Source organism: Arthrobacter sp. TJ-265, from assembly GCF_058269135.1.
Map to the genome: position 1 here is coordinate 1,636,149 of NZ_JBZCND010000001.1, position 55,367 is coordinate 1,691,515.

The window sequence follows — 55,367 nt, forward strand, 5'->3', positions numbered from 1 at the left end:
GGTGCCGAACTACCCTCGGAAGTGAACCAGCGGATGAAGACCGTGATGGTGGAGGCGGCCCTGGCCCTGCGCGACGGAGGCACCGGTGTGCTGGTGGGCCACGGGGCGGCCCTGCGCAGTGGGTTGATGGCCTTCTTCGACGCCCCGGCCCATATGCGCGAGATGTTCGCCGGCATGGCCAACTGCGCCTGGGCCGTACTGGAAGAACACCCCGACCGCGGCTGGCAGGTCATCGACTTCAACGCGCAGGCCCTGCCCGATACGTCGTCGACGCTGGCCGACGATATGCCAACCGAACACGATACATAGGACCAGACCGAATCAACTTCAGTAATGCATACAAACCGTGGAGGGAGCGTATGCAATGTCCGCTCCGTCCCTTGTGGCCCCGTGGTTCCTCCGCCCGCTTCTCGGGCTGGCGCAGGCACCTTTGGTTAGTGGTGGCCGGTCTTCGTTGTCCCGAACATCAGGGTTCGGCGTTGGACGTCGTAGTACACGGTCTCCGCCGACGAGAGCAGGTCCTGAAGATTATCGGCGTCATCGGCGTCGAGGGTCAGGACTTCCTCCCAGGCTCCCTGGTCGAGGACCAGTTGCAGGGTCCAGGATCCGGGCTGGCCTGGGTCGCCGGCTACCCAGCTGAATTGATAATGGCTGAGCTGGCGGACTTTGATGCTGTCATCGGTAACGGGCTGATTCAGGTTCTGTGCCATGGTAGGTCTCTCCTTGCACCACCCACCAGGATGGTGGGCGCTGTAGCCGGTTCGGACAGATACCGGGAGGACCCGTTCGCAGTGCTGCGGAAAGAATCGGGCTCACCGGATGCTCCCAAGGTAGTACCGCTATCAACGGCGGTAAACACTCGCACGATAAGAATGAGGAGACTCTTGACGCGTAGAAAGGGGTCAGGTGTCCGGCAGCTCGAGTCGCGCCCTGGGTGGGATGCGGCCCTTTCAGGGTGTACGTGCAGTCCAGCCGGTTCGGGAAGCCTCCGACCGGATCGCCTCGGCGAGCTCGCGAGGACGGCTCCACATGGCGAACATGACATGGCCTGCGCGGGCCAGCTCCAGCACCTGCGCGCTCGGGATCGAGCAGCACACCAGGGTGGTCCGGACCTTGCGGCGGGCATCGTTCGTGAGCTCGACGGGCTGACGAAGCACGGGGCCGGACTCAGGGACGGCCCGGGCCCGAAAACGGTCGAGGACCTCCGCGCTCAGGCCCTCCAGGCTCGCCTGCGACTTTCTTTCCAATCGTCGTCGCTTCAAGTCGCCGACAGGGCCGTCGGACTCCATCCGCTGAAGAACGATCACGGCGAGGATTGAACGTGGGCGGGAAGCCTAGTCAGAATACGTCCAACTTGGCTCTCCATCCAACCACGTGCGTACCTTACATTGACTGGCCACCTCGGTTGTCAATGAGCCAGCTATCTTGTCAACCCGAACAAATGAGTTGTCCAAAGGGACCAAGTAGCTTGTCCATCTACAACCGGTCAGAAATCCCAGTCCTCGTCCTCGGTGTTCACGGCCTTGCCGATCACGTACGAGGAGCCCGAGCCCGAGAAGAAGTCATGGTTCTCGTCGGCGTTCGGCGACAACGCCGAGAGGATCGCCGGGTTCACGTCTGTCACGGAGGACGGGAACATCGCCTCGTAGCCCAGGTTCATGAGCGCCTTATTGGCGTTGTAGTGCAGGAACTTCTTGACGTCCTCGGCCAGGCCGACGGAGTCGTAGAGATCGTGCGTGTACTGGACCTCGTTCTCGTACAGCTCGAACAGCAGCTCGAACGTGTAGTCCTTGAGCTCCTGGCGGCGCTCCGGCGTCGCGCTCTCCAGCCCGCGCTGGTACTTGTAGCCGATGTAGTACCCGTGCACGGCCTCGTCACGGATGATGAGGCGGATGAGGTCCGCCGTGTTCGTGAGCTTGGCGCGCGAGGACCAGTACATCGGCAGGTAGAAGCCGGAGTAGAACAGGAAGGACTCGAGCAGCGTCGAGGCCACCTTGCGCTTCAGGGGATCGTCGCCGCGGTAGTAGTCCGTGACGATGTGCGCCTTGCGCTGCAGGTTCACGTTCTCCGTGGACCAGCGGAACGCCTCGTCGATCTCCTTGGTGGAGGCCAGCGTGGAAAAGATCGAGGAGTAGCTCTTGGCATGCACCGACTCCATGAACGCGATGTTCGTGAGGACGGCCTCCTCGTGCGGGGTCAGGGCATCCGGGATGAGGCTGACCGCGCCGACCGTCGCCTGCACGGTGTCGAGCAGGGTGAGGCCGGTGAAGACGCGCATGGTGAGCTGCTGCTCCTCCGGCGTCAGGGTGGCCCACGACTGCACGTCATTGGACAGCGGCACCTTCTCGGGCAGCCAGAAGTTGTTCACCAGGCGGTTCCAGACATCCACGTCCTTGTCGTCCTGGATACGGTTCCAGTTGATGGCCTGGACCTGGTCTACGAGCTTCAGCTTCTCGCTCATGGTGTCTTCCTTGTCTGCGTGGGTACTGCCTGGTGTGCCGGAAGCCAGGCCGGGCATACCGCCCGGCCTGGCCAATTCAGTTGCCTAGAGCATGCATGAGACGCAGCCCTCTACCTCGGTCCCTTCCAGCGCGAGCTGGCGGAGACGGATGTAGTAGACGGTCTTGATGCCCTTGCGCCAGGCGTAGATCTGCGACTTGTTGATCTCACGCGTGGTGGCGGTGTCCTTGAAGAACAGCGTCAGGGACAGGCCCTGGTCCACGTGCTGCGTCGCAGCGGCGTAGGTGTCGATGATCTTCTCGTAGCCGATCTCGTACGCGTCCTGGTAGTACTCCAGGTTGTCGTTGGTGAGGTACGGCGCCGGGTAGTACACGCGGCCCAGCTTGCCTTCCTTGCGGATCTCGATCTTCGACGCCACCGGGTGGATGGAGGACGTCGAGTTGTTGATGTACGAGATCGAGCCGGTCGGCGGGACGGCCTGCAGGTTCTGGTTGTAGATGCCGTGCTCCATGACCGAGGCCTTCAGCGCACGCCAATCCTCCTGCGTGGGGATGCGCACGTCGGCGAACAGCTCACGCACGCGCGGCGTCGCCGGCTCCCACACCTGATCGGTGTACTTGTCGAAGAACTCGCCGCTGGCGTACTTGGACTTCTCGAAGCCGGCGAACGCACTCCCGGTCTCGATGGCCATCAGGTTCGACGCCCGGATGCAGTGGTACACCACGGAGTAGAAGTAGATGTTCGTGAAGTCCAGGCCCTCCTCCGAACCGTAGTGGACGCGCTCACGGGCCAGGTAGCCGTGCAGGTTCATCTGGCCGAGGCCGATGGCGTGCGAGGCGTCGTTGCCCTTGGCGATCGAGGGCACCGAGCCGATGTGGCTCATGTCCGAAACGGCCGAGAGGGTGCGGATCGCGGTCTCGATGGTCCGGCCGAAATCGGGCGAGTCCATAGTCTTCGCGATGTTCAGCGACCCCAGGTTGCAGGAGATGTCCTTGCCCACCTGGTCGTAGGACAGGTCCTCGTTGTACGTGGTGGGCTCGGAGACCTGGAGGATCTCGGAGCACAGATTGGACATGATGATCTTGCCGTCGATCGGGTTGGCCCGGTTCACGGTGTCCTCGAACATGATGTACGGGTAGCCGGACTCGAACTGGATCTCCGCGAGGGTCTGGAAGAACTCGCGGGCCTTGATCTTGGTCTTCTTGATCCGGGCGTCGTCCACCATCTCGTAGTACTTCTCGGTGACCGAGATGTCGGAGAACGGCATGCCGTAGACCTTCTCGACGTCGTACGGCGAGAACAGGTACATGTCCTCGTCGCGCTTGGCGAGCTCGAAGGTGATGTCGGGGACCACGACGCCGAGGGACAGCGTCTTGATGCGGATCTTCTCGTCCGCGTTCTCACGCTTGGTGTCGAGGAAGCGGTTGATGTCCGGGTGGTGGGCGTGCAGGTACACCGCGCCGGCGCCCTGGCGGGCACCGAGCTGGTTGGCGTAGGAGAAGCTGTCCTCGAGGAGCTTCATCACAGGGATGACGCCGGAGGACTGGTTCTCGATCTGCTTGATCGGCGCGCCGACCTCGCGGATGTTGGTGAGGGCGAACGCGACGCCGCCGCCGCGCTTGGAGAGCTGCAAGGCCGAGTTGATGGACCGGCCGATCGACTCCATGTTGTCCTCGATGCGCAGGAGGAAGCAGGAGACGAGCTCGCCGCGCTGGCGCTTGCCGGCGTTGAGGAACGTGGGGGTGGCGGGCTGGAAGCGTCCGTCGATGATCTCGTCGACCATCTGCTCGGCGAGGGCCTCGTTGCCGCGGGCCAGGTGCAGGGCGACCATGCACACGCGGTCCTCGTAGCGCTCGAGGTACCGCTTGCCGTCGAACGTCTTCAGTGTGTACGAGGTGTAGTACTTGAAGGCGCCGAGGAAGGTCTCGAAGCGGAACTTCTTCGCGTACGCACGCTTGAAGAGGTCGCGGATGAAGTTCATCGTGTACTGGTGGAGCGTCTCGCGCTCGTAGTACTCGTTCTTCACGAGGTAGTCGAGCTTCTCCTCGAGGTCGTGGAAGAAGACCGTGTTGTTGTTCACGTGCTGCAGGAAGTACTGGTGCGCAGCCTCGCGATCGGCGTCGAACTGGATCTCGCCGTTCGGCCCGTACAGGTTGAGCATGGCGTTCAGCTCGTGATAGCCCATGTCCTTGAAGCGGTCCACTGCGGCTGCGGGAGCACCCGCCTCTGTCTCTGCAACACTCATGTCCAAAACTCTTCCAATCCTTTGGTTACCCGGTCCACGTCCTCGGACGTGCCCATGACTTCAAATCTGTAGAGAACGGGGACGTTGCACTTGGCGGCGACGATGTCGGCGGCAAGGCAGTAGGTCTCACCGAAATTGGTGTTACCGGCCCCGATCACCCCCCTCAGGAGGCTGCGGTTCTGCTGGTTGTTCAGGAACTTCACGACCTGGCGGGGTACCGCACCATTGCCGGTGGTCCCGCCGTAGGTGGGAAGGACCAGGACGTACGGCCGGGCTGCCCGCAGCGTGGGCTCCTTGGTGAGCAGCGGCATGCGGGCGGCCCGGACCCCCAGCTTCTTCACGAAGCGGTGGGTGTTGTCCGAGACGGACGAGAAGTAGATCAGCGGCGCATCGGTGAGGGGTCCCTCGGCGTCCCCGGCAGCAGCCGGTTCAGCGGGGGCGGCTCGGTTGTCCGCGATGGTGACCATCTCAGGATGCCTCGCCGGCGATCCCCGAAGGGACCGGTCAGGCGACCGAGCTGACGGCGGCGTCGGCCAGCAGGTTGATCTTGTCGGGGCGGAAGCCGGACCAGTGGTCGTTGTCCGTGATGACCACGGGGGCCTGCATGTACCCCATGGAGCGCACGCGCTCGAGGGCGGCCGGGTCCTGCGAGATGTCGACGCTCTGGTAGGCGATGCCCTTCTTGTCCAGAGCGCGATAGGTGGCGTTGCACTGTACGCAAGCCGGCTTCGTGTACACCGTGACGGTCATGTCCTGGTCCCCTTTTCTCTACTACTGATACGAGATTCATCGATGAAACAGCTGCCGCGTCATGAGCGGCGCGCGACCCCGGAAGGGGAAGAAATCCGGGGATTCCCGCGTCTGGCAAACCCATGCCGTCCAGCGGCTGTTTCTGTCCTTCGATACTACATCTAGTGCAGGCCCGTGGTGCCAACCCCTAGATGATGTATTACAAGTATGTCATTCGGAGGGGTCGTAGTCCACACGATGTCCACAGATCAGCGCCCAGCGGAACCCCGGGAATCAGCCGATCCGCGGCCTCGCGGGGGCGTCGTCCACAGCTCTGTGGAGGACTTCCGCACAGGCAGAAAAACTTCGTGTCGCGTTCCTCCCGGCGTGTCGCGGTCCTCGCTGCGCCCCTCCCTCTCGAGCACCCGGTGGGTGCGCACCAGTGGCGGGTTCCGCCGTCGGACACCCGCCATGTCTGCGCAATGGACCACAGGGGCTCCGGCCCGCGGCGCCCGTCCCCATCGGAGGCTCGCGGGTAAGCTCGACAGGACCCGTGCCGGCGACGGCCCGGTCCGGACCACGGGATGGAGAGTGCTGAATGGTCAACCCGATCCACCTGCGGACGCTGCTCGAGGTGATCCGCCACGGATCCTTCAGCGGTGCGGCCACCAGCCTCGGCTACACCGCGTCGGCGGTGTCACAGCAGATGTCCGCACTGGAACGCGACACCGGCGCCGCCCTGTTCACCCGCTCGGCCCGCAGCGCCGTCCCCACCGACGCCGCCGTCGCCATGTCCCGGCACGCGGCGAAGGTCCTCACGGACATCGACGCGCTGCTCGCCTCGACCGCCCGCGCCGGGTCGGGCCCGGCGCACGAGCTCCGGCTCGGCATCTTCCCCAGCCTGGCCACGTTCGCGCTGCCGAGGCTCCTCCGCATGCCCGAGTGGCAGCGCCTCGGGGTGTCGCTGCGCCTGTTCGTCGGGGAGCCCGCCCATGCCATCCAGGGGCTGCGTACGGGAGGGGACCTCGACCTCGCGCTCGTCTACCAGGTGGGCCAGGCGGGGCTCGCCTGGCCGTCGACCCTCGGCCGCCAGTGGATCGGCGACGACGACTTCCGTGTCATCCTGCCCGCGAGCTGGGGCATCCGTAGCGGAGCCCGGGTCAGCGCCGACCAGCTGGCCGACATGCCGTGGATCATGCACCACCCCGGCACGGCGGACGCCACGGTGATCGAACGGCTCTTCGCCAGCTGCAACCTCCACCCGCGCATCAGCGCGTACTGCGACGACTTCAACGCCAGCCTCGAACTCACCGCGGCGGGCCTGGGGGCCGCCCTCGTGCCGGAGCTCGCGATGGTCAACCGGCCCGAGGGCATCGTGGCACTGGACGTGCCCGAGATCAGGCTCGCCCGCAGCATCTTCGCGCTCCGCACCGGTGATGCCGACGACGCCCGGGTGCGGCTCTTCCTGGACCACCTGGCCGAGATCCTCCGCAGCCAGAGCATCGCGCCCCGGCACACGACGTCGGACCGCACCTAACCGGCCGGAGCCTCCACGGACGCCCGCACAGCCCGCGCGGCCTCGACCAGGTTCCGCAGTGACTCCTCCGTCTCCCGATACCCGCGCGTCTTGAGCCCGCAGTCGGGGTTCACCCACAGCTGCGCCGCCGGCACATGCCGGACGGCGCGCTCCAGGAGGGCCCGGATCTCCTCGACCGACGGCACGCGCGGCGAGTGGATGTCGTAGACCCCGGGCCCCACACCCCGCCCGAACCCGTGCTGCTCGAGATCGTGCACCACCTCCATCCGCGAGCGCGCGGCCTCGAGCGAGGTCACGTCGGCGTCCAGCCCGTCGATGGCCGCCAGGACGCTGCCGAACTCCGAGTAGCACAGATGCGTGTGGATCTGCGTAGCCGGTGCCGCGGAGGCCGTCGCCAGGGTGAAGGCACGTACGGACCACGCGAGGTACGCGGCCTGGTCCGCCCGGCGGAGGGGGAGCAGTTCGCGCAGTGCCGGCTCGTCGACCTGGATGATGCGGGTCCCGGCCCGCTCGAGGTCCTCCACCTCGTCGCGGAGCGCGAGCGCCACCTGGTTCGCGGTGTCGGCGAGCGGCTGGTCGTTGCGGACGAAGGACCACGCGAGGATGGTCACCGGTCCGGTCAGCATGCCCTTGACCGGCCTGTCGGTGAGGGACTGCGCGAAGGCCGTCCAGGGCACGGTGACGGGCGCGGGCCGGCTGACGTCCCCCCAAAGCAGTGACGGGCGCGTGCACCGTGAGCCGTAGGACTGCACCCAGCCGTGCCGGGTGACGTCGAAGCCGTCCAGGTGCTCGGCGAAGTACTGCACCATGTCGTTGCGCTCGGCCTCCCCGTGCACCAGCACGTCGAAGCCCAGGTCCTCCTGCAGGGTCACGACGCGCCGGATCTCGTCCTGCAGGGCAGCCTCGTACTGCTCCCCCGACAACGCCCCCCGTGTGGCCTGTGCCCGCGCCGAGCGGATCTCCGCGGTCTGCGGGAAGGAGCCGATCGTCGTCGTCGGCAGGACCGGCAGGTCCAGCGCGGCCTGCTGCGCCGTGCGCCGCTCCCCGACGTCGCCCCGGACGAAGTCCGACGGCGTGAGGGCCGCGGTCCGCGCGCGGACGGCCGGGACCTCGACGCCGGGCGCGGTCCGCCTCCCGGCGAGGACCCGGGCGGCGGCCGCGATCTCGCCGTCGATGCTGCCCGGGTGCGCGACGTGCCCTGCCAGGAGGGCGACCTCCTGGATCTTCTGGTCGGCGAAGGCCAGCCACGAGCGTAGCTGCGGGTCCAGCGCCTGCTCGATGCCGGCGTCGTGCGGTACGTGCTGGAGGGAGGTCGAGGTCGTGACGGACAGGGCGACGCCGTCGTTCCTCAGGGCGTCGAGCACTCCGCACGCCGCGGCGAGGTCGGCCTTCCAGACGTTGTGGCCGTCGACCACGCCCGCCACGAGCGTCCTGCCACGCAGCAGGCCGATGTCCTCGGCCGGGGGGACGGCACCCTTGACGAGGTCGAGGTGCACGGCGTCGACCCCGGCGGCGGCGAGGGGTGCGAGCCGGGTCCCGAGGGAGCCGTAGGGGGCGGCGACGAAGATCGCCGGCCGGTCCGCGCCGTCCGTGAGGTGACCGTACGCGTCCCGGACGGCCGCCTCGATCCCCTTCTCGGGCACCACCGTGTCCGCGACGAGGCCGGGCTCGTCGAACTGCACCCAGCGCACGCCCCGGTCCACCAACCGGCGCAGGAGCTCCCGGTACAGGGGCAGCACGTCGTGGAGCCGGTCCAGCGGGATGAAGGCGGGGTCCTCGCCGTCGTCCGCCTTGCTCAGCAGCAGGAACGTCACCGGGCCGATCAGCGTGGGCCGGATCCGGTATCCGGCCCCGGCCGCCTCGTCGACGTCGCGCAGCACGGTCCCCGGGGACAGGGTGAAGGGCGTGGCCGTCCCGATCTCCGGCACGAGGTAGTGGTAGTTGGTGTCGAACCATTTCGTCATCTCGAGCGGTGGGCGCGTCGCGTCGCCCCGCGCGAGGGTGAAGTAGGCGTCGAGGTCCAGGGCGCCGTCGTCGTCCGGCAGGTCCGCGAACCGCTCCGGCACGGCACCGAGCACGACGGCGGTGTCCAGCACCTGGTCGTAGAGCGAGAACGACGCCGGGATGGAGCAGTTGTGCGGGTTGAGCCCGAGCTCCGTCAGGCGTGCGTAGGTCGAGGCGCGGATACGCCGCGCCTCACCCTCGAGGGACTCCCGGTCGGTCTGCCCGGACCAGTAGGCCTCGAGGGCCTTCTTCAGCTCGCGACGCGGTCCGATGCGCGGGTAGCCGAGGATGGTGCTGTGCGGGAACGGTGTGGGCACGTCGGTCTCCTGGTGGCGGCGGAGGGGTGGGGTACGGGGACGCCGGGCTAGAGGGATGCGGCCAGTCCGGCCTGGGGCGGTCGTTCCAGCTCGAGCGCGTCGAGGACATCGAGGGCTGCGGCATGCTCGTTGAAGGTGTAGAGGTGGAGGCCGGGTGCGCCGTCGTCCAGTGCCGCCCGGGCGAGTTCGACGGTGGCCGCGACACCCACCCGACGGCGCTCGCCGTCGGAGCCGGCGGCTGCCAGCCGGGACCACAGGGCGTCGTCGACGTCGACGCCCGCAAGGCCGCTCAGCCGTTCCAGCCGGCGGGTGCTCGTCAGCGGCATGACGCCGGGGATGATCGGGATCGTGACCCCGGCGCGGCGGGCGCGGGTCACGAGCCGTGAGTAGTCGGAGGGCTGGAAGAACACTTGGGTGATCGCGAAATCGGCACCGGCGGCCTCCTTCGCCAGCAGTACCTCGATGTCCTGCTCCAGGTTCGGCGACTCGGGGTGGCGTGTCGCGTACGCCGCGACGCCCACCGAGATGCGGCCTGCCGCGAGCTGGGCGGTCCGCCGGGCCTCGACATCGCGGATGAGCCGGACGAGCCCGTCGGCGTGCTCCACCTCGTCCTCGTCGGGTCCGTAGCCCTCCGGCGTGTCCCCGCGCAGCGCGAGGATGCCCCGCACTCCGCCGCCGATCATCCGGTCGACGATCTCGGTGAGCTCCTCCCGGCTGGTCCCGACGCACGTGAGATGGGCCAGCGGCTTCAGCGTGGTCTCCGTGAGCAGGCGCCGCAGGAGGGTGAACGCGGCGTCCCTGTTGCGTCCCGCTGCGCCGTACGTCACGGAGACGAAATCGGGCCGCGTGTCCTCGAGCCGGCGGATGGTCGTCCAGAGGGAGTCCTCCGCGACGGCGTTCCGTGGTGGGTACAGCTCGTAGGAGAGAGCCGGGTACGCGGGTGCTGACATGGGATCCTCTTCGTACGTGCCACCGCGCCGCCTGCTGCGGCGGAGGGCGGGAGATGGTGCAGGGACATGACGGTGACGGATCACCGTGATACTGCGTACGAATGTCAGGCCCACATGGAGGCACCCACACTTCCTTGCGGAAGTCGCTGACCCGCTACCTTCGGTAGCTAGGCGCCCACGCTACGACAGAGCGGTGGTGCCATCAAGACTCCTGGCCTTCATGACGAACTGCGGCGCCGCCCGGTCAGTCCGACTCCCCCGCGATGTCGCCCTCCTCGGGCACGTCGGCGGTACGCACCGTGTGCTCGATGATGCCCATCTCCTCGAGGCGGGCGGACATGCCGGCGCCGTCGGGGGCGTAGATCCACGGGATGCCCGGGGTGGGCTGCACGCCGGTCTTCGAGCGGCCACCTGCGAGCACTGCCTCGCTCACCGACAGCTGCCGGATCGCGATGGCCCGCACGTTCTCGGGGTGACGGCGGGCGAATTCGGCGTAGATCGCCTCGTCGTGCTGACCGTCGTCGCCGACGAGCAGCCATTTCATCTCGGGGAATTCCTCGGCCAGCCGCTCGAGGGAGAGCCGCTTGTGCTCCTGCCCGCTGCGGAACCACCGGTCGCGCGTCGGCCCCCAGTCGGTGAGCAGCTTCGGCCCTGCCGGGTAGAGGTTCCGGGAGAGGAACCGCGACAGCGTCGGCGCAACGTTCCAGGCCCCGGTGGAGAGATACAGCACGGGAGCCGACGGGACCGTGCGCACGATGCGCTCGTAGAGCACGGCCATGCCGGGGGTGGGCGTCCGCGCGTGCTCGTCCAGCACGAAGGTGTTCCACGCGGCGAGGAACGGTCGGGGCAGCGCCGTCACCATGACGGTGTCGTCGATGTCGGACACGACGCCGAACTCCGTCCCGTCCTCGACGATCCGCACGGGGGCCTTCGCCGCCCTGGAGCCGCCCGTCTGGAGGGTGATGTTGTGCCAGCCGGCGGCCAGGTTCACCGGGATCCGCGCGTCCACCACGCCGCCGCGGTCCGCCTCGACGTCGTGCACCGTGTCACCGATGGTGACGTGTACGACGGCGTGCGCCACCGGCGCGCTCGTGAAGTTGCGCCAGCCGCGCATGCCGTCCTGCAGCGGCTTCAGGCGGCCCTCGTCCGACCCCGGGACGGCGTCCCTCGGATCGCTGAGGACAACGCGTGCCAGGACGCGCACCCACGACGTCGAGCCGTAACCCGTGTAGGGGATGACGGTTTCCATTCGTCCACGGCGGATCGCCCGCCGGGTCTGGAAACGGAGCCAGGCGTCGTCGAGGCGCATGGCGACATGACGCTCCTCGCCGGCGGGGGTCATGGCACGGTCCGGGCTGGTGGAGCGCGCGTGCGGTTTCAGGGGATGTGGGCGCATGGTCCCAGTCTGGCACGACCCACCGCGACGGACGAGCGGAGTCCGCACAGATCACGGGCGGCTAACAACTTCGTATTTCGGATCGGCCGGTCTTGTCGGTGGAGGCGGCGACTGGGACGCTTGGACTTCGATACAGCCAACGATCAGCGGGGACGTCATGGCAGTGGAACGGGATCAGGCGAGCGTGCGCTTCAAGGAAGACCCTGTGCTGCGGAGCTGGGCCACCGAGGCGGAACAGGACCCCGAGACGACGGCGATCGACCTCGCCCATGCCATCCTGTTCGGCCGGGCCCAGTCGGCTCTCGAAGCCGTCGCGGCGGGCGGCGTGGGCCTCACTGCCGATCACGCGCGCGCCCTCCACTTCGCCAATGAGATGGCGGAGTTGCGGCATTACGGACCGCTGATCGCCGTCGACGGCGGGCTTCCCGTCCTCGCACCGGGCGTGCGTGAGGTGATCAACAGCTTCGACGGCATGATGCTCTGGCAGGATCAGCCGCGGTGGGAGCTGTGACGCCCCCGCTCCCCTGACGGGCGCAACGCCACCTGCTTCGGTTGTTCACCCATCCGTGCCCCAGGCGGCGTCGAACATCCTTCAGTCCGCGCGCCCGCGCGACCGACCGCCCGCGTGGCCCACACCCCGAAACTCGGCGGCAGTACCTCGCGCGCGGTGACGCTGTGGTTCCGGGGGTCTGCCGAATGGATACGCACATGATGCAGCGGTGTGACTCCCGAGGGGTGGCGGACCGCAGGACGGGCCGATTCTCGCTCGACGTCCTCCCGCACATGCTCCACCTGCGCTGGACACCACGCATCGCCATCGATCGGAACGACATCACCGGCGTCGGATCCGCCATCGCCATGTCCGGCTCGCCTACCCTGCCGCTGCTGGTGGAGGTGACGAAACTGAAGGAGATCACGTGGGAGGCGAGGACGGCGATCCTCTCCCACGAGTTCCCTGCCCGGGTCGCCGTGCTCGGGACCGACGCCGTCGACCTCGTGCTCACCGCGTTCCTGGTGAAGGCCCGCACCGATGCTCGCTTCTTCACCGAGTGGGAGGAAGCCGAGAGATGGGTGCTTCGAGGCTGAACCGCGAGGGCGGGTATCTGTCACACTCGTGCCATGGTGGCAGTGATCATTCCCTGGAACCCGGATGAGCCTCAGTGGGACGGGCCGTACGTAGCCGACATCGATGCCGTGCGCCGGGACGGCGTGGTCCGGCAGCGCTGGACCCTCCCCGCACTCCTCGCCTCGTCGCACGCCGCCGCACCGCCCACCGCCCCCTCACGCGGCATGGACGTGTGGCTGGTGATCCTCACCGGTCCCCCGGCCGCGCAGGGCCTCATCGGCCACGGCACCCTCGCCGCCGTCGGCGAATCAGAGCCGGAGGATGAGCCGACGACACCGGCGCAGATCGAGTTCGACGCCCTCCTCCCCCACGGCGATCAGCTGGCCTTGACGCGGCTCGTGGAACTCGCACCCGGCGTCCTGGCCGCCGACGGCAGACCGATCGTGATCGAGGGGACGGACGAGGCAGCGCTGCGTACGGCCTGGAGAGAGGCGTTCACCCCCGACGCCGGCTCACTCGATCCGGCCCCTGGTTCCCTGCCGCCGGCGGCCGGCAAGCGGGTGCACGTCAACCGGTTCGAGCACGACCCGGATGTGCGGAGGACGGTCGTCGCCCACCGGGGTTCCGCCTGCCATGCGTGCGGCCTCGACTTCGAACAGAGGTACGGCCTCGACGGCAGCGACCTGATCCAGATGCATCACATCACCCCGCCGGAGTACGTCGACGCCGACTACGCCGTCGATCCGCTCGTCGACCTCGTTCCGCTGTGTCCCACCTGCCATGTGGTTGCCCACAGCCGATGGCCCCGCCCTTATGGTGCCGGTGAGCTCCGGGGGATGCTCGCCCGCAGCGGCTTCCTGCGCGGAGCGGCCCTGACCGACGAGCAGCTTGCCGCGGAGTCGGGCGCGGCGCGCATCCTGGATGCGTCGTCGGGCCCGGACGCTCCGTGACGCCGCGCTCCTGTCGCTGTCCCCGCCGAGGGTTCGACCACCTGGATCCCGGCGACGCGCGTGGACACCGGACACCGCGTGACCAGTGCCCTGGGTTACATGTCTCCGGCGCACCCTGGTCTCGTGTCATGGGGAATCGACTTGCTGTGGGCGTGGTGGCCGCGACCGTCCTGCTGATCGGAGGATGCACGGCAGAACCCGGCACCACAGGGTCACCTCCCGCTCCCGAAGCGACGGACTCGCTGCAGCAGTCGATCGCCGAGTCCGAGATCCGGGGAGGACTCCCCGCGGAAGCGATCATCGGAGAGCAACCTCCCCGCTCCCCGGGCTCCGCCTACCCCTTCCCGAGGGCTGGGTGGCTCGACGGCGGCGACACGTTCGCGATCGTCCTTGTGGGCAGCGGGAGTTGCCCCGCCTTCCCTTCATCGATCGAGGTCGTCGGTCCTCACACCGTGAAGGTGGGCATCGACCGCCACGAGGCGACGGTGTGCTCAGCCGACATGGCACCACGGACCTACGTCATCAGTACCCCCACGGAGATCGACAGGACCCAGGAAGTGACTCTTACGTACGGTGAGGCGGTTGTGACACTGCCCGCCCTCTAGTCGGCGATGCGATTCTGTCCCAGCGAAGGACCCCCGTCCCGAACCGGGGCATATGAGGTTCAGAAGTCCTCGGAGGGAACCATGTCCGATTCGCGGATCAGGTGGGAGTCCAGGTCTTCGGCCGCAAGGATTCTGCCGGCGGTGGGTAGGTCGCAGCCGACGATGAGGCTTCGTGCGTACAGGTCCTGGCCGACGCACCACTGCAGATCTCCTGGCCACCAGTACGTGGGAACGCGGCCCGTGTCCGTAGTCGGTACAACCACAGAGCCCTCGGCATCGATGAGGACGCCCGAGTACAGCGCCATCTCCCGTCGGGATGGTGAGAACTCGATGATCGGCGGAGCGCTTCCTTCGGCGTAGCCGGTCCAGCTCGCGAAGTAGTGTCGGCCCTCGTCCACGTGGAGCTCGCGGATCAGGGCTCCTGCGAGGCTTGCATGAGGATCACCCATCGCAGGTTCTGCGTTGCCGGCGGGAAGAACGGCGTCAGGGTGGGCTTTCAGCTCGTCCCACTGCATCCAGGGGCTCGGTTCGAGGCCGTTGCGTTCCATGATGTCCGACCACCTGATGACCGAATCGTCATCGATGGCGACAGGGTTGAGGACGCGTACATAGCGCTCATAGCCTGGCGGGACGACCGAGGTGACCAGATGTCCGGTGCGGTCGAGCGAAGCGGCCAGCGGCTCGGCGACCCGACGATCCACCTCATGGTAAAGAGAACACATTGCAGCCCTTCTGTCAGCGTCACCCTACCGTTCGGCTACGGCCCGGAGGCCGATCCTTTTCCGCACCCGGGCAACCGGGCCAGGCGCTGGATGCCCGGCGCCCTGGCCGCACGTGGGTTACTCCCCCTTACCGCCCGGAACTGCGGGTGCCCCGTTGCTCACCAGCGCTGCGAGACGATCGAGATCGGCCTCGACCATCCGGACGTCCCGCGCGAACTCCGTATCGCTGAGTTCGATCTGGCGAACGGTGAAGAGCACTTCGGCACCGTCCGGGTGGGAGACCACCCGCATCGGATTCGTGACGACAGTCCCGGACGGCAGAACGACGTCGTGATCAAGCACCCCGAACCGGTTCCGTTCCACGAACTGGATCCGGACCCGCCCCATCGGGGACTCGACGAACAGATCCCGCCCGTCCTGCACCACCTCCGACTGCGCGAGGCCGGCGGCCCACTTCGGCAGGTTGCCGATGTCCGACGCGACGTCGTAGACAGCCTCCGGAGATGCCGTGATGATCCGGCTCACGTGATGACTCCTCATGGGTCAAGCCATACACCGCGCCTCGGCATCGTGTAAATATCGTGGCGGAGCAGAAACCACCGGTCGCCGTGTGGTTCCCGGGCACGCCCGGACTGCCTGGGCATCGGGAGATCGTCGGAGCTGGGACGGATAGGCTTTCGGAAGCCGACGGAAGGGGCAGCATGCCGCACGCACGCACTGACGAGGACCGGGCCATAGTCATGGAGGCTGCCCGCAGCATCATGGTCCACACTGCCCGCCGGCAGGAGTTGATCACCTATGAGGACCTCAATCGACAGATCAGTGAGGACACCGATACGGAACCGTTCGATTTCTCCCAGGCTGCTGACCGCGATGCGCTCGGCGCGCTCCTCGCCGACGTCGTGAAGGAGGACCTCCTGCACAGTCGGTTCATGCTCTCGTCGGTCGCGACGCTCTCGGAGGTGGAACGGGAGCCCGGAAGCGAGTTCTACACCCTTGCGGAGAACCTCGGCCATCTGGAGCCGGGCGCATCCGACGAGCGGAAGTACGCGTTCTGGGCAGAGCAGCTGAAGCTGACCCACGACCACTACAAGCGCCGGATATAGGGGTCAGCAGGCATCGGTTGAGTCACCACCGGGCGCTTGTGGCCCGGTTCCCGGGCCCGGCGTCGTCGTCGACCTGAGAGCCACGAAGGCAGCACTGCTGAGGTTCTTCCACCACAGGGGCCCGGACCCCGGGCTCACCGGGACCTCGGGTGACGAGGCGCTCGATCTCAGGTTCAGCTAGGCGTATGCCGCGGCGGGCTGACGCACAGGGTCGGTGCCGGCCGGAGGGCCCGTCCCTGTGGAACGGCTCGATGGGGTGCCGCGCCTATCCGTCATCTACTCGCCGCGGAAGATCAGTCGCCCAGCGCCCACCCGGCATGAAGCAGGGACTGCGGTCGTACTACACCTACTCCCGGGCGGTTCCCTTCCGCCGAGTAGCGGAAGATTCCGCCACAACGCAGGCCCCCGCTGGATGACAGTCCGAAGGCACTGCCCGTCCCGGAGTCACGGGGGTAGCATGCGGCCATGTCAGCACCTGAGGAACGCTACGAAGACGCCCTGGCTGCTGCCTTCGGGCATACGCGCCAGTGGCTGGAAAGCCAGGATCGGCGGCGCGTCGGCCCGAGCAGGACCGCGGCCGATCTCGCGGCGGACTTCGGCGGTCCCCTCCCCCAGGCCGGAACCCCGGCGGCCGACGTGGTGGACGATCTGGCGGCCAAGGCTGAACCCGGACTGATGGCCATGCCCTCCGGACGGTTCTTCGGCTGGGTCATCGGGGGCACGGTGCCCGCTGCGCTGGCTGCGGACTGGCTCGTCAGCGCCTGGGACCAGAACACCGGGCTCCGGTTCGCGACCCCGGCTACGGCGGCCATCGAGGAGGCCGCCGGTAGATGGCTGCTCGATCTGCTGAACCTCCCGCGGGACGCAGATGTGGGCTTCACGACGGGTGCCACGATGGCCAACTTCACCGGACTGGCCGCTGCTCGGTGGCGGTTGATGACCGACGCCGGATGGGACCTGGACACGTACGGGCTGGCCGGCGGACCGCGGATCCACTGTTTCGTGGGCGAGGAGCGGCACGACACCATCGATCTGGACCTCCGCTACCTGGGGCTCGGCCGGCCCACGGTGGTACCTGTCGACGGGCAGGGCCGCATGAATCCTGCAGAACTGGACTGCGCTCTGGATCGCGCCCTGACCGACGCCGGGCGCGAAGAAGCCGGCGGGTCGGGACGCCCCCCGCTGCTGGTGTGCCTGCAGGCCGGGAACCTGCACTCCGGTGCTTTTGATCCTTTCAGGGAAGCGATCACCGTGGCCAAGGCTCATGGTGCCTGGGTCCATGTGGACGGCGCCTTCGGGCTGTGGGCGGCCGCCGTGCCGGAGCTCGCCGCTCTGACCGCTGGGATGGAGGAAGCGGACTCGTGGGGTACCGATGCGCACAAGACGCTGAACGTTCCCTACGACTGCGGCGTCGTGGTGGTCCGGGACGCCACAGCGCTGCGTGCCGCGATGGGCGTGCATACCAGTTACCTCATCCGGGACGGGGACGGTCCGGCAGACCCCCTCGAAACGGTTCCCGAACTGTCCCGGCGTGCCAGGGGCGTTCCGGTGTGGGCGGCCCTCAAGTCGCTGGGCCGGGACGGCGTTGCGCGTCAGGTCCGGGGACTGGTGCTTCACGCGCAACAGCTAGCGGACCGGCTAGCCCTACTGGACGGGGTCGAGGTGCTCAACGACGTCTCCTACACCCAGGTCTGCCTGGCCTTCGGCGACGACGCCACGACGCGCGCGGTGACTGCCCGGATCATCGCCGACGGCCGGGTGTGGATGTCCGGTTCGCGTTGGCAGGACCGGGACATCCTGCGGATCTCGGTGAGCAACTGGAGCACGGACGACGCCGACACGGCCGTCGCCGTCGCCGCGGTGCGGGACGCCCTGGCAGCTGTCCGCGGCTGATCAGCCGGACCGAGGTGCCGGGCAAGCCCTCTTCCCGAACGCCTCGACGTGGATTTCGACCAGAGGGCTGGTCGAGTCCAATACTTCGAGCCGGAACGTGAGGGTGCCTACCCGAGGGAGTCATTTTCCTTCTTCATGAAGTAGTCCACCCCGGTGTAGCCTCCGTCAGCGACAATTGTTGCTCCCGTGACGAAGGAAGCGGAGGCGCTGAGGAGGAAGGCAACGATGCCGGCTATGTCGTCAGGTCGTCCGTTTCGTCCTAGAGGTGTAAGCCCGGCTGCTTCATAAGGTTCGTTCAAGATGCCGGAGTCGACCCAGCCGGGACTCACAGCATTGACGCGAACGCCGCGGGGGCCGAGCACGTTGGCCAGACTTCGGGTGACTGAAAGTAGGGCTGCCTTGCTGGCTGAGTACGCGATGCCGCGGAACGATCCGACGGCGGCGTCCGTGCTGGCGATGTTGACGATGCTCCCACCTGATGACATGCGGAGGCCGATCTCCCGGGCAAGGATGAGAGGGGCCGTGACATTGACCTCGAACGATCTGTCCCAGACGTCAAGACTCAGCGCCTCGAACGGTTCCTTCTCCAGGACCCCGGCATTGTTGACGAGGGCATCGAAGTAGAATTCGTCACCGATCCGACGAGCGAAATCCTGTACTGCGGCGCGGTTCAGGAGGTCGAGGCGGCGTATCTCTACCTCATGCGTGCGCCGCAGAACATTCGCTTCCTCAAGGCTCGTATTGTAGGTCGCAACCACCCTCCAGTCCTGCTCCGCGAGGTACTCGGCGCTGGCTCGACCGATCCCTCGTGCGGCGCCCGTAACGAGGACGGTGCGTTGGCTTGGCATCGTATTGCCTCCACCGAGATCCCGGAGCATGAAATTGCGTGATGGGCAGCGGAATTAGCGGCTGTCGAGCGCACGATCATATCCACGGCCAGAGCCCCCGGGTAAGGGCCGCTGTTCCTGAGCTCGGACTACCTTGCACGTCAAGGCCCCGCCCGGGGTGCGCTCCGACCGGGGCCTGTTCCGTCAGTGCTGGTGCCAGTAGCGCTCTTCGAGCTGGCGGTCGATGCCCTTGCGTCGGGCCCGGCGCGCCAGCAGGTGGAACACCGGCATCATCACCCGGTCGCGGCCCACGAGGTGGATGTCGGAGTCCACGATGATCAGCGCCCCGTGCGAGATATTCTTCGGGCGCCCATCGGCGTGGGTCATTCCGTCGGAGGACATGTTCTGCAGCACCGCGAGCCATTTCTCGAACGACGGGTAGGCGGGCCGGACCTCGACGACGAACTGCACCCGGCGATCGCTGGTGTTCTGCCACTGGTGGACCGCCCTCAACGGCACAGTGGCGTTCTCCCCCGGCTGCAGTTGGCGGTCTACACCGCTGATCTCGATGTCGAGGGATCCCTCCAGCACGTAGAAGGTCTCTTCATAGCGCGTGTGGAAGTGCGGGAACACGCCGGCGCCAGCGGAGGAATCGCTGTAGAGCAGGCTGTACTCCCCGCCGGTCTCCTCACCGGTGCGGATCCAGGCGATCTCATTGTCCTGCACGGTGTCGCGGTAAACCGGTCGGTCCGCGCGCATCTGGATGACTTGGTCCGTGGTCCACATCATGGTCCCTCCGTTGCGGCGATCGACGCAGTGGTCGGAGTGGTGCCGCGAAGTGCGGTGTTCATCAGGATCTCCTGACTCGAGCTCTGATTCCCTTGTCACGAACGGGTGACTGTCATGGTGTCCGGCCGCCATGGCGGCGGGGCGACTGGCCTCGACGAGGCTCGCGATGAGGCAATCAGTTTCCCGCCGGCTGTGGTCGCCGTCAAGATTGACGCGGTGCCCAGCAACCACTGCTCCGGGCGGACAGTAAGGAAATACACCTGCCGATCGTCGGCACGATCATGCGACCAGATCGGTGAAGAACTGCGCTTTGGCGGCTTCAACGTCGCCACCCCGTCGTTTGAGCAGGTTGTAGTCGCGTCGTGCTGTTTCATCGGTGCGCATTCGTTCCCAGGACCGAATGAACCGCCGATCGTGTTCCGAATCGACGACCGTCACGGCGATCCCGACCGGTGGCGTGGAATCTCGTTCGAACACGGCGAACGATGGTGTCCAGATCTCTTGTCGCGCCCGATCGAAGATGAGCGTCAGCTTGGACGTTGCAATCGCGAACTCACCGGGCATCACCCGCAGGTGCAAGTCGATGTCCCCTTTGGTGAGCAGACCCTCGAGGCTGCTCCCGCCGGTAAGGCTCAGCTGTCCGGGCACGCCTCCGCCGTTCAGACCCAACCGGTGTTCGGTGAGAACGGCGAGTGCCCGGGCAACCGTCTCAGCGGTGGTGAGCTGCCAGTCGTGCGTCGGCATAGCCATCAGTGTTCCTTCCCCGTGCGACCTCGAGCCATCATTATGGCCGCCACCGATGCCGTTGTCGGACCCGGGGATGTCCGCAAGCGAGGCGTGCGGGAAGGGGTCGGCCAAGCACCGATGGAGCGAAGCCATCCGCTCGCGGACGTTGCCGAACGTCCCGGTGTGAGACAGATGCTTACGGGCAATGCCGACACCGGGGTGAGCTCCTCTGGCTAATGTTGATCCATGCGAATCGTCCCGTTTGCTGCCGAACACCGCGAACCGCTTCTGGCACTGTCGCTCCGCGCGTGGGAACCCGTCTTTCCTCGACTGGAGTCGGCCGTCTCCGCATTCGTCTACGAGTCGTTCTATCCCGAGGGTTGGCGCAGGCGCCAGTACGACGATTTGGCTGCCACCCTCGACGGTGAACCGGAGAACATAGATGTCGCGCTGATCAACGACTCACCCGTCGGGTGGGTCTGCACACGACTCCACCCGGAGGACAGCATGGGTGAGATCTACGTCCTCACTGTCGACCCACCGCACCAGGGGAAAGGACTTGGTCGCGCGCTCATCCAGCATTCGATCGAACGCGTGCGATCAAGGGGAATGCGCATGGTGATGGTGGAGACCGGCGATGATCCGGGACACGCGCCGGCCCGTCGGCTCTACGAGGCATCCGGATTCGAGCGGTGGCCTGTTGCCCGCTACTTCAAGGAAATATCCCGCGACGCGCAGTAGGCCCATCCGACCGGCGCCCGGTTGTTCAACGACCCGCGAACGAGTGCGGAGCAACAGTCAGAGCCGAGCGAACTGCGGGCCGGTGGTGGCGTATCCGTCCGCATTGTCGGGGCGCAAGCGGGCGACAAGCTCGCCACGGCTACGGACGCCGACCTTCGCGAAGACCGACTTGAGATGATCCTGCACCGTGTGGACTGATATGAACAGGTGACCGGCGATCTCAGCTGTGGAGTGTCCACCGATCACCTCACGGCAGATCTCCCGTTCCCGGGCGCTCAGGTCGTAGGCCAGCAGCAGCAGCCCGACCAGTTGGTCGCCTGTGACCGGCTCGATGGCCACCGCCACCTGATCCTCCTCCCCGCCGATCAGGGTGCTGGCCTGGAGGACCGCCCACCGCCCATCGGCGTCGCGCAGCCGTGCCTTGAAGTATCCCGCCGCCGCTGCATGTGAGCCTGACGCCATGACCTGCATCATCACCCGAAATCGCCCGGGAGCAATTGCGTCGAGCCGCTCCTGCCATTCCCGGGCGTCAGGCGTCACCCCTACGAGCTGACCATCCGCGGCGATGATCACCAGGGCCGGCCGACCCGGCCCCGTACCGCCCTGCGCCTCCGACCGCACTGCGAGTCGGGTGGCCGATCCGATGGCCGGCGCAATTGCCGCCAGGAACTCCACTTCCCGCGCCGTGAACTCCACTCCTGACCGGACCAGGCCCGCCGCACCCCAACATACGCCGTCGGCTCTGAATATGACTCGGAGCTCCTCGTCCATCCCGAGTGGCCGCCAAATGCTGTGGAGCCTGGTGCTGCGCCTCCGATCGTCGGCGGACAGGTCAGAAAGTCTGGCGAGGGTGGCGCCCTGACGTGCGAGGGCGGCGAAGGTATGCGGTTCATCCAATGAGTACTCGGCTTCGGCCAGTCGAGACTCATATTCGGTCGGTATCCGGTTCTGACCGCTGACCATGGAGCTGATGACCTGGGTCTCCGGGTCGATGCTGGCCCAGCAGGTCAGATCGGTGCTGACGGTCCGGCCCACCAGCTCGATCGCCGCGGCGTGGAGTTCGCTGACACTGAGTCCGGCGGCAGCGAGTTGGGTGATTTCCCGGCGGAGGCGGGAAGCGCGTTCGTCCCACACACCAGAAGTATGGCACCGCAGCACCCTCCTCACATCCCCACAATTCTGGGATCGACCGCTGCACGACGCCGCGCCTACCGTGGGCCGCATGGAAACCACGGTCCAATACACGCCAGCCGGCGACGGCGTGGAACTCGCTTCTCCGGACGCGGTGCTCACGGTCAAGGTCGGCGCCGAGAGCACGGCCGATCAGTACGAGCTGTTCGAGGTGATGGCGCCCCGCGGTCCCGCGACTCCGCTGCACCGCACCGGCTGGGACAAGACCTACTATGTGCTGCACGGCAGGATGATCGTCCAGGTGGGGGACGAGGGCTACGACCTGGGTCCAGGATGTTCCCTTGCCATCCCTGCCAACGCCCTCCACACCTTCACTGTGCTCACCCCGTCCACCACATTCCTCGTCATGAGCCTGACAGGAGCGATGGGCCGGTTCCATGCCGACCTCGATGCCGCCGTCCCCCGTGGCCGATCCATCCAGGACGCCGCCACTGAGCTTCAGGCAGTCCTGGCCCGGCATCCGGTGACACTGGAGGGCGTGCCATGACGACCGTTGTCTGGACTTTCGCCCTGATCGCGGCGCTGATCCACGTCGCCGTGTTCGTCTGCGAGGCCTTGTTGTTCGAGCGGGAAGGGGTGCATTATCGGGTCTTCCTCACGGACACCGCCGATGTTCCGGCCGTCCGATTGTGGGCCTTCGGTGTCGGCTTCTATAACCTGTTCCTCGCCGCCGGCATCATCGTGGGTGTCGCCCTGTGGGCCATGGGCGATGAAGCCGTCGGCCGCGCCTTGGTGATCTATATCTGCTGGTTCATGATGCTCTCCGGCATTGTGCTGTTCATTGCCGACCGGATGGCGATGGGCAGACCGAAGGGGAAGGGGATCGGCGGTGCGCTCGGTCAGGGTGTACCTCCGCTGATCACCCTGATTGCCGCGGCACTGTAGCGAGGGCGCGCGTCTGGCCCGCGGCGGGCCGGGCAGCGGAGGGAACGGCCCCTATACTCACGAAATGTCCCAGACCATCAGGGTTCGCCCTGCGCAGCTGACCGATGTCCCTGCAATGGCGCACGTCAATGTGCAGGCGTGGAACGAGACCTATCGCGGCCTGATCTCTGATCACATCCTTGACGATCCGGGCTTCACCTCCGCACGGGAGCGGCAATGGAACACGGTGCTGACGGATCCACGATTCATCACTCACCGAGTAGCTGTCGCGGAGGACAACGGAATCATCGTCGGGATCGCCATGTCAGGGCCGGGTGCTCAGGAGTCCGATCCACTTCACCTCTACGTCCTCTACGTGTTGAAGCAGTGGCATGGGTCCGGGGCCGGGACGAACCTGCTCGAAGCGGTGCTCGCCCCATCGGAAGCAGCGACCTTATGGGTAGCCCGTCCGAATCCTCGAGCACAGGCGTTCTACCGCAAACACGGATTTCGGCCGGACGGGATCGAGAAGATTGAAGACGACCTACCAGTGGTTCACATGATCCGCTCCGACGTCGCCGACTCACGGGCCGCGGGTGGAGTCGAGTAGATCGAGGACGAAGGAGGCTGCTCGCGCACGCTCCCGCACGACGTCTGCCGACCCTGGTGCGGGCAAACCGAAGAGTACCTCGAGCGGCACCGCGGACAAGCCGTAGAACAGCACCATCAGGAGCGCGTGGGTGCGTCTGAGGGCGTCGAGGGAGACGGTGCATCCTTCGTCGATCAGCCCCCGATGGTAGGCCGGCAAGCACACGCCTTCGAGGTGGGGGAGCTCGGACGCAGGACGCTCCCCGGTCTGAATCTCCCCGACCATGAGTTGGGTGAGGTCGAAGGACAGCGGCGCCTCGCACCAGAATCCGAAGTCGATCAGGACCAGCGTCTCCTGGTTCCCGCTCGTCGCGAGCAGATTGCGGGGACAGGAGTCGCCATGCGCGCTGCCCAGCGGAGCTCCGTCGAGCTCCTCCAGAAAGCGCGGCAGCGCTTCAGCTGCATCCAGTATGCGATGCCTCAGGTCAGGATCGAACGCCCCCGCCACCAGCGGATGAGCCCAGAGTTCCTCGCTGCGGAGCACCGGCAGCACCTGATGTTCGAGCCGACCACGATCGTAGCCACGGACCACGTCGGTGCTACCGAGAGTGCGGAGCGGTCGAACGGTCGGGCTCGCGGCCAATCTGCCGAGCAGGTAGGCGGCGCGCGCGAAGGTATCGATTCCCCATCGACTCGAGTCGTGGTCGATGAACTGGAGCCACAGACCGGCCGAGAACTCGTCGATGTCGACAACGGAGTACGCACGGGGCATCGAGAAACCGTCGGGGAGACGATCCCGGAGATCGGACCTGTAGACAGCAGGCTCGTTGCGCCACGGAAGGCTCGCCGCCGCTATCTCACGGAACGCCTCGGGAACCTGCTCGAACTGGGGCGAGCGGGTCCAGGACTGCACCACTTTGACGAAGAAGGAGTACGGAGACACACCGCCCGCGTGTCTGGCAGTGCCATGAACCCTGTAGCGCCCTGCCGTGGTGAGCGCGTCGAGGTCGTACTCGGCCACCTCTGCGTGGCAACTCGCCAACTCGACGCCACGGACGCCGAGATCGTCCTCGATGATCGACGCGAGAGCGTCGTCGCTGACATCCGCCAACCCCAGAATCGCCCGATCGAACGCCGCAACTTGCCCCGGCTCCCCATCCATTCGAAGCCCTCCTATGACTACGGACCATCACGGAGACCGACACCAGTGGAAGGGAAAGGACGAGTGGTGTCAAGGGGTCGAGGGCAGTCGACGTGAGACACATTGGTGAGGCACGGGCGGGCGTAGAAATTACCGCGGACGTCGATTTCTGCGGCATCGTGGGGACAGGTTGATAGCCCTCGGAACCAGTATTGAACGGGCGGGCCGGGTGGCCTTGACGCAGACGTCCATGGGTCGTGCGCTGGATAGTAGATCAGGCAACCCGCATTCGCACGCCGAGCATCACGTTGTTCTGGATCGTACCGGTGGTTCTGGGCAGACGTATCCTGAGGGTGCTGTCCCGGACCCTGCCAGCGGGCCATTCGCCGTTCCATCGGCGCCACGAGGCTGAGACAAGAGGGGCTGGCAGATGAACCCTGTGGACGATGCATCATCCGGTGTCGCCGACCCTGGCCTTTGGGCTTCCCCGAATCAGGGACCGCCAGGCACCGGACGCGCTCCGTCGGTGACGCGCAAGGTGCGGATCGCCACACCGAATGACGCCGTTGCTTCATATGCCACGCTCCTGAAGCAGGTCCGGGCCGATGGGCTGCTCGAGAGGCGCCGACCGTTCTACATCAGCGTCTTTCTCCTGCTCATGCTCGCCCTGACCGCGACGGGCATCGGGTTCCTGCTGGTCGGTGTCCACTGGGCTCAACTGCTCATCGCCGCAACCCTGGCAGTCATCCTCACACAGCTCGCGTTCCTCGGCCACGAAGCTTCCCACCATCAGATCTTCGCCTCCCGTACGGCCAATGAATGGGCAGGCAGGATACTCGCCGCGGGTTTCGTCGGGATCAGCTATGCCTGGTGGATCACCAAACACACACGACACCACAACACTCCGAACACCGTCGGGAAAGACCCCGACATCGCCATGGGCACCCTTTCCTTCCGGGCCGATGACGCTGCCGCGAAGACGGGCTTGAGCGCGTGGTTCACGCGACGGCAGGGTTATCTGTTCTTCCCACTGCTGACTCTTGAAGGCCTCAACCTGCATGTTCAGTCCTTCAGGACCTTGGTCGAGCGGAAACCGGTGTCTGGCCGCTGGGTGGAACTGGCCCTGATCGGCGTGCGCTTCGGCGGCTACCTCGGCGTCCTGTTCTGGTTCCTGCCAGCAGGGATGGCGTGCGCGTTCCTCGGCGTGCAGCTGGCGGTTTTCGGTGTCTACATGGGCGCCGCCTTCGCCCCGAACCACAAAGGAATGCCGATTCTGGCCCACGACACCACCGCGGATTTTCTCGAACGTCAGGTGCGCACCTCGCGCAACGTCACAGGCGGCACGTTCACTGATTCCGTGTTCGGTGGCCTGAACTTCCAGATCGAACACCATCTGTTCCCGAACATGCCCCGGCCGAACCTGCGCCGAGCAAGCCTCATCGTCAGGAAACACTGCAAGAGGGCGGGCATTCCCTACACACAAGTCCGCGTGCTGGCGTCCTACAGGGCAGTGATCACCCACCTCAACCACGTTGGCTTGTCTGCCCGGGACCCTTTCGACTGTCCCATGATCAGCCGGTACCGCCGCCCGTAGGCACGCCCGGTGTCTCCGTTCCGCATCCGGCTCGCGCGACCGGAGCCGGCGCCAGGCTGCCGACGAGGCCGGGTGCGACCCTTCGGCTACGGTGCGACGACCTCGATGGCGGCGAAGCGCTTCGAGGCTTCGAGGGCCGGGCCGTTCCCCAGAGCATCTGCGGGATAGGTCAGGACGCCATAGGTCCGCGGCACGAGATCCCGCCCGATCGTGATCGTGAAGCTGTAGGCCCCTCCGGCGTCGGTGATCGCTGACTGCTCGTCCATCACCATGCCGTCGGACTGGGCGATGCCCATGTTGATGATGATCTGCTGCCCGGGCTGGTAGCCGCTGCCGTTGATCGTGAACGAGGACCCCTGGGTGACGGTGGTGCTCACCACGCCCCACTCGGGGTGCGGCGTGACGACGACGCCTGCGGGTACCACGGCTTCCAAATCGGCCGTGATGGTGGGAGCCGCCGCCGGCGCCTCGGTCACTGCAGGGGCCGCGGGAGCTTCAATTGGAGGGGCAACAGGCGGGGTGATCGCGGGGGCGGGCACCGTCGCGGGAGCCTCCGGTGCGACCGACTCCGCTGCAGGGGCGGCTGGCGGGGTCGCAGAGGGGGTCGCTACGGGGGTGGCGGACGGCTTCGGAGCGCTGGGAGATGCCGAAGCAGTCTCTGCGGCAGCCGTAGGAGCCGCGGCCCGCTCGTCATCAGGGGCGCTGGCGCAGCCTGCGAGGAGGGCGGTGGTCGCGGCGAGGGCGAGGAGGGACGGCAGTTTGGGCACGGAGATCATCCTGAGAACGAAGTTTTGTGACAGCGAGGGGCCGCCCGGCAAGAACCCTGCCCTGCTTCATCCCCCGAGGCGGATATTACCTCCGAATGAATCTCTTGGATATAGCGTCAAGGGGCTGGGTGCACCGTGATCCACGGCGCCCAGGCCATTCATCGGATCACATCGTGACCGAACCGGTACGTGTCGACGGTGGCGGCGCCGTGTCCCGGACTCATGCTTGGATCATGGCGCTCATGGGGATCGAAAAGGTACGTCCGACGCAGTGGTTGAGGGACAATCGGGCGGCTCTGCCGTCGTTGCTGGCGCTGCTCGCGGTGGCCGTGTTCTGGTTTGTCGGAGCCATCGGTGGCATCGGCTACCTGGCCGGCGCGAGCTCGCCCATGGCGATGCTGACGGGGCTCTACGTGGGCCTCGCCGCCGTCGCCGTGTCCATCATCATCACAATCCTGGCCTTGACCGATCTGATGCGCCGCTACGCGCGGCCGCACACCCGCCGCTGACGGCCTGGCGGGACTCGACGAAAGCGTTCCCGGGCTTGGTGTCGGCGGGTGCCGGGTAGTAGGTGCTGGACGGCGAGGTCGAACCGCGTGTTCATGGCCGTGAGGATGTATCGGTACACCGCCCGGTGCACCGCGCGGGGTTGAGGCCTGCGACGAAGGCGTCTGCGGTGCTCGGGCTCTTGAACAGGTGGTCCTGCAGCAGGCCGAACCGGCCGTCGCTGATCTCCTCAACACCTGCTCAATCAGTCTGTTCCGGTAGTTGACGATGGGAGCTTCAACCCGACGGGCCGCGAACCCGGAGTACCGCTGCATATGCGCAACCGCGCGGATGAATGCACCATCGTCACCGACGGTCGTGTCGGTTTCCTGCTCGACGACGAGGTGTACTACGCCGGACCGGGAGAGCTCGTGGTGAAACCTCGGGACCAGTGGCACACGTTCCGGAACGCCGGTGATGGGCAGGAGCGGACGCTCTCCAGGTGGACTTCGAATCCAGGCAGGGTGAGCCGACACACGATGCCACCGTCCGCCCCCACCGTCATGATTCGCACCCTATGCCGTCACCGTCACCGTTGCCGTCGAAGGCGGGGCTGAACCCGGGATCGCCGGCCATGATCGGTACGGTGCCGGTGGCCTTCACCTCGGCGCAGGCGGCGTAGGCGATCTCGCCGGCCGGAGCTGCAGAAGCCTCTGTGCCGGGCTCCTCAGTCGCCGCAGGTGCGGGCGTTTCGTCGACGGCCACCGGCTGTCCCTTGGCGCCGCCTCGGGTCGGCAGTGGCTGGTCGGGGCAGGTGTCGAGGACGCGCACGATGGCGTCGTGTTCGGCGGCGGTCATCCAGAGCTCGTACTTGGCCTTCACGGCGGTCTGGGTGGCGACGTACTCGCAGCGGAACGCCTTGTTCGGCGGCAGCCAGGTGGCGGCGTTCCCGTCGCCCTTGGCGCCGTTCGTGGGGCCGTCGGCAGACCGGAGGTTCAGCGGGTCGTTGGCCAGCTGGAGGCGCTCCTCGGCGGTGAGCTGCTGGGCGCCGGTCTGCCAGGCGTTCGAGAGGGCGATGATGTGGTCGATCTGGACGTCGGAGCTGGTGTCCTGGCCGCGCTGGAACTCGATGCGGGCGCCCGTGTACGGGTCGTCGAGGACCCCAAACTCCACCTTGCAGGGCACGCTGATGGCGTGCACGACGTCGGAAAGGTCCCGGTTGAGGACCTGATTACGGGTGTCGCAGCCATCGCGGTCGACATCAGCCCACGCGGACCCGAACTCCTCGCGGCTGTAGACGGTCTTCGGGGCGCGGCCTTTGAGGGGGGTCTGCTCGAGGGCGGCCAGCGCAGTGCCGGCGGATGCCGGAGATTGGCTCGCGGCCGAGTTCGGGCCGGTGGGACCGTCCAGCACGGCCCTGGCGTCGCAGCCGGAGAGCCCGAGCGCGAAGAGGGCGCCGGCAGCGGCTAGGGTCAGGCGGGAGGATCGGGAGGTCGTCTTGCTCGTCATGTGTGCGGGGCCGGTGGTTCTGCTCATCGCCGTCAAGCCTACCGAGGCAGGCCGGGCGGCCTGTTACCCGGACCCCATCAGCACGTCGAGGCATCCGCTGGTTGCGCCGATTCCATGTCCGGAGGGGCAGGGTGGAGTCCTCGTGGCTGGGTCTTCGAAGTTCCGACGAAGCTGCCTCTAGAGCGCGCCTCCGCAAAGAGGAATAATCTCAGTACGCCGTACGGTATTGAGGACACGAGATCGGAGACTCGAATGAATGATACGACATCAGCCGCAGCCGGCGCTTCGGCGTCCCCCGCCGCCACCCAGGAGATTCTGGATTGGTTCGCTCAGTACGACGCGCTTGTTCAGGTTGGCGATGTGGAAGGCATGGCCGACCTGGCTTCGTTCCCGCTGAACGAGGTGTCTGACGACGCGACGGGTCATGCTGTGACCCGTTCTTGCGATCGCATGACGTACATCGAGCAGATGCGGCAGGTGCTGGAAGGCTCTGAAGGGGCCGAGATGCAGTCGAGGCGGCATCCCACCTTCATCTCGCCCGCGCTGTGCTTCGTCGTCACGGATGCATCGTTCGTCGTCGGAGGCGTTGAGACGCAGATGCGATATGGCGACCTGCTCGTTCGAACACCCGATGGATGGAAGTTCCAGACGATGGTAGCCGGAGGTTGGCATGACCAGATGTGACACGGGGCCGCGGGAAACAGGAGGATGACTACATGAACGACGTCACCAGCTCCGGCAAACCGGCGGCGACGTTGCAACTCCTTTGGCGCGAGCATCTTCCTCCAGACTCGAGTCCCCGCCGCGGTCCCCGACGGGGACTCGAGTTCAACACAATCGTGGAAGCTGCGACGTCCCTCGCCGACGAACACGGCCTCACCGCACTGACGATGCGCCGCCTCGCCGAGCGGTTGAACATTCGGCCAATGAGCCTCTACACCTACATCCCCGGTCGCGCCGAGCTGCTGGATGTGATCCTCGACGACGCCTATCTGAAGATGCCCCGCCCGCCATTCGAGACGGCGCCATGGCAGGTCAGGGTGCGCGCCGTGGCCGCGAGCAACCTTGACCTGTACGAGCGGCACTCCTGGGCAACTCACTTGTCCACGCTGCGCCCTCCACTGGGGCCGGGCCAGATGGCCAAGTACGAGTACGAAGTTTCCGCCTTTGACGGCTCAGGCCTGGGCGACCTTGCGACGGACGATGCTCTTACGTTCCTGTTGAATTTCGTGCGCAACGCTGCTCGCGACATCCACGGCGCGCGTGACACATCGCGAGCGGGCGGCACCGACCAGGAATGGTGGGATGAAGCCGCGCCTCTCCTGGCACAGAACGTCAACGACAAGTGTTACCCCCTCGCCTCGCGCGTGGGGAGCGCGGCCGGCGCTGCCCACGGCAGCGCGCACGATCCGCACCACGCGTACGCGTTCGGCCTGCAACAGACAATTCGCGCCCTCGAACTGCTGGCCGCTGATGGTCCCACCGGCGATTAACCCGCCCATCTCGTAGGCCAAAGCCCTCCCGGAACCAGACTCTTGATGCTGACGTGGCGCCGCGGGTCCACCACGCGAGTCACCACAGTGTCCGTGCCGCAGACTCCGCGCGTGCATCCGCTTGTAGCCGGTCGCACTGCGACCGGGCGCCTCGTTGGAACTCGGTTGCTCGGGATGGATGAGATGTACTGGGTTGATCGCTAGCTCGGGCGATGACCTCGTGGGCGATATGTCCGGCCGAAGCTGCGTTCCACGCCCTCGTACGTTCCCCCGAGTTCCCAGTCATACCGGTGTCCGCCAGGTACATCGAAGATGCGGGTGCCATCACCGAGGAACACTGGGGCGACGAAGACCTGCAGCTCATCGATGAGGTTGTGCTCCAGGGCCTGGCGGGCGATGTCCGCGCTGATGATCTGTATGTCCCGGTCACCGGCGATCTGCTGAGCGCGCTCTATCGCCTCACCTATGTCACAGTTCATCGCGACGAACGAAGGATCACCGGCTATCTCGTGGGGTCGATGAGTAAGGATGATCTCGGTTCCCGACCATGCGCCACCGTACGCCTCGGAGGTCATCTCGTCCCGCTCGTCGCCTTGCGCTTGCGCTTGCGCAGCGTCGTAGCCGTTCCTGCCGGCGATGATGACGGCGACTGCCCCGGCCAGGCGCTCGGTGACACCCTCGGCCAATGGCTCCGCAGCAGCCAACCAGCTCATGTCATGCTCAGGGCCCGCAATGAAGCCGTCGAGTGAACAAGCGAAACCCCAAGCGACCTTGCCCATGAACGTCCTCGTCGATGTCGGCACTGAGCGACTTCCGCTCGTCAGATGGTACCTAAGCCGCTGCAGAACGCGGATCGGATAGCGGTCAGATTCCAGGCCGTCAGCCGATTCCGTCAGTGCCCGAAGAGGCCGCCCGCAGCTCGAGGTACCGGGCGCGGAAGGACGGCTCATCGTCAGCAGTCGGTCAGCACCGCCCATTCCGGTACGGGATCCTCAGGGCGACAGTTGCTCGCCGAATGTAGTTTGAGTACTGTCTCGTGGAAACGCGCTGCACGTATCAGGTGAGGGCAACGGGATGCGACACCTTCGATACTCAATCAACGTCACGCTCGACGGCTGCTGTCATCACGAGGCGGGGCTCCCTCCCGACGAGGAGTCGATGCGTTACTGGACCGCTGAGATGGAGCGAGCCGACGCTCTGCTCTTCGGCCGGGTGACCTACGAGATGATGGAGTCTGCGTGGCGGCAGCCGGCCGCGGGCACGTGGCCTGAGTGGATGGGTGAGTGGCAGATCCCGTTCGCCGAGGCCATCCATGGGGCGAAGAAGCACGTCGTGTCGAGCACACTGAGCGGGGTCGATTGGAATGCCGAGCTGGTGCAGGGCGACCTGGGGCCAGCGGTTCAGCGGCTCAAGCAGGAATCGGGCGAGAGCCTGTGGGTGGGTGGCGTGACGCTCCCCCTCGCGTTGGCAGATCTGGGACTGATCGACGAGTACGAGTTCCTGGTGCAGCCGGTCCTTGCCGGACACGGGCCGACGTTGCTCGCCGGTCTGCGCAAACGCGTCCAGCTTGAGCTCGTGAATCGCCATGAGTTCCGGTCGGGGGCAGTAGCCCTGCGCTACCGGCCCACGCCGGTACCGGCGTGAGGTGACTTGTCTTGACGGGTCGGACGAGCCGTCGGGCTATTCGGCATCCGCACCCTGCCTGAAAGTTCAGGGGGGGTGCGGCACCTGGGACACGGTGCGTCCGAAAGTACCGGAACACGACAGTCGCGCACTCCCAGTCCGATCTGGTCATGCCCCTACCTGTCGCTCTTCTGGGCGGGGTCGATCAGGTGGTCCGAGTGTGGGGCATGACTGTTGTCCCCCCAATGCCAGAAGCGATAGCCGTAAGTTTCGCCGGCCTCCTTACGACGATGGAATCGAGCGTGGACGCAGTCATGCAACCCGTGACCGAACGCCTTCGCATAGGGGCACAAACCCAACCACCACCGACGATTCGCGAGTGGCAGGGACCCGAAGTCGCCCACTCACCCTGCTTTGTCGGTTTGGTAGGGGCCATTCGATGGGACGGTAGAGACTGTAGGGCCGCTATTGGCAGTGGGGCGCGTCACCCCATATAACGTCGCCGCGGTAGGAGCCGTGAACGGGTCGCCGACATGCAAGCCAGGGATCTGCTGCATGAAGTGCGCCCAGGAGGGGGCTGCGATGAGCGAACCATCGATCTCCGGGTAGATCGTCCCGCCGATCCGGAGCCCGCTGAGGGAGGTGTTGCCCTCCTTCCAGTTCCCGATCCAGCTCGCCGTGACCATGCCGGAGTTGTAGCCGATGAACCAGGTCTGCGATCGCTGGTCGTTGGTTCCGGTCTTGCCGGCCATGGGGATCTCCCCGTAGTCGAGCTGCTGACCCGACCCTGTCTTCATGACTTCCTGGGTGGCGTAATTGACGCCGCGGGCCGTCTCCTCCGAAATCGCCTGGTGGCAGTCGATGTCCGACACGGGGTAGTTCGTGCCGTCGGCGGCCGTGACGTCGAGGAGGGCCCGGGGCTGGCACACGGTACCCTCGGCGGCGAATCCGGCGTACGCCGTGGCCATGGACAGGGGTGCGACATCCTGGACTCCCCCGATGAGACCGGGAGCCAGGACATCGAGTCTTCCAGGCTTGCCGCTCGCGCTCTTGCCATCATGGACGCCCATGTCGTGTGCGATATCGAAGATCCTGCACATGTCGAGCTGGCGGGCGGTTTCCATGGTGATGGTGTTGTAGGACTGCGCCAAACCCCGGAGGACGGTGTAGGTCCCATAGTTGGTGTCTCCGTAGTTCTGGGGCGTGTAACCCCTTCCCTGCGGCGTCTGGACCGTGTACGAGCCGCCAGGGAGGCAGCTCGCCGGCCATTCGTCGCCCTCGGGGTACGTGCGTTTGCGTCCGTCGATAGGCGTGTTCAGGGACCCTCCGGCCTCGATCCATGCGGCCACAATGAAGGGCTTGAACGTCGATCCGGGCTGGAAGCCTCCCACTCCCCCGAGGTTCTTCGAGGGGTCGCCGCCCTGGTACTGGTCGACGTTGAAGTTCAGCACCGAGTTGCCGGGCGCGTCCCCCGGCAGGTAGCGGGTGTTCTGCGCCATCGAGAGGATGTTGCCGGTGCCCGGTTCGAGGCTGACCATGGAGTGGCCCACCGCTTCGTCGGTGGTGTCCGGGTCGGCGGTGTCATTCACGGCGGTCTGGGCCGCCGCCTGCACGCGCGGGTCCAGTGTGGTCCTGATCGTGAGACCGGAGCGGTACAGCACGTTCTCGCGGTTCTCGACGGTCTCGCCGTAAGCAGGGTCGTTGAGGATCAGGTGTGTGACGTAGTCGCAGAAGTACGGTGCCCGTGCGGCACCGGCACATCCGTTGAGAGTGGGCGTGACATCCAACCCGAGCTCCGTGGTGACGGCCGCGTCGTGCTCCTCCCGAGTGATCTTCCCGTGGGTCAGCATCGCGCCGATCACGAGATTCCTCCGTTGCAGTGCGCGCTCCGGATGCTCGATGGGGCTGTAGAACGTGGGGCCGTTGACCAGCCCGGCGAGCAGGGCACTCTGCGGGATGGTCAGGTCCTTCGCATCCACGTCGAAGAAGTACCGGGCCGCCGCCTGGACGCCGTACGTGGTCCCGCTGAACGGGACGATGTTCAGATACCCGGCGAGGATCTTGTCCTTGCTCAGGTTCTTTTCCACCGCGATGGCGAGCTTCATCTCGCGAAGCTTGTCGCCGACCGTCTTGTTACCGCTGAACACGGCCTCCTCACCGCCACGCAGGGCGGAATCGATCAGGACGTTGGTCACGAACTGCTGGGTGATGGTCGATGCGCCGCGCGTCGACCCACTCGTGAGATTGCTGGCGATCGCACCGAAGATGCCCTCGAGGTCCACGCCCCCATGCTCGTAGAAGCGGTAGTCCTCGATGGAGACCAGAGCGTCCTGCATGTCCTGGGACACCTCATCAAGGGTGACCGGCTGCCGGTTCTCCTCATACAGGGTCGCGATGAGCGACCCGTCCGCAGCCACGATCGTGGTCGGCTGCGCCAGCGCCTCGCGTTCCAGCTCGGTCGGTAGATCTTCGAAGAACTCGAGGGAGGCGGAAGCACCCGTGCCGGTGACGGCGGCCACCGGCACGAGGAGACCCGCCGCGAGCACGCCCGCGAGCCCACTGATGCCCAGGAACGCCATGGCAGTGCCGATCATGGAGCCCGAGCCGAAGAACGACGACGTGTTCGCGGCCATCAGGAGCCCGAGATGTCGGGGTCGATGATTCCGGCAGTGTCGAAACCGAGCTCGCCGCTCCGGACCGGGCGAATGATCTCCGCCTTCGGTCCGGGACCGGTGGTTTCAACGTTTGCATCGTGCGCTTTGCAGGACGCCGGTCCGCCTGGTGCGACGAACCGGACTCCGACGGGTGCGTTGGCGGGAGACGTTGCATTGTTCATCCGATCTTGGTTTGCCTTCGTGACGATGCCTTCTCCTATTCGGGAGTTCGGAAGCGAGGAGTTCCGAGACTCGGATTGGCCCTGTTCTTGGGTTCGGTTGGCGTCATGCCAGCGGCAACCGTAGGCATGCTGAGAATCTGGTTCCAAACGCAGGGGCCGGCCCGTTACCGCCCTGTGACTGGCCCGCGGGGGACGTTGTGCGATCGTGTCCGGCCCGTAGCCGGACTGTCATGAACTGAGAGCTAGCTGTATGAAGCAAACTGCTACGCCTTCGAAAGCGAAATCGGTGATTCCTTGGTGCGGGTCGAGTTGTGGGTGCCGCGGTACCTTTTGTCGCCGCGTGGGCTTCGGTTGGATACTGGGTGGCATGGAGGATCATCCCGTCTCAGATGGACAAATCGATGCGATGATGCGCGCTTCCAGAGTGCTCGTTGCCATCATGGCGAAATCGCTGGCTGAGGTCGAGGACGTCGTGACTCCGTCCCAGTTGCGGGTTCTCGTGATGATTGCCAGCCGTGGTCCCCAGACGTTGGGAGCCGTTGCGGACGATTTGGGCGTGCATGCATCGAATGCCACTCGGACGTGCGACCGTCTAGTCGCAGCCAAGCTGATACGACGCGATAACGACCCCCAGGACCGTCGCTTCCTGCAGCTTCGGCTGACCGACAAGGGATTGGCCCTGGTGTCGGGGGTGATGGTCCATCGCAGGGCTGCACTAGCAACGGTCCTTTCGCGCATGGCACCCAGCGAGAGGCAGTATCTTGAGCAGGCCATGAACTCATTCGCTTCAGCTGCCGGTGAGGAGCCGGCTGAAGCGATGTCCGAAGTCCTCGGAGTCACTTTCCAATGAGGGACAAGGGATTCGGCTGCCACGGCCGTGTATCGATGGCGCTGGCCGTGAGGTGCGGACCGTACAGATCGCGCCGGGACACATGGCACCAAAAGAGAGATCGTAGGGGGAGTTGCCTCACCTGGTTGCATTGATCGGCGGATTATCCGGTGCGTAGTGCTACCGGTCCTCGGCGCCGTTGGGAACAATGTCGCCGTATTGGTCAACTGTTCCGTCGACGACGGGTAACTCGACCGCTTCCTCGTCGGAAGCGACGGTAATCATGACGGTCATGATGGTACCGGGCTGGACGTCCGCCGTCTCGAGAACGGTTGGCGCTTCGTCGAGGTCCAGGGTGCTGTTCGCGGGTACCGTTACGGACGTCTCGTCGTCGTCATCGGTGAAGGTCATTTTCAGCGGGGCGGCGCTCTGGTTTGCGAGGATGCCGGGGAATTGAGCAGGTTCTCCTTCGGCGAAGGTGGTGAGTCTGAGGTCCGCGATCTCGATCTGACTGACCTGGCCATCAGTTCCGGCGAGTTCGGCGCCTTTAGGGTCTGCGTATCCGCTGCTGCAGGCGGTCAGGACGATAGCAAGGGCAGCCGGCAAAGCCAGAACGCGGGTCAGGGCGGGCCAGCGCCAGCGTGTTGAACGGGTCTGCTCGTATGAAGGGGTCATGGGTTGTCTCCTGTAGGAGTTGAAGTGGTTAGGCGTCTCGGTCGGGCCGGGGTCGCGGTCGGATCAGCAACGCTGAGAGCGCCGCGGCGATGCTCAAAGCGAGAAGGACGGTTTTTGCGACGGTGAGCGCCGACGCGAGGGCGACTTCACTGGCCATGACATCGAAACCGTTGACCAGTGCTTCGAGGGTGAGGTTCTCGGCGATGTCGACGGCTGCGAACAGGACCGGTGGCACCATGAGGATCCACCCGGCTTTCCGTCCCGCACAGATACGCGTGATCAGCAGGATGATCGTCGCGGCGAAAACGAGCGGGAACAGCAGATCCCACAGGTAGTGCGATGCCCCGTACCTCTCAAGGAGTTCATCGGTCATCCGCGCGCGCACGAGTTCGATGTATCCGGTGTCGTATCCGCCGAACTGGGATTCCGGTACAGGTAATCCGCCAAGTGCCCGTCTCAGCGACGCCAGCTGCAGTCCGTTGATGGCCGCCAGCGCAGCGCTGAGGAGCGTGCCGATCACGATGAGTGCAGGTACCTTCCAGCGCCAGCGACCGGGTTCGCTCCCGGGCTGAGCGGGCGGGTCGGGCTGATCGGATTCCTGGTGATTGCGCCCTAGCTGGGTGGCAGGCAACTCGTGGTGTGAGCCATCCGGACTGTGGTTCTCGGTGTGTTCAGCACCGTCGCCAGGACGGGTGCTCGCGGGTCGATGAGTCGATCGATGGTCAAAGGCTGGAGTGGACATGGCCCCAGTATGACCTCCCATTCTCGACGTTCCACCCCTTGTATCGGCGAGATAACGGGGTAGTTGCGATTGCGCAACGGTCGCCCGAGACCGGATCACGGTGCCGTAACGGCGGTTGAATCCCGTCAGAAAGCCTGCTTACGGTCGATGCAGGCGCAGCACAACCCAACCGATTGAAGGGCCGGACTTGCGCCCCGGTCCCGAACCGAAAGGAACGTGGACATCATGACAACCCCCACCCCCATGAGCCCAGCATCAGCAGGCGGCCACCTCTGGAAAAAGCGGCTGGCCGCACTGTCCATCGCACCCCTGGCCGTTGTCGGCCTGGTTGGCTGCAACAGCACCTCCGGCACCGAGACGGGCGCGGACGTCGAGGACATCGTCGAGGAGGAACCGGTCGTCGAGGAATCCGATGCCGGCCCTTATGACGGCGCCTATGATCAGGGCTTCTACGATGACGTCGACACCTACGTCGGCGAGGAAGTCACCGTCTCTGCGGACGTGAACGAGATCCTCACCCCCATGTCATTCACCATCGCCGGAACCGACGACACCACCGTTGACGCACTCCTGGTCCTTCACGACAAGGAGCTGCCCGAGGTGACCTCCGGCCTGACGGTCGGAGTGACCGGTACGGTCCAGGAAGCCTTCGACCTCCCAACCGTCGAAGAGGAAATGGGCGTCGACCTCGATGACGCCGCCTTCGAGGACTGGGACGGCGAGCCCTACATCGAAGCGACCAGCGTCGACATGTCCCTCGACGCTGACAGCTGACAGCTGAAACCTTCGACCGGCGGTCGCGCTGGCCACCGACAGCTGACCCGATTGCGGCTGGTCACTCTGCCGGCTCACTCACTCCGGGCGGGTGGCTTTCGAAAGCGAACCTTCGGAAGCTACCCACCCGGCACCTACGGAAAGCTGACGATCATGCCCTGGCTCACGCCAAAGAATCACGCCGCACACCTCGTCCCACAGCGGGTCGCGGACGGGGTGCGCGTCCTGTCCGTGGTGAGCATCGCCGCGGCGGCAATGTGGTTCGATCTTCCAGCAGTACTCGGACTGACGATCGTCACTATCGGGCTGATGATCCCGCGACTAGGTCGACTGGCCGGCCCGTTCGACGCAGCCTTCTGCATCACGATTCTCATCGCGGCGTGGAGCGGCATCGCCGGCCTGTACCGGGCGATTCCCTGGTGGGATCTCCTCATACATTTCGTGACAGCAGGATCGTCCGCTGCCGTCCTGTACCTGATCTTGGCACGCTCGAACATCACCCCTGCAGCGACCCGGCAGACCTTCCCTGCCCGCTCGGTCATCGTCCTCACTACCGCCCTCGGGATGACGGCAGCGGTGGTTTGGGAATTCCTCGAGTGGGCCGGCAACCGATACATCACCAGTCGAATCCATGTCGGTTACAACGACACCCTCGCGGACCTGGCGGTCGGCGGACTAGGAGCCGTCGTAGCCGGCGCGGCTCTGGTCCGGTGGAGCACGCCCGACAGCTTCAAAGACACAGAGACCGCTGCAGACCCCCACGGAAAGAACCATCATGAAACCTATCGAATCAGTACGTGAAGGTATGGACGTCTTCGATTCCGCCGGCACCCGAATCGGAACGGTCGCCACCGTCAAAATGGGCGACCCTCAAGCTGTCACAGCACAAGGCCAGCAGCCAGAACAATCGGGCGGACTCATCGGAGCCCTCATGTCCGTCGTCGACGGGACGCCTGACCTTCCCGAAGAACGCAAGAACCGCCTGCTACGACTGGGATACCTGGAAATCAACGGCCCTGGCATCGGCAACCACCACTACGAGTCAGCGGAAGCAGTCGACCGAGTCACTGGCGACGGTGTCTTCCTCAAAGCTCCGCCCACCGGAGGAAGAACCTGACCCACGCAGAATTCCTGCAACAACAGAACCCGCAGATCGCCCGATAGCCCTGTCATCCGGCAGCGCACCGGGCAGTCGTCACCAGCAGGACGGCACCGGTCGGAACAGCATGTCAACGAAGCGAAGGAAGAAGGCACTATGTCGGGTCGAGGACTGCTTTCGCGCCGTATGGCCCTTCTGGGCGGGGTGCTTCTCATCGCGATCATCGCCGGGATCCTCTTGGAACGGTGCTCCATGACACCAGGGGCACGACTCGACCTCGGGCCTGGGCAGGATGTGACCGTCGGCCAGATTCAAGGCGCGGACCTCAAACTCGTGACCGAAGGAGCAGGGAACCCGGCACGCCTGCTGGGAACTCTGACGAATCCCTCCGATGCATCGGTTGAAGTCACGATCCGGGACTCGGATGACACCGCGACGGTGGCCATCTCGGCAGGAGAATCGTTCAGCTTTACCGATAGCCCGACCATCTTCAAAACCGTTGACGCAGCTATCGGCGAAAAGGCGACAATGAGTCTTACCTCCCCCGCCGGGAAGCAGGACGTCCCGATACCTGTCTACGAAGGACCCCTAGGAGGGTACGTGCACTACTCCTCCTACGACGAGTAACCGACCCCGAGACCAGCACCGTCTGGCCAGGAAGCAAGGAACTGTAATGCAACGCATCACACATCGCCCCATCCCGAGCCTCAGGCGGAGTTTCTCCGTGCTTACGCTACTAGCTGCCCTGACGGTGACTGGTTGTAGTGCCCCGGAGGAAACCAGGGACGCTATCGCCAACGGTGAGGACGGGCAAGTCGGCGTCGTGCAACTGCGCAGCATGCTCCTAGTGTCCGCAGACCAAGGCGAACCCGCTCGGCTCCTGGGAACGCTCGTCAACGAATCCTCTGCCCCGGTCCAAGTCATGATCACCGATTCGGACGACCAGATCATGGTGACAGTGCCAGCGGACGGCCAGTACCCGCTGGACACCAACGAGGAAATCTTCACGACCGTCGAGGAACCACCCGGTGCTCTCACCGAAATTTCCCTTGCTACCCCGACCGAATCAACCACACTCGACGTACCTGTGCTCGACGGGACCCTTGACCCCTACAAGCCATACCTGCCCGACTGAGCGCAAGACCCGGCCCCCAGCAGGTCATCAACGCCACAAGGCATGTTATGGCTCCCCTTACTAGGGGAATCCTGCAAATGCCGGTAATTCACGTTATGTCAACTTATGTTGACGAAGCCCCCTGCTCCGGCTTCACCGTCGCAGTCCGCCGTCTCCACGACTCGAATCTCTCAGGACCGGTGGGTTCTGCTCGCGCTCATCCCGCCCGGTCCCTTCATCCTGCTCCTGCTCGCCACCCGCCGACCCCGACCCGCAGGCGCACGATTCGACACATGAGGTAGTCAGCCCGAGCGCCCGCAAGCCGGATCTTGCGCAAATGCACGAGGGTATTGGCCGCTGACGCAATACCTCGAAGTCATCCCCTCAGGAGGATCATCAATCGGTAGGACGTCCAATAAGGGACTTCCCCTGATTGGCTGATGGGGTGGTTCTTTATGGCGCGCGACTCGCCTGCGACACTCACCGCATGATGGACGGGTCCTCAAAATGGCAGGAAGTCTCTACCCCGCAATCACTCATCCGCGTCAGCCTCACCGAACCGATCGCAGCCATCCGGCAAAGCGGCGAACCCGAGCAGGTGGTCACCTGGCCCGATCTTCCCATCGGGTCGATCAGCCCCTTTGTGAGGATCGTGTCTGCCCTGACGGTGCCTGGGTCCTCTACGCACCCCTGGAGAAGGATGGGGATCAAGCATCGCATCATGAGGCGACGGCACTCCACAACTCCGCCAGGGCCAAGCTCACGCCTTTTTCTGACCTCGGTTACGTCAATTGCGTCGGTACGACCCGGCACGGCCTATGGCTCTCGGGCGGACACTGGGACGCCAACGTAGACATGGCAGCGGACTGGCTCATCGACCGTGGCCTCCTGCTCCTCGATACGACTGGAGGATCACACCGTTTGACCGTCGATTGGATGCCCGCGGCCGCCTTTGAGGATGGCCGGTCAGCGCACCTGGTGGTGTACACGTCGGCCCCGGATGCACTCCACGATGGGTACGGTCCAGCACAGCCATCGCGTCGCAGCCGGTGAGTCCGAGTGCGAGGACGGCGCCGGCGGCGGCGAGGGTCAGGCGGGAGAAACGGGAGGTCGTTATGCTCATCAAGTGTGCGGGGCCGGCGGTTCTGCTCATCGGCATCCAGCCTACCGAGGTGCGCCGGCCGGGCCCTGACATGCAGAAGGCGGGCCCGGTGGTCCGACACGCCCCCTGTCATTCAGGCTTGCTACCGGGTGACGGCCCTGGTACGTGCCGAGTACTTGGTGAGGTTGGTATAGCCGGCCTTGGATCCGGTGATCCCGACGCTCATCGCCTTGCCGAGATCGGCGGAGGTGAGCTTGTACGTCTTCGCGATGGCACCCTTGATGGGCACCCCGGTCCGGAACCACTGGTACTTCAGGGTCGTCCCGCTCGTCCAGGTGCCGTGGTTCGCCGTGAGCACGTAGTTCAGGCGGGTCGTACCTGACACGGTCGGCGTCGGGGCCGACAGGGACCCTGCGGCGACGGAACCGGTGCGGTTCGAGTACTGCAGAATGCTGGTGTAGCCGGCCTTGGACCCGGTGACGCCGACGCTGATGGCCTTGCCCAGGTCCGAGGACGTGAGCGTGTACTTCGCGCCCGTGGCCCCGGAGATGGGGACGCCGGTGCGGAACCATTGGTACTTAAACGTCGTGCCCGAGGTCCATGCACCGGTGTTCGCCGTCAGGGTATACCCGACCTTGGTCGTTCCGGCCACGGTCGGCTTCGCTGCGGTGAGGCTCCCGACGGTGACGGTAGCCGTCCGCACCGAGTGGGACAGGACGCTGGTGTAGCCGGGCTTCGATCCGGTGACCCCGACGCTCATGTTCTTGCCGAGGTCGGCGGCCGTCAGCGCGTAGGTGGCCCCGGTTGCTCCTGACACAGCGACACCGGTGCGGTACCACTGGTACCTGAACGTGGTGCCCGAGGTCCATGCGCCGGTGTTCACATTGAGGGTGTGGCCGACCTTGGTCGTGCCGCCCACAGTGGGCTTCGTGGTTGTCAGGGTGGCGGCGACAACGGTAACCGTGCGCTCGGAGTACGACACCGAGTTGTTGTACCCGGTTTTGGAGCCGGTGACCCCGACGCTGATGTTGGCGCCGAGATCGTCTGCGGTCAGGGTGTAGGTGGCGCGGGTCGCACCCTGGATGGGATCTCCGGTCCGGAACCACTGATACTTAAAGTTTGTCCCGGCGGTCCACTCACCGGTCGTGGCGGTGAGGGTGCTGCCGACGCTTGCTGTGCCGCCCAGGGTTGGGACAGGCGCCTCGAGCGTGCCAGTCACGACCGGCTCCGTCTGGGGCGAGACCTCGGATGCATCCGCGTACCCGGCTTTGGAGCCGGTGACCCCGACGCTGATGCTAGCGCGGAGATCGTCCGCGGTCAGAGTGTAGGTGGCTCCCGTCGCTCCGGCGATGGGGACCCCGGTGCGGAACCACTGATACTTAAAGTCCGTTCCGGCCGTCCATTCACCGGTAGTGGCGGTGAGGGTGCTGCCAACGCTTGCCGTGCCACCCACTGTCGGAACCGGGGCTGTGAGCGCGCCAACCGCGACGGACTCCGTCTGGGGCGAGACCCTGGTTGCGTCCGCAAACCCTGGCTTTGAGCCGGTCACGCCGACACTGATAATTTTGCCCAGATCGGCCGCGGTCAATGTGTAGGTGGCGATGGTCGCACCCAGGATGGGAACCCCGGCCCGGAACCACTGATACTTGAACGCCGTCCCAGCAGTCCACTCACCAGTAATGGCCGTGAGCGCGCTACCGACCTTGGCCGCTCCAGCAATCGACGGGGTCGGTGCCGTGAGCGCGCCAGTCCCAACCGGCTCCGTAGCGGCTGAAGTTTTCGTTAGGTCGGTATAACCTGCCTTACGACCGATGACCTCGACAGAGATCGCGTGTCCGATGTCTTCGAGGACGATGGAGTAAGTCCTACCAGCCTTCTCTGCGAGAGGGATGCCATCGCGGAGCCAGCGGTACTCCAGCACGGCGTTTGCAGCCCAAGCGCCGACGTCAGCAGTGAGCGTCTGACCCACTGCAGCCGAGCCCTGAATGACCGGTACGGAGCCGGTGAGCTCTCCTAGTTGGACTACGCTGGTTTCCGCAGAAGTGACGGTGACCGGGTCTGACCCACTCTTAAGGCCAGTGACGGTGACTCGGATCTTTCTGCCGTAGTCATCGGCGGTGAGGGTGTAGTTCGCTCCGTTGAGCGTGATGATCTGCTGCCCATCGCGGAACCACCGGTAGGTGAAAGAGTCCGGTGCGGGGGACCATGTACCAGGGTTGGCACTCAGCGACTGTCCTACGCGGACGGTCCCGCTGATGGTCGGGGTGCCGCTTATAGGGGCTTCCCGAACGGGGCTCGTCGCCATTATGGCCCGGGTCAAGGAGGTGTAGCCGGTCTTGGTTCCGATAATGTCCGCCCGAACGGACTTGCCGACGTCAGCGGTTGAGAAAGTGTAGGTTGCCCTCGTGGCGCCAGGGATCGGGTCGGTGCCGCGATACCACTGGTAGGAGATAGTTACCGGCGCTGGCTGCCAGGTTCCGGGGCTGATTCCTATGGTGTTACCGACGACGGGCTCTCCAAACGAAAATATATGCGGTTCTACCGAGGTGAGCCTTCCGGGCAGAACTAGGCCCGTACGTGTAGATCCCTTCGTGACGTAGTGGAAGCCCTGCTTTGTGCCGGTGGCAACAACCCACATCGATTGGTTGACGTCCTCGGGCTTCAGTGTGTAGCTGATGCCGGTCGCGCCGGGGATGAGCGTGCTGCCTCGGTACCACTGCAGAGCTACCTCGACCGGAGCCGGCTCCCACGCACCAACGTTGGCGGAGAGCGTGCCCCCGACGACCGGGGCCCCCGTGATGACCACCGGACCGGGCACGATCAATGAACCGGGCTCCGGAGCGGTCGGAACTTCTCCGGTGAGCGCCGCGTCCACGGCAGCACGGGCATTGATCAGACCCGTTCCGCAACCCCACTCGCATGGCATGGGCAGCGCCTTGGTCGTTGCTTTGAGCTGAGCCTCAATGGTGGCAGGGCTCAGGGTCCTGTTGGCCGAAAGCATGAGGGCGGCGGTCGCCGCGACGTGCGGCGCTGCCATCGAGGTGCCTTGGTAAAACGCGTAGGCCTGCCCGGCGAAGTCCTCGATCGGACCGCTGGAGCCCATGTTGATCGTCGAGAGGATCCCGCCGAACGCATCGATGTTCATGTTCCCGCCGGGCGCGACCACGTCCACGACGTCACCATAATTGGAGTAGGGCGCCAGGCCCCCGTCTCGGCCGGAGGCTGCAACCGAGATGACATTCGCACAGTTCGCTGGGGTGCTAAAGCTGGCGTCCTTGCTTTCATTGCCGGCGGCTGCGACGACGACCGACCCACGGCCGGCGGCACCGTCGATGGCAGCCTGCCAGCTGGTGCTGCACCCTCCGCTGCCGCCGAGGCTCAGGTTGATGACCTGAGCCGGATTCGGGTTCGCCGGTAGCCCTGGCACTACTCCGCCGGACGCCCAGATGACGCCGTCGATGATGTCCGACATCCAGCCACCGCACTCTGCCAACGCACGTATCGGAAGGATCTTCGCTCTAGGGGCAATGCCGACGACACCCTGGTCGTTGGCTATCGCCGCTATGGTGCCGGCCACATGGGTGCCATGCCAGGAGGAGGAGGCTGTGCCACACGCGCCCGATGCGCCATAATCGCCCTCATCGGTCGCGTCGGCATCCCGGCCGTCCCCGTCGCGCCCCTTCACCGGATCGCCGATCATGTCATAGCCAGGCAGAACATTGGCGTCGAGGTCTACGTGTGGGGTGATCCCGGTGTCGATGACGGCGACAGTGATGCCCTCACCGGTCGTGGTGTCCCATGCCGCCTTAGCGCCGATGCCGGATGTGGCGTTGAAGATCGGCCACTGGTAACCCCAGTAAGGGTCAATTGGGGTGAGCGAGGTGGCCTGCATAATCTGGTCGGGCTCCGCGTACTCGACGGTGCTGTTCGCCTCGAGCGACGCGACAAAAGCCTCCGCCTCACCGGTTTTGAGTTTGCGACTCGTCCCCACAACGGTCGCCCCGGTACCGATGACCTTAAGCTCCCTGACGGTGATGCCCAACTCTTTGGCCCCAACGCCATAGGCATTGCCGCGGGTCTTGGAGCTCGCCAGTGCCTGGTCCTTGAACTTCACAAGGAAGCGGTCGGTCGGCTGCGGCGCCTCCACGCCCCGGACCTGCGGATTGGCGATCGGCTCAGAAAGGGGCTCTAAAGCGGATGCCGAGACGCCGAACAGCGGGCTGGCGAGCAGGGCGGCAATGGTGGCTGCAGCCGCTCCTCGAGTGATACGGCGGGGGCGGGTGAACATGCGCGTCCTCGGTGGTCATCCCACCGGTAGTGGGCAGCGGTGGGGAAGCCCTGATGCTGACCCCTGGCGAAGCGTATCCGAGGGACACCACACTCCAGCCGGTGCTTTTCCGAAGTGTTTGCGCATGTTTAAGACGAAGCGGGGGGTAGAGGCACCGGCGGATGTGGGCGCGCTCGGTAGCGGGCAGCACGGGGTGTGGGTCCCGTTGGGAGGCGGTAAGCGGCCGATGCTTGTAGCTGGCCGCAAGGCATCCGTCGTGAGTATCCGGGCGACCCGAGACGGTTCATCGGGTCGAAACTCAAAACGATGGCAAAACGATGGCATCGACGCTCGCAGGGCAACAAAAAACCGCCGGACCAAGGTCCTTACCTTGGATTCCAGCGGTTCGTTGTGGAGCTAAGGGGATTCGAACCCCTGACCCCCTGCATGCCATGCAGGTGCGCTACCAGCTGCGCCATAGCCCCGAATCTGCATCGCTTCTTCCGGGCGAACCGGCCGAAGCAACTCGATCAGTCTAGTAAATTCTGGCGGCTTCGCCAAATCGGCCGATGGGCCCGCTCAACCCTCCAGCGGCTCCTCGGGCAGGGAGCCGAGCCCTACGTTGTGCTCGGTCAGCTGCCACGAGAACAGGGCCTCGGCCCTGTCCACCACCTCGTGCACTTCGGACCAGTGGCAGTTGGACAACCCCGCGAGTGCCCCCCACCGTTCCGGCGGCAACCCCATCAGGGCCGCAAGGGCCGCCCGGATGGATCCACCGTGGCTGACGACGACGAGCGTCTCGGCACGGCCGATCCGCTCCACGGCCTCCGTCACCGCCGCGAGCATGCGGTCCCCGACCTCGACACGGTTCTCGGCACCGCCGGCACGCACCTCGGGGTCCCCGCCCCGCCAGGCGGCATTATCGTCCGGGAACCGCTCGTCGATCTCGGCGAAGGACAAACCCTGCCACGAGCCGGCGTTCGTCTCACGAAGGCGCTCGTCGTAGAGGACCGGCAGCCCTGTGAGCTCCCCCAGCGTCAGGGCCGTATCAGCCGCCCGGCGCAGGTCCGAGGAGACGATCAGCGACGGCTCCCGCGTCGCGAGCACCTCGGCCGCCCGCACGGCCTGCTCACGGCCGGTCTCGTCCAGATCGATGTCCTCCTGGCCCTGGAAGCGGCCGGAGTGGTTCCACTCGGTGCGGCCGTGGCGCCAGAAGACGATGCGCCGGGCCGCGGGATGGGCGTGGGGGGACCGCATCACTCCGGGACGACGTCGGACGCGGCGACCTGCGGCGAGCTCTGCAGGGCCTCCTCGAGCTGGAGGTCCACGGAGGGGCAGTCCTTCCACAGCCGGTCGAGGGCATAGAACACGCGGTCCTCCTCGTGCTGCACATGGACGATGACCTGGGCGTAGTCGAGGAGCACCCAGCGGCCCTCGCTGCGGCCTTCACGGCGCACGGGCTTCAGGCCCTGCTTGGACAGCTCCTCCTCGATGCCGTCGACGATCGCGTTGACCTGCCGCTCGCTCGGCGCGGAGGCGATCACGAAGATGTCCGTGATCGCAAGCCTGTCACTGACGTCGATGGCGACGATGTCCTGGGCGATCTTGTCCGCTGCAGCATGCGCCGCCGTGCGGGCTATGCCAATGGACTGTTCGGTAGCGCTCACTGATCTCCTTGTGTGTGGCCAGCATTTTCACCCATTGAGGGAGCTGACTGTCATTATTATCCCGGTCGCGAGGGCGGTCGCGCCCACGACGAGCAACGAGTACTGCAGGTACCGCACGCGTCTCAGCCTTCCGAGTCCCGCAGTCATCGCGTCGAGGGGGTCCAGGCCGAAGGCATCCCGCGCCCCGACGGGCTCGGTGACCGTGCCGGGATCCGGGCTCCCGGCAGATCCGCTCCCCCGCACCTGAGGCCGCGGGACGCTCGCCGGCTGTCCGGGACGCGGCAGGACCACAGGGATGTGGGACGTCGCGGGTGCCCGGAGGACGGACTGCGCGCTGCCGGGCACCCGGACGAACTCGGGCGGCGTGATGATCGACAGGTTGTGGGCCGCGGTCGGGTCGTTCGGCGGGGGCGTGCGCTGCCCGTCCCGCTCCGATGGCTCCTGCATTCGGCGCGCACGGGAATTCAGGGCCGCCGCGCGGGCGGCCAGCGCCTTCTGCTGCGCGAGCACCGCGGGGTCCACGACGAAGGGGGCATCCGTTCCGGCCGCCTGCAGGCCGGCGAGGTGACCGCTCGCGTCCTCGGCGAACGCCTGCCGTGCCTCGGACTGCCGACGGCGACGGTCCCGGCGCCCGCCGGGCAGCGGCGCCTTCAAGCCGTCCGGCCGCTGGTCGGTCGCCGGCTCGGGCGCCACCGCCCGCCCATCGACCTGCTGCAACCGCAGCTGACGCCGCGTGGGGGTCTCCACCCGCACCACGCCGTCGTCGTGCGCCGAGGCGCCGTGCGGACCGGTGCCCGTCGAACTGTCCTCCACTGGCATGCCCGATCCCCCTGACCCGGCACGGTCCGCGGTCGACCCGGTCATCGGTGCGTCGTCCTCTACCTTGCTCATCGCTGATTCATCCGGTTGGTTGTTGTATGGAGCTCGGGCTGTCCCGGTGCTCTCGTTCCGTCGGCGGGACGCGCTCGTCGCCCTGCTTCGACGCCGGTCCCGCCCCGGGCAGTCCCACCTGCCGGTAGAGGCGGTGCTTGGCGATGTACTGCACCACGCCGTCGGGCACCAGGTACCAGACGGGCTTCCCCTCGCCGACGCGGTGCCTGCAGTCCGTGCTCGAGATCGCCATGGCGGGCACTTCCAGCAGGCTGACGTCGCGGCCACGGCCGTCGAGCTCGTGCCCGGGGCGTGTCACCCCGATGAAGTGGGCAAGGGACCAGAGCTCCTCCGCGTTCTTCCAGGTGAGGATCTGGGCCATGGCATCGGCACCGGTGATGAAGAACAGCTGCGCATCCGGACGCTCCGCCTTCAGGTCGCGCAGGGTGTCGATCGTGAAGGTGGGACCGGGGCGATCGATGTCGACGCGGCTCACGGTGAAGCTCGGATTGGACGCCGTCGCGATGACCGTCATCAGGTAGCGGTGCTCGGCGGCCGTCACCTCCTTGTCGACCTTCTGCCAGGGCTGGCCGGTCGGGACGAAGACCACCTCGTCGAGGTCGAACACCGAAGCGACCTCGCTCGCGGCGACCAGGTGCCCGTGATGGATGGGGTCGAACGTGCCACCCATCACCCCGAGGCGCCAGGACGATCCGTCATGCCGCTGCCTGAAGCCGCCCAGGACGTCCCGCTCGGTGATGTCTGCTGCCATCTGGACCGCTAGTGCCGGTTCGCTTCGCCGTGGTCGTGCTTGTTGGTGTGCTGCTTGTGGGGGTCGAGGTGCTCCTCGACGGCCTCGTGGCGGTTCCGCACGTTGGAGAAGGACACTGTGACGAGCATGAGGGTGAGCAGGATGCCCATGACGATCAACCCGTACGCGAGGGCGGGCATCGGCAATTCGGTGTGGTGTTCCATGGCTTCGGTGGCCAGCAGCGTACTGCCGAGGGAGTAGAGCATCGTCGTTCCTCTGTCGGTTCAGGGTCCGCCGGTCCGTTGCGGACCGGCGCGGTCATCAGGTCCCATGGTACGCGTAAAGGAGGGTCGGCCCTTTACGCCGGGGGCGTCAGCGCCGGACGTGCCCTGCGCCCTGCACGATCCACTTGGTGGTCGTCAGTTCGGCCAGGCCCATCGGACCCCGGGCGTGCATCTTCTGGGTGGAGATGCCCACCTCGGCGCCGAGGCCCAGCTCGCCGCCGTCCACGAAGCGCGTGGAGGCGTTGACCAGCACGGCAGCGGAATCGACGCCGGCCACGAACTCCTCGGAGGAGGCGAGGTTGTTCGTGATGATCGCCTCGCTGTGGCCGGTGCTCCACCGGCGGATGTGCAGCAGGGCGTCGTCGACGCTGTCCACCGTCTTCACCGCGAGGTCGAGCTGCATGTACTCGCGCCCCCAGTCCTCGTCGGTCGCCGTCGGCGCGTCCGTCCCGGCCGGGAGGAGACCACGTGACCGCTCGTCCACGTGCAGCGTGACGCCGGCGCGGACGAGCGCGGCGAGGACGCCGGGCGCGGCCGCAGACCGTGCGTGGACGAGGAGCGTCTCGACGGTGTTGCAGACACTGGGACGCTGCGTCTTGGCGTTGAGCAGGATCTCCACCGCCATCTCCTCGTCGGCGCTCTCGTCGAGCAGGATGTGCACGTTGCCCTCCCCCGTCTCGATCACGGGGATGCGCGCCGTCGTCACGACGGACTGGATCAGCTCCCGCCCGCCCCGCGGGATCAGGACGTCCACCCGGCCGCGGGCCTTCATCAGGACCTGGGCGCCTTCCCGGCCGAACTCGTCGATGGTGAGGACGGCGTCGTCGGGCAGTCCGTGGTCCTCGAGGGTGTCGCGGATGATCCCGACGAGGGCCGCGTTGGTGGCCGCGGCTGCACTGCCGCCGCGCAGGATCACGGCGTTGCCGCTCTTGAGGGCCAGACCGGCGATGTCCACGGTCACGTTGGGGCGTGCCTCGTAGATCGCGGCGACCACCCCGAGGGGAACGCGGACCTGGCTCATCCGGAGGCCGTTGGGCAGGGTCTCCGCGCGGACCGCGGTGCCCACGGGATCCGGCAGGGCGGCGAGCTGTGCCAGCGCCTCGGCGAGCTTCCCCACGCGCTCGGCGTCCAGGCTCAGGCGGTCCAGGAGGTACGCGGAGGTGCCGGCGGCGCGGCCGCGGTCGACGTCGGTCCGGTTCGCGGCGAGCACGAGGTCGCGTCGGCTGACGAGGGCATCGGCGATCGCCAGGAGGACGCGGTCCTTGCGGGCCCGGGTGGCGCGGGCCAGGATGCGCGACGCCTGACGGGAGCGGTCGGTGATGGCGTGGACGGCGTCGGTGAGCTGGTCCGGGGACAGCGCCGCGGCGGTGTCGTTCCGATGGGTGGGCTCGGCCTGCAGGTCGGTCATCGTCCCAGTCTAGCGAGGAGCCGCTTCGGCCTCCGGGGACCGGCCCTTCATGACGCGGGGGCCGCCTGGAGCACCACGAGGTCGTTGACGTGCACCACGGAGCGCTCGTACTCGGTGCCGAGTTCCTCCGCGAGATCATGCGTGGACCGGCCGAGCATGCGGGGAAGCTCGGCGGAACTGTAGTTCACGAGGCCCCGCGCCACCACCGTGCCGTCACCGCTCACGAGCTGGACCGGGTCCCCGGCCTCGAACACGCCGTCCACGTCCACGACGCCGGCGGCCAGCAGGGAGCGGCGCCGCTCCCCCACCGCACGCACCGCACCGTCGTCGAGCACGAGCGTGCCCAGGACCCGCGCGAGGTGGGCCAGCCAGAGCAGCCGGATGGGCTGGCGCTTGCCCGTGGCCGTGAACCAGGTCCCGACGTCGTCACCGCGCAGCGCCGCCGCGGCGTTCGCCGTGGACGTGACCAGCGCGGGGATGCCGGAGGACGCCGCGATCGTCGCGGCCTCGACCTTGGTGACCATGCCGCCGGTCCCGACGCCGGCCCGGCCCGCCCGCCCGATGGTGACGCCCTCGAGGTCGGTGGGCGACCCGACGTGCGGGATCCGGCTGGCCCCGGCACCCGGAGGTCCGTCGTAGAGGGCGTCGACGTCGGACAGCAGGATGAGCGCCTCCGCCTTGACGAGGTGCGCGACGAGCGCGGCGAGGCGATCGTTGTCGCCGAACCGGATCTCGTGGCTCGCGACGGTGTCGTTCTCGTTGACGATGGGCACGACGCCGAAGTTCAGCAGCCGCTCCATGGCGCGGTGCGCGTTGGCGTAGTGGGACCGCCGGATGAGGTCGTCAGCCGTCAGGAGGATCTGGCTCACGGTGACGCCGTGCGCCGCGAAGGCCTGTGAGTACTGGGCCATCAGCAGGCCCTGCCCCACGCTCGCCGCGGCCTGCTGCGCCGACAGCTGGGACGGGCGGCGTGCCAGCCCCAGGGGCGCGAGGCCGGCGGCGATGGCGCCGGAGGACACGAGGATGACCTCGGTCCCGGCCGTACGCCGCTCGGCGAGGACATCGGCGAGCCGCACGAGGGCTTCTCCGGAGATCCCCCCGGAGACCGAGGTCAGGGACGACGAGCCGACCTTGACGACGATCCTTCCGGCCGCGGCGAGCCCCGCGCGGGACGCGAGGGGGTGCCGGGAGTGGTCCACAGCCAAGGGGGCCTAGTCCTCGGACTCGGTGTCTGCGCCCTTCTGGGCGGAGGCAGCCTGCTTGCGGTTCTGCACGGACTCGGTCCAGACGCCCGCCTTGCGGTCGGCCTCGAGCTCGGCGCGGGCCGCCGCCTTGGCGTCCTTGCGCTCCTGGTACTCCTCGCGCTTCTGCTCGCGCGTGGGCCGCACGTACTCGGCCAGGCGCAGGTCGGACCCGCGCGGACCGGCGAGCAGTTCGGCGCCGCCCATCATGGTCGGCTCCCAGTCGAAGACGACGCCGTCGCCCTCGCCGATCACCACGGTGTCGCCGGGCTTCGCGCCGGTCTTGAAGAGCTGCTCCTCCACGCCGAGCTTGGCGAGGCGGTCCGCGAGGTAGCCGACCGCCTCGTCGTTCGTGAAGTCCGTCTGCTTGACCCAGCGCTCGGGCTTCTCGCCGAGGACGCGGAAGAGCGGCAGGGCGTCCTTCTCCTCGTGGCGGATCCGGAACGAGGCGGCGTTGACGCCGCGGGGGCGGAGCACCGGGGGCTCGATCCTCGGCGGGGCCGTCGCCACGGCCTTGCGTGCGTTCTCGACGATCTCCGCCATGGCGAAGCCGAGCTGGCGCAAGCCCTCATGGCTGGAGGCGGACACCTCGAACACGCGGTAGCCGCGCGCCTCGAGCTCGGGGCGGACGAAGCCGGCCATGTCCTTGCCGTCCGGCACGTCCACCTTGTTCAGCGCCACCAGGCGGGGGCGCTCGTTCAGGGGGACGACGTCGCCGTCGGGTCCGGCGAAGCTCATGTCGACGGCGTACTTGTCCAGTTCGCCCTCGATGATCGCGAGGTCGTTGAGGGGATCACGGTCCGTCTCGAGCGCGGCGCAGTCGAGTACGTGCACCAAGGCGGCGCAGCGTTCCACGTGGCGGAGGAAGTGGTGGCCGAGGCCCTTGCCCTCGCTCGCACCCTCGATGAGGCCGGGGACGTCGGCGATGGTGAAGCGCGTGGAGCCCGCTTCGACGACGCCGAGGTTCGGCACGAGGGTGGTGAAGGGGTAGTCCGCGATCTTCGGGCGGGCCGCCGACATGGCGGCGATGAGGCTGGACTTCCCGGCGGAGGGGAAACCGACGAGGGCGATGTCCGCGATGGACTTGAGCTCCAGGACGACGTCGCGCTGGTCCCCGGGGATGCCGAGCAGCGCGAACCCGGGGGCCTTGCGCTTCTGGGAGGACAGGGCGGCGTTGCCGAGTCCGCCCTGTCCTCCGGCCGCTGCCACGAACTCGGTGCCCTCGCCCACGAGGTCCGCGAGCACTTCGCCGTCCTTCGTCTTGACGACGGTGCCGTCCGGGACGGACAGGATCAGGGTCTCGCCGCTCTTGCCGCCGCGCCAGTCGCCCATGCCGTTGCCGCCGTTGGTCGCGTGACGGTGGGGGGCGTGGTGGAAGTCGAGGAGGGTCGTGGTCTGGTGGTCCACGCGGAGGATCACGTCGCCGCCGTCGCCGCCGTTGCCGCCGTCGGGCCCGCCGAGGGGCTTGAACTTCTCGCGGTGGACGGAAACGCAGCCGTGGCCGCCGGTGCCGCCGGATACGTGCAGGACTACGCGGTCAACGAAGCTCGCCACGTTGATCTCCTTCTACAAATGCTTCACTGTGCCGAGTCTAATCAGCTTAAAAGATAGGTGGGGCGAGCCGTAGAGACTCACCCCACCCGAAATGCCTGGTGTACCGTGCGCAGAATTACTCTGCTGCAGCGCCCACGATGTTGACGACCTTGCGTCCGCGGCGGGTGCCGAACTCCACGGCACCTGCCTCGAGTGCGAAGAGGGTGTCGTCCCCGCCGCGGCCGACATTGGCGCCCGGGTGGAAGTGGGTGCCGCGCTGGCGGACGATGATCTCGCCGGCCTTGACGACCTGGCCACCGAAGCGCTTCACGCCGAGGTACTGTGCGTTCGAGTCGCGGCCGTTGCGAGTGGAGCTTGCGCCCTTTTTATGTGCCATGGGTTATGCCTGCCTTCGCTGGAATGTTCTACGTGAGGAGATCGGTGGTCCGAAGGGACTACGCGATGCCCGTGATCTTGACGCGGGTCAGTTCCGAACGGTGACCCTGGCGCTTCTTGTAGCCGGTCTTGTTCTTGAACTTCTGGATGACGATCTTCGGTCCACGAAGATTCTCGACGATCTCGGCAGTGACGGAGACCTTTGCGAGGTCCTCCGCTGCGGAGGTGATCTTGGCGCCGTCTACCAGAAGGAGGGCAGGAAGCTTGAACGTGCTTCCAGCCTGACCGGTGACGCGGTCAAGGGTAACGAGGTCTCCTACAGAAACCTTTTCTTGGCGGCCGCCTGCGCGGACAATCGCGTACACCACTTGGGAACTCACTTCTCTCGACAATCTTGACTTCTGATGAAAAAACTAGGGTGCGCCTCGGCAGCAATCCTGAGGTTGCTCTTCGCGCCTGCCCCGCTCCGTGTGTCCAAGACACCAAACCCTGGGGCTGCTGGTGTCGTCAGGATCTGACGGGTCAGAACCCCTGACGGATATCCACGGACATGCCGGTTAACAGGCGGATGCACCGAGGGTCAAGATTACGGCAGTACCGCCTCTTCCCGCAAATCAGCGGCGCCTCCGCGCACGGTGCACGGGCCGTGGTGCCCCCGGGCAGACACGGGAGGGCCGGAGCCCTTGCGGACTCCGGCCCTCCCGGATGGAACGGTCCTGCAGTGCCGGGTGATCCCTACAGCTCGGAGGCCGGCACCCCGACGCCGAAGATCAGCGGCTCGGCGGCGGATGCATCGGGCGTCCGCGCGGGTGCCGCGGCCTTCGCCACGTGCCGGGTCCCGGCCGGTTCGACGGCGGGCTCCACACCCTGCGTCTCGATGGCCGTGTCCGCCGCTCCCTGCGCGCTGCGCGCCACGCGACGGCGCGGACGGGATGCGCGGGCGGGAGTGCCGTCCGACGGCGGTCCGGAGACCACCGCGGGGGCGGTCGTCGGTTCGGTGCGCGGCGTCTCCGCTAGCACCGGCCCGGACGGCTCCTCACTGTCGCCCGCCGCGGCAGGCTTCCGGTTGAAGGCCTCGCTCAGGCTGTCGAGGGTCAGACGCGTGGCCGGAGCCTCGACGGCCTCCTCGACGGCCGGTCGGCGGCCGTCCGCCCGGGGCAGGGTGACCGTCTCGCCGTTGATCGTCAGGACGGCTTCCGTCACCTGGACGTCCGGGGCGGGGACGTCCTGCTCGGACGCCTCCTCGTGGGCGTGATGGGTCGCGGCGGCGATGCTCGCCAGGGCCGCGCGGGCGGCCTCGGCCTTCGCCGCACGGTCGGGGCTCTCGGCGACCGGCACCGGGGGCAGTGCCAGGCCCTCGTCCTGCGGGCCCCCGCGGCCTCGGTTGCGCTTGCGCTCGCTCCGGGACGGCTTGTCCTGGCGGGGCTGCTGCTGGCTCTCGGCGGTCGTGGACCGGCGGT

Annotated in this window: 57 protein-coding genes, 1 tRNA gene and 1 pseudogene (2 of these 59 cut by a window edge); 24 read left to right on the forward strand and 35 right to left on the reverse strand. The window is 66.4% G+C overall.

The features are described from left to right. Positions 1–309, forward strand: partial view of a histidine phosphatase family protein gene (locus tag AC4D2E_RS07775; RefSeq protein ID WP_490952187.1) — the 3' portion only. 375 nt of this gene lie to the left of the window's left edge; the window shows 309 of its 684 coding nt (coding positions 376–684); its start codon lies off the left edge, out of view; it ends in the stop codon at positions 307–309. A gap of 125 nt (positions 310–434) precedes the next feature. Here the strand turns inward: AC4D2E_RS07775 and AC4D2E_RS07780 are convergent, their stop codons facing one another. From AC4D2E_RS07780 to nrdH, 6 genes and pseudogenes are all read right to left on the reverse strand, one after another. Beyond that, positions 435–710: a hypothetical protein gene (locus AC4D2E_RS07780; protein WP_104164482.1), complete on the reverse strand. Its 276-nt coding sequence runs from the start codon at positions 708–710 to the stop codon at positions 435–437. A 240-nt stretch (positions 711–950) separates the two neighbouring features. Continuing rightward, positions 951–1,232: pseudogene (locus AC4D2E_RS07785) on the reverse strand (alpha/beta fold hydrolase); the annotation flags it as partial. 254 nt (positions 1,233–1,486) lie between these two features. Then, the gene (gene nrdF, locus AC4D2E_RS07790) at positions 1,487–2,461 is read right to left on the reverse strand and encodes a class 1b ribonucleoside-diphosphate reductase subunit beta (RefSeq protein WP_104164480.1); all 975 of its coding nucleotides are present in this window, start codon (positions 2,459–2,461) and stop codon (positions 1,487–1,489) included. An 84-nt stretch (positions 2,462–2,545) separates the two neighbouring features. Further along, on the reverse strand, positions 2,546–4,705 hold the full coding sequence (gene nrdE / locus AC4D2E_RS07795; RefSeq protein ID WP_490952188.1) for a class 1b ribonucleoside-diphosphate reductase subunit alpha: 2,160 nt from the start codon (positions 4,703–4,705) through the stop codon (positions 2,546–2,548). Continuing rightward, on the reverse strand, positions 4,702–5,172 hold the full coding sequence (nrdI, locus tag AC4D2E_RS07800; protein ID WP_104164476.1) for a class Ib ribonucleoside-diphosphate reductase assembly flavoprotein NrdI: 471 nt from the start codon (positions 5,170–5,172) through the stop codon (positions 4,702–4,704). Before nrdI ends, nrdE begins: the two co-directional genes overlap by 4 nt. A gap of 37 nt (positions 5,173–5,209) precedes the next feature. Continuing rightward, entirely contained in the window at positions 5,210–5,455 is a 246-nt protein-coding gene (nrdH, locus tag AC4D2E_RS07805) for a glutaredoxin-like protein NrdH (protein WP_104164474.1), read from the reverse strand. 577 nt (positions 5,456–6,032) lie between these two features. On the opposite strand from nrdH, the gene AC4D2E_RS07810 reads away from it, so the two are divergent. Then, the gene (locus tag AC4D2E_RS07810; protein ID WP_490952189.1) at positions 6,033–6,971 is read left to right on the forward strand and encodes a LysR family transcriptional regulator; all 939 of its coding nucleotides are present in this window, start codon (positions 6,033–6,035) and stop codon (positions 6,969–6,971) included. Here the strand turns inward: AC4D2E_RS07810 and metE are convergent. The 3 genes from metE to AC4D2E_RS07825 form a co-directional block, all read right to left on the reverse strand. Further along, positions 6,968–9,292 (reverse strand): 5-methyltetrahydropteroyltriglutamate--homocysteine S-methyltransferase, encoded by a 2,325-nt coding sequence (gene metE, locus AC4D2E_RS07815; protein WP_490952190.1) that lies wholly within the window; start codon positions 9,290–9,292, stop codon positions 6,968–6,970. The genes AC4D2E_RS07810 and metE overlap by 4 nt on opposite strands. Before the next feature lie 47 nt (positions 9,293–9,339). After that, entirely contained in the window at positions 9,340–10,242 is a 903-nt protein-coding gene (locus tag AC4D2E_RS07820) for a methylenetetrahydrofolate reductase (RefSeq protein WP_490952191.1), read from the reverse strand. A gap of 244 nt (positions 10,243–10,486) precedes the next feature. Further along, positions 10,487–11,638, reverse strand: a complete 1,152-nt coding sequence (locus AC4D2E_RS07825) for an App1 family protein phosphatidate phosphatase (protein ID WP_490952192.1) — start codon at positions 11,636–11,638, stop codon at positions 10,487–10,489. A 157-nt stretch (positions 11,639–11,795) separates the two neighbouring features. Between AC4D2E_RS07825 and AC4D2E_RS07830 the strand changes: the two genes are divergently transcribed. The 4 genes from AC4D2E_RS07830 (at position 11,796) to AC4D2E_RS07845 (ending at position 14,259) form a co-directional block, all read left to right on the forward strand. Then, positions 11,796–12,149, forward strand: a complete 354-nt coding sequence (locus AC4D2E_RS07830; RefSeq protein WP_490952193.1) for a hypothetical protein — start codon at positions 11,796–11,798, stop codon at positions 12,147–12,149. Between the two features lie 197 nt (positions 12,150–12,346). Next, positions 12,347–12,724, forward strand: a complete 378-nt coding sequence (locus AC4D2E_RS07835; protein WP_490952194.1) for a hypothetical protein — start codon at positions 12,347–12,349, stop codon at positions 12,722–12,724. A 33-nt stretch (positions 12,725–12,757) separates the two neighbouring features. Then, entirely contained in the window at positions 12,758–13,654 is an 897-nt protein-coding gene (locus tag AC4D2E_RS07840; RefSeq protein ID WP_490952195.1) for an HNH endonuclease, read from the forward strand. 128 nt (positions 13,655–13,782) lie between these two features. Beyond that, the gene (locus AC4D2E_RS07845) at positions 13,783–14,259 is read left to right on the forward strand and encodes a hypothetical protein (protein ID WP_490952196.1); all 477 of its coding nucleotides are present in this window, start codon (positions 13,783–13,785) and stop codon (positions 14,257–14,259) included. A 59-nt stretch (positions 14,260–14,318) separates the two neighbouring features. On the opposite strand, the gene AC4D2E_RS07850 is transcribed toward AC4D2E_RS07845, so the two are convergent. Together AC4D2E_RS07850 and AC4D2E_RS07855 are read right to left on the reverse strand one after the other, a co-directional pair. Next, positions 14,319–14,981, reverse strand: coding sequence for a hypothetical protein (locus tag AC4D2E_RS07850; RefSeq protein WP_490952197.1), 663 nt, complete (start codon positions 14,979–14,981; stop codon positions 14,319–14,321). 117 nt (positions 14,982–15,098) lie between these two features. Beyond that, on the reverse strand, positions 15,099–15,506 hold the full coding sequence (locus AC4D2E_RS07855; protein WP_490952198.1) for an SRPBCC family protein: 408 nt from the start codon (positions 15,504–15,506) through the stop codon (positions 15,099–15,101). 56 nt (positions 15,507–15,562) lie between these two features. On the opposite strand from AC4D2E_RS07855, the gene AC4D2E_RS07860 reads away from it, so the two are divergent. Both AC4D2E_RS07860 and AC4D2E_RS07865 read left to right on the forward strand, forming a co-directional pair. Then, positions 15,563–16,087, forward strand: a complete 525-nt coding sequence (locus AC4D2E_RS07860; protein WP_490952199.1) for a hypothetical protein — start codon at positions 15,563–15,565, stop codon at positions 16,085–16,087. Positions 16,088–16,552: 465 nt separating this feature from the next. Continuing rightward, positions 16,553–17,980: a pyridoxal phosphate-dependent decarboxylase family protein gene (locus AC4D2E_RS07865; RefSeq protein ID WP_490952200.1), complete on the forward strand. Its 1,428-nt coding sequence runs from the start codon at positions 16,553–16,555 to the stop codon at positions 17,978–17,980. A 107-nt stretch (positions 17,981–18,087) separates the two neighbouring features. On the opposite strand, the gene AC4D2E_RS07870 is transcribed toward AC4D2E_RS07865, so the two are convergent. The 3 genes from AC4D2E_RS07870 to AC4D2E_RS07880 all read right to left on the reverse strand — a co-directional run bounded on the left by AC4D2E_RS07870 (position 18,088) and on the right by AC4D2E_RS07880 (position 20,346). Beyond that, positions 18,088–18,828: an SDR family NAD(P)-dependent oxidoreductase gene (locus AC4D2E_RS07870; protein WP_490952201.1), complete on the reverse strand. Its 741-nt coding sequence runs from the start codon at positions 18,826–18,828 to the stop codon at positions 18,088–18,090. A 183-nt stretch (positions 18,829–19,011) separates the two neighbouring features. After that, positions 19,012–19,596: a cupin domain-containing protein gene (locus tag AC4D2E_RS07875; RefSeq protein ID WP_490952202.1), complete on the reverse strand. Its 585-nt coding sequence runs from the start codon at positions 19,594–19,596 to the stop codon at positions 19,012–19,014. A gap of 279 nt (positions 19,597–19,875) precedes the next feature. Beyond that, positions 19,876–20,346, reverse strand: a complete 471-nt coding sequence (locus AC4D2E_RS07880) for a hypothetical protein (protein ID WP_490952203.1) — start codon at positions 20,344–20,346, stop codon at positions 19,876–19,878. 222 nt (positions 20,347–20,568) lie between these two features. Between AC4D2E_RS07880 and AC4D2E_RS07885 the strand changes: the two genes are divergently transcribed. Next, complete coding sequence (locus tag AC4D2E_RS07885) at positions 20,569–21,063, forward strand: GNAT family N-acetyltransferase (protein WP_490952204.1); 495 nt, start codon at positions 20,569–20,571, stop codon at positions 21,061–21,063. Positions 21,064–21,120: 57 nt separating this feature from the next. Here the strand turns inward: AC4D2E_RS07885 and AC4D2E_RS07890 are convergent, their stop codons facing one another. Next, the gene (locus AC4D2E_RS07890; protein ID WP_490952205.1) at positions 21,121–22,197 is read right to left on the reverse strand and encodes a response regulator transcription factor; all 1,077 of its coding nucleotides are present in this window, start codon (positions 22,195–22,197) and stop codon (positions 21,121–21,123) included. A gap of 88 nt (positions 22,198–22,285) precedes the next feature. Between AC4D2E_RS07890 and AC4D2E_RS07895 the strand changes: the two genes are divergently transcribed. The 3 genes from AC4D2E_RS07895 (at position 22,286) to AC4D2E_RS07905 (ending at position 23,728) form a co-directional block, all read left to right on the forward strand. Further along, complete coding sequence (locus AC4D2E_RS07895) at positions 22,286–22,741, forward strand: cupin domain-containing protein (protein WP_104164437.1); 456 nt, start codon at positions 22,286–22,288, stop codon at positions 22,739–22,741. Beyond that, positions 22,738–23,139: a DUF1304 domain-containing protein gene (locus AC4D2E_RS07900; RefSeq protein WP_104164435.1), complete on the forward strand. Its 402-nt coding sequence runs from the start codon at positions 22,738–22,740 to the stop codon at positions 23,137–23,139. Before AC4D2E_RS07895 ends, AC4D2E_RS07900 begins: the two co-directional genes overlap by 4 nt. A gap of 64 nt (positions 23,140–23,203) precedes the next feature. After that, a complete protein-coding gene (locus tag AC4D2E_RS07905; RefSeq protein WP_490952206.1) occupies positions 23,204–23,728 on the forward strand; it encodes a GNAT family N-acetyltransferase in 525 nt (174 codons plus the stop codon). On the opposite strand, the gene AC4D2E_RS07910 is transcribed toward AC4D2E_RS07905, so the two are convergent. After that, positions 23,702–24,817: an aminoglycoside phosphotransferase family protein gene (locus AC4D2E_RS07910; RefSeq protein WP_490952207.1), complete on the reverse strand. Its 1,116-nt coding sequence runs from the start codon at positions 24,815–24,817 to the stop codon at positions 23,702–23,704. The genes AC4D2E_RS07905 and AC4D2E_RS07910 overlap by 27 nt on opposite strands. A gap of 556 nt (positions 24,818–25,373) precedes the next feature. On the opposite strand from AC4D2E_RS07910, the gene AC4D2E_RS07915 reads away from it, so the two are divergent. Further along, the gene (locus tag AC4D2E_RS07915) at positions 25,374–26,441 is read left to right on the forward strand and encodes a fatty acid desaturase family protein (RefSeq protein WP_490952208.1); all 1,068 of its coding nucleotides are present in this window, start codon (positions 25,374–25,376) and stop codon (positions 26,439–26,441) included. A gap of 86 nt (positions 26,442–26,527) precedes the next feature. On the opposite strand, the gene AC4D2E_RS07920 is transcribed toward AC4D2E_RS07915, so the two are convergent. Then, on the reverse strand, positions 26,528–27,208 hold the full coding sequence (locus AC4D2E_RS07920; protein WP_490952209.1) for a hypothetical protein: 681 nt from the start codon (positions 27,206–27,208) through the stop codon (positions 26,528–26,530). A gap of 173 nt (positions 27,209–27,381) precedes the next feature. Here AC4D2E_RS07920 and AC4D2E_RS07925 point away from each other — a divergent pair, with 173 nt between their 5' ends. Next, on the forward strand, positions 27,382–27,717 hold the full coding sequence (locus tag AC4D2E_RS07925; RefSeq protein ID WP_146067335.1) for a hypothetical protein: 336 nt from the start codon (positions 27,382–27,384) through the stop codon (positions 27,715–27,717). Between the two features lie 306 nt (positions 27,718–28,023). Beyond that, the gene (locus AC4D2E_RS07930; RefSeq protein WP_490952339.1) at positions 28,024–28,311 is read left to right on the forward strand and encodes a cupin domain-containing protein; all 288 of its coding nucleotides are present in this window, start codon (positions 28,024–28,026) and stop codon (positions 28,309–28,311) included. Here AC4D2E_RS07930 and AC4D2E_RS07935 read toward each other — a convergent pair. Further along, positions 28,256–29,230, reverse strand: coding sequence for an HNH endonuclease family protein (locus tag AC4D2E_RS07935; protein ID WP_490952210.1), 975 nt, complete (start codon positions 29,228–29,230; stop codon positions 28,256–28,258). The two genes, AC4D2E_RS07930 and AC4D2E_RS07935, sit on opposite strands and share 56 nt — an antisense overlap. A gap of 225 nt (positions 29,231–29,455) precedes the next feature. Here AC4D2E_RS07935 and AC4D2E_RS07940 point away from each other — a divergent pair, with 225 nt between their 5' ends. Both AC4D2E_RS07940 and AC4D2E_RS07945 read left to right on the forward strand, forming a co-directional pair. Continuing rightward, positions 29,456–29,887, forward strand: a complete 432-nt coding sequence (locus tag AC4D2E_RS07940) for a hypothetical protein (RefSeq protein ID WP_490952211.1) — start codon at positions 29,456–29,458, stop codon at positions 29,885–29,887. A 32-nt stretch (positions 29,888–29,919) separates the two neighbouring features. Beyond that, entirely contained in the window at positions 29,920–30,696 is a 777-nt protein-coding gene (locus AC4D2E_RS07945) for a TetR/AcrR family transcriptional regulator (RefSeq protein ID WP_490952212.1), read from the forward strand. Between the two features lie 200 nt (positions 30,697–30,896). Here the strand turns inward: AC4D2E_RS07945 and AC4D2E_RS07950 are convergent, their stop codons facing one another. Then, positions 30,897–31,475 carry a dihydrofolate reductase family protein gene (locus AC4D2E_RS07950; protein ID WP_490952213.1) on the reverse strand — a complete coding sequence of 193 codons (579 nt, stop codon included), beginning with the start codon at positions 31,473–31,475 and terminating at the stop codon, positions 30,897–30,899. 295 nt (positions 31,476–31,770) lie between these two features. Between AC4D2E_RS07950 and AC4D2E_RS07955 the strand changes: the two genes are divergently transcribed. Next, positions 31,771–32,340, forward strand: coding sequence for a dihydrofolate reductase family protein (locus AC4D2E_RS07955; RefSeq protein ID WP_490952214.1), 570 nt, complete (start codon positions 31,771–31,773; stop codon positions 32,338–32,340). Between the two features lie 383 nt (positions 32,341–32,723). On the opposite strand, the gene AC4D2E_RS07960 is transcribed toward AC4D2E_RS07955, so the two are convergent. Next, positions 32,724–34,952 (reverse strand): transglycosylase domain-containing protein, encoded by a 2,229-nt coding sequence (locus tag AC4D2E_RS07960; protein ID WP_490952215.1) that lies wholly within the window; start codon positions 34,950–34,952, stop codon positions 32,724–32,726. Between the two features lie 570 nt (positions 34,953–35,522). Here AC4D2E_RS07960 and AC4D2E_RS07965 point away from each other — a divergent pair. After that, on the forward strand, positions 35,523–36,005 hold the full coding sequence (locus tag AC4D2E_RS07965) for a MarR family winged helix-turn-helix transcriptional regulator (RefSeq protein ID WP_490952216.1): 483 nt from the start codon (positions 35,523–35,525) through the stop codon (positions 36,003–36,005). A 159-nt stretch (positions 36,006–36,164) separates the two neighbouring features. Here AC4D2E_RS07965 and AC4D2E_RS07970 read toward each other — a convergent pair whose 3' ends face one another. Continuing rightward, positions 36,165–36,659, reverse strand: a complete 495-nt coding sequence (locus tag AC4D2E_RS07970; RefSeq protein WP_490952217.1) for a hypothetical protein — start codon at positions 36,657–36,659, stop codon at positions 36,165–36,167. Between the two features lie 28 nt (positions 36,660–36,687). Further along, the gene (locus AC4D2E_RS07975) at positions 36,688–37,401 is read right to left on the reverse strand and encodes a hypothetical protein (RefSeq protein WP_490952218.1); all 714 of its coding nucleotides are present in this window, start codon (positions 37,399–37,401) and stop codon (positions 36,688–36,690) included. 225 nt (positions 37,402–37,626) lie between these two features. Between AC4D2E_RS07975 and AC4D2E_RS07980 the strand changes: the two genes are divergently transcribed. From AC4D2E_RS07980 to AC4D2E_RS08000, 5 genes are all read left to right on the forward strand, one after another. Further along, a complete protein-coding gene (locus AC4D2E_RS07980) occupies positions 37,627–38,175 on the forward strand; it encodes a hypothetical protein (protein WP_490952219.1) in 549 nt (182 codons plus the stop codon). Positions 38,176–38,406: 231 nt separating this feature from the next. Beyond that, on the forward strand, positions 38,407–38,976 hold the full coding sequence (locus AC4D2E_RS07985; RefSeq protein WP_490952220.1) for a DUF2238 domain-containing protein: 570 nt from the start codon (positions 38,407–38,409) through the stop codon (positions 38,974–38,976). Continuing rightward, complete coding sequence (locus AC4D2E_RS07990) at positions 38,951–39,292, forward strand: hypothetical protein (RefSeq protein WP_490952221.1); 342 nt, start codon at positions 38,951–38,953, stop codon at positions 39,290–39,292. The genes AC4D2E_RS07985 and AC4D2E_RS07990 overlap by 26 nt, the downstream gene beginning before the upstream one ends. 168 nt (positions 39,293–39,460) lie before the next feature. Next, positions 39,461–39,901: a hypothetical protein gene (locus AC4D2E_RS07995; protein ID WP_490952222.1), complete on the forward strand. Its 441-nt coding sequence runs from the start codon at positions 39,461–39,463 to the stop codon at positions 39,899–39,901. Positions 39,902–39,947: 46 nt separating this feature from the next. Beyond that, positions 39,948–40,409, forward strand: coding sequence for a hypothetical protein (locus AC4D2E_RS08000; protein WP_490952223.1), 462 nt, complete (start codon positions 39,948–39,950; stop codon positions 40,407–40,409). A gap of 1,223 nt (positions 40,410–41,632) precedes the next feature. Here the strand turns inward: AC4D2E_RS08000 and AC4D2E_RS08005 are convergent. The 13 genes from AC4D2E_RS08005 to AC4D2E_RS08065 form a co-directional block, all read right to left on the reverse strand. Beyond that, positions 41,633–45,778, reverse strand: a complete 4,146-nt coding sequence (locus AC4D2E_RS08005; protein ID WP_490952224.1) for a S8 family serine peptidase — start codon at positions 45,776–45,778, stop codon at positions 41,633–41,635. Positions 45,779–46,169: 391 nt separating this feature from the next. Further along, positions 46,170–46,242: transfer RNA gene (locus AC4D2E_RS08010), tRNA-Ala, on the reverse strand. A gap of 94 nt (positions 46,243–46,336) precedes the next feature. Next, positions 46,337–47,014 (reverse strand): histidine phosphatase family protein, encoded by a 678-nt coding sequence (locus AC4D2E_RS08015; protein ID WP_490952225.1) that lies wholly within the window; start codon positions 47,012–47,014, stop codon positions 46,337–46,339. Continuing rightward, positions 47,014–47,424, reverse strand: a complete 411-nt coding sequence (gene rsfS / locus AC4D2E_RS08020; protein ID WP_043444948.1) for a ribosome silencing factor — start codon at positions 47,422–47,424, stop codon at positions 47,014–47,016. The genes AC4D2E_RS08015 and rsfS overlap by 1 nt, the downstream gene beginning before the upstream one ends. 27 nt (positions 47,425–47,451) lie before the next feature. After that, the gene (locus tag AC4D2E_RS08025) at positions 47,452–48,315 is read right to left on the reverse strand and encodes a hypothetical protein (RefSeq protein WP_490952226.1); all 864 of its coding nucleotides are present in this window, start codon (positions 48,313–48,315) and stop codon (positions 47,452–47,454) included. Between the two features lie 7 nt (positions 48,316–48,322). Beyond that, positions 48,323–48,985 carry a nicotinate-nucleotide adenylyltransferase gene (gene nadD / locus AC4D2E_RS08030; protein ID WP_490952340.1) on the reverse strand — a complete coding sequence of 221 codons (663 nt, stop codon included), beginning with the start codon at positions 48,983–48,985 and terminating at the stop codon, positions 48,323–48,325. Between the two features lie 89 nt (positions 48,986–49,074). Continuing rightward, a complete protein-coding gene (locus AC4D2E_RS08035) occupies positions 49,075–49,311 on the reverse strand; it encodes a hypothetical protein (protein WP_104164373.1) in 237 nt (78 codons plus the stop codon). 106 nt (positions 49,312–49,417) lie between these two features. Further along, entirely contained in the window at positions 49,418–50,737 is a 1,320-nt protein-coding gene (locus tag AC4D2E_RS08040) for a glutamate-5-semialdehyde dehydrogenase (protein WP_490952227.1), read from the reverse strand. A gap of 47 nt (positions 50,738–50,784) precedes the next feature. Then, positions 50,785–51,942, reverse strand: coding sequence for a glutamate 5-kinase (gene proB, locus AC4D2E_RS08045; protein ID WP_490952228.1), 1,158 nt, complete (start codon positions 51,940–51,942; stop codon positions 50,785–50,787). Positions 51,943–51,948: 6 nt separating this feature from the next. Next, entirely contained in the window at positions 51,949–53,532 is a 1,584-nt protein-coding gene (obgE, locus tag AC4D2E_RS08050) for a GTPase ObgE (RefSeq protein WP_104164367.1), read from the reverse strand. A gap of 115 nt (positions 53,533–53,647) precedes the next feature. Next, complete coding sequence (rpmA, locus tag AC4D2E_RS08055; protein ID WP_028280075.1) at positions 53,648–53,908, reverse strand: 50S ribosomal protein L27; 261 nt, start codon at positions 53,906–53,908, stop codon at positions 53,648–53,650. 58 nt (positions 53,909–53,966) lie between these two features. After that, positions 53,967–54,275 (reverse strand): 50S ribosomal protein L21, encoded by a 309-nt coding sequence (gene rplU, locus AC4D2E_RS08060; protein ID WP_043444935.1) that lies wholly within the window; start codon positions 54,273–54,275, stop codon positions 53,967–53,969. 367 nt (positions 54,276–54,642) lie between these two features. Next, positions 54,643–55,367, reverse strand: the 3' portion of a protein-coding gene (locus AC4D2E_RS08065) for an Rne/Rng family ribonuclease (protein WP_490952229.1). 2,752 nt of this gene lie beyond the right edge of the window; only the last 725 of its 3,477 coding nucleotides appear in the window; its start codon lies beyond the right edge, outside the window; it ends in the stop codon at positions 54,643–54,645.

What these genes read in the sequence shown, in the direction of transcription:
- AC4D2E_RS07780 (WP_104164482.1), bottom strand. Translation starts at nt 710, where the DNA reads ATGGCACAGAACCTGAATCAGCCCGTTACCGATGACAGCATCAAAGTC.
- nrdF (WP_104164480.1), bottom strand. Translation starts at nt 2,461, where the DNA reads ATGAGCGAGAAGCTGAAGCTCGTAGACCAGGTCCAGGCCATCAACTGG.
- nrdE (WP_490952188.1), bottom strand. Translation starts at nt 4,705, where the DNA reads ATGAGTGTTGCAGAGACAGAGGCGGGTGCTCCCGCAGCCGCAGTGGAC.
- nrdI (WP_104164476.1), bottom strand. Translation starts at nt 5,172, where the DNA reads ATGGTCACCATCGCGGACAACCGAGCCGCCCCCGCTGAACCGGCTGCT.
- nrdH (WP_104164474.1), bottom strand. Translation starts at nt 5,455, where the DNA reads ATGACCGTCACGGTGTACACGAAGCCGGCTTGCGTACAGTGCAACGCC.
- AC4D2E_RS07810 (WP_490952189.1), top strand. Translation starts at nt 6,033, where the DNA reads ATGGTCAACCCGATCCACCTGCGGACGCTGCTCGAGGTGATCCGCCAC.
- AC4D2E_RS07820 (WP_490952191.1), bottom strand. Translation starts at nt 10,242, where the DNA reads ATGTCAGCACCCGCGTACCCGGCTCTCTCCTACGAGCTGTACCCACCA.
- AC4D2E_RS07825 (WP_490952192.1), bottom strand. Translation starts at nt 11,638, where the DNA reads ATGCGCCCACATCCCCTGAAACCGCACGCGCGCTCCACCAGCCCGGAC.
- AC4D2E_RS07830 (WP_490952193.1), top strand. Translation starts at nt 11,796, where the DNA reads ATGGCAGTGGAACGGGATCAGGCGAGCGTGCGCTTCAAGGAAGACCCT.
- AC4D2E_RS07835 (WP_490952194.1), top strand. Translation starts at nt 12,347, where the DNA reads ATGATGCAGCGGTGTGACTCCCGAGGGGTGGCGGACCGCAGGACGGGC.
- AC4D2E_RS07840 (WP_490952195.1), top strand. Translation starts at nt 12,758, where the DNA reads ATGGTGGCAGTGATCATTCCCTGGAACCCGGATGAGCCTCAGTGGGAC.
- AC4D2E_RS07845 (WP_490952196.1), top strand. Translation starts at nt 13,783, where the DNA reads ATGGGGAATCGACTTGCTGTGGGCGTGGTGGCCGCGACCGTCCTGCTG.
- AC4D2E_RS07850 (WP_490952197.1), bottom strand. Translation starts at nt 14,981, where the DNA reads ATGTGTTCTCTTTACCATGAGGTGGATCGTCGGGTCGCCGAGCCGCTG.
- AC4D2E_RS07865 (WP_490952200.1), top strand. Translation starts at nt 16,553, where the DNA reads ATGTCAGCACCTGAGGAACGCTACGAAGACGCCCTGGCTGCTGCCTTC.
- AC4D2E_RS07870 (WP_490952201.1), bottom strand. Translation starts at nt 18,828, where the DNA reads ATGCCAAGCCAACGCACCGTCCTCGTTACGGGCGCCGCACGAGGGATC.
- AC4D2E_RS07875 (WP_490952202.1), bottom strand. Translation starts at nt 19,596, where the DNA reads ATGATGTGGACCACGGACCAAGTCATCCAGATGCGCGCGGACCGACCG.
- AC4D2E_RS07880 (WP_490952203.1), bottom strand. Translation starts at nt 20,346, where the DNA reads ATGGCTATGCCGACGCACGACTGGCAGCTCACCACCGCTGAGACGGTT.
- AC4D2E_RS07885 (WP_490952204.1), top strand. Translation starts at nt 20,569, where the DNA reads ATGCGAATCGTCCCGTTTGCTGCCGAACACCGCGAACCGCTTCTGGCA.
- AC4D2E_RS07895 (WP_104164437.1), top strand. Translation starts at nt 22,286, where the DNA reads ATGGAAACCACGGTCCAATACACGCCAGCCGGCGACGGCGTGGAACTC.
- AC4D2E_RS07900 (WP_104164435.1), top strand. Translation starts at nt 22,738, where the DNA reads ATGACGACCGTTGTCTGGACTTTCGCCCTGATCGCGGCGCTGATCCAC.
- AC4D2E_RS07905 (WP_490952206.1), top strand. Translation starts at nt 23,204, where the DNA reads ATGTCCCAGACCATCAGGGTTCGCCCTGCGCAGCTGACCGATGTCCCT.
- AC4D2E_RS07935 (WP_490952210.1), bottom strand. Translation starts at nt 29,230, where the DNA reads ATGAGCAGAACCACCGGCCCCGCACACATGACGAGCAAGACGACCTCC.
- AC4D2E_RS07940 (WP_490952211.1), top strand. Translation starts at nt 29,456, where the DNA reads ATGAATGATACGACATCAGCCGCAGCCGGCGCTTCGGCGTCCCCCGCC.
- AC4D2E_RS07945 (WP_490952212.1), top strand. Translation starts at nt 29,920, where the DNA reads ATGAACGACGTCACCAGCTCCGGCAAACCGGCGGCGACGTTGCAACTC.
- AC4D2E_RS07950 (WP_490952213.1), bottom strand. Translation starts at nt 31,475, where the DNA reads ATGGGCAAGGTCGCTTGGGGTTTCGCTTGTTCACTCGACGGCTTCATT.
- AC4D2E_RS07955 (WP_490952214.1), top strand. Translation starts at nt 31,771, where the DNA reads ATGCGACACCTTCGATACTCAATCAACGTCACGCTCGACGGCTGCTGT.
- AC4D2E_RS07960 (WP_490952215.1), bottom strand. Translation starts at nt 34,952, where the DNA reads ATGGCCGCGAACACGTCGTCGTTCTTCGGCTCGGGCTCCATGATCGGC.
- AC4D2E_RS07965 (WP_490952216.1), top strand. Translation starts at nt 35,523, where the DNA reads ATGGAGGATCATCCCGTCTCAGATGGACAAATCGATGCGATGATGCGC.
- AC4D2E_RS07970 (WP_490952217.1), bottom strand. Translation starts at nt 36,659, where the DNA reads ATGACCCCTTCATACGAGCAGACCCGTTCAACACGCTGGCGCTGGCCC.
- AC4D2E_RS07975 (WP_490952218.1), bottom strand. Translation starts at nt 37,401, where the DNA reads ATGTCCACTCCAGCCTTTGACCATCGATCGACTCATCGACCCGCGAGC.
- AC4D2E_RS07980 (WP_490952219.1), top strand. Translation starts at nt 37,627, where the DNA reads ATGACAACCCCCACCCCCATGAGCCCAGCATCAGCAGGCGGCCACCTC.
- AC4D2E_RS07990 (WP_490952221.1), top strand. Translation starts at nt 38,951, where the DNA reads ATGAAACCTATCGAATCAGTACGTGAAGGTATGGACGTCTTCGATTCC.
- AC4D2E_RS07995 (WP_490952222.1), top strand. Translation starts at nt 39,461, where the DNA reads ATGGCCCTTCTGGGCGGGGTGCTTCTCATCGCGATCATCGCCGGGATC.
- AC4D2E_RS08000 (WP_490952223.1), top strand. Translation starts at nt 39,948, where the DNA reads ATGCAACGCATCACACATCGCCCCATCCCGAGCCTCAGGCGGAGTTTC.
- AC4D2E_RS08005 (WP_490952224.1), bottom strand. Translation starts at nt 45,778, where the DNA reads ATGTTCACCCGCCCCCGCCGTATCACTCGAGGAGCGGCTGCAGCCACC.
- AC4D2E_RS08015 (WP_490952225.1), bottom strand. Translation starts at nt 47,014, where the DNA reads ATGCGGTCCCCCCACGCCCATCCCGCGGCCCGGCGCATCGTCTTCTGG.
- AC4D2E_RS08025 (WP_490952226.1), bottom strand. Translation starts at nt 48,315, where the DNA reads ATGAGCAAGGTAGAGGACGACGCACCGATGACCGGGTCGACCGCGGAC.
- nadD (WP_490952340.1), bottom strand. Translation starts at nt 48,985, where the DNA reads ATGGGTGGCACGTTCGACCCCATCCATCACGGGCACCTGGTCGCCGCG.
- AC4D2E_RS08035 (WP_104164373.1), bottom strand. Translation starts at nt 49,311, where the DNA reads ATGCTCTACTCCCTCGGCAGTACGCTGCTGGCCACCGAAGCCATGGAA.
- AC4D2E_RS08040 (WP_490952227.1), bottom strand. Translation starts at nt 50,737, where the DNA reads ATGACCGACCTGCAGGCCGAGCCCACCCATCGGAACGACACCGCCGCG.
- rpmA (WP_028280075.1), bottom strand. Translation starts at nt 53,908, where the DNA reads ATGGCACATAAAAAGGGCGCAAGCTCCACTCGCAACGGCCGCGACTCG.